Below are 57,671 nucleotides of genomic sequence, written 5' to 3'. Positions count from 1 at the left end.
GCTGTCGGCTTGAATCGCCAGGGCTTTGCCGCCTTCGCTGATCACGTCGTGCTGCAACGCCTGGGCCTTGGCGGCCGAACTGACGTAGGTAAAGGCGACAGCAGCACCCTGCGCGGCGAGGCGCTTGACGATGGCGGCGCCGATGCCGCGGGAACCGCCTTGAATCAGGGCGACTTTGCCGGTGAGGTTTTGTGTGGTCATGTCGATCTCCAAGTAGTTGATGGGCTGAGTATCGACCTGCCTCCGGCACGCCGGTAGACCGTGATTGCTATAGTCTGTGTAAACCAAAAGTTTAGAGTGGCCGATATGGAGAGCTTTGGCAGTATCGAATGCTTTGTGCGCAGCGCCGAGGGTGGCAGCTTTGCCGAGGCGGCCCGGCACCTGAGCCTGACGCCCGCAGCCGTGGGCAAAAGTGTCGCCAAACTGGAAGCGCGCCTGGGTGTGCGGCTGTTTCAGCGCAGCACTCGGCGGCTTACGTTGACTGAAGCCGGCAAGTTATTTCTGGAAGAGGTCAGCGCCAGCCTCACCACTATCCAGAATGCCGTGGCCAACCTGGCCAGCGCCGAAGGGCGACCGGTGGGCACGCTCAAGGTCAGCATGGGCACGCTGGTCGGCTGTTTGTATATCGTGCCGCTGCTGGGGGAGTTTCTGAAACGCTACCCCGATATCAGCCCGGATTGGCATTTCGACAATCGCCAGGTCGATCTGATTGGTCAGGGCTTTGACGCGGCCCTTGGCGGCGGCTTTGAGTTGCCCCAAGGCGTCGTGGCACGCAAGCTGACGCCCGCTCACCGCGTGCTGGTGGCATCGCCTGACTATTTGGCGGCACGCCCAGCGGTGTTGCAGCCAGAAGACCTGGAGCACTGCGACGGCATCCTGATTCGCTCACCGCAAACCGGGCGAGTGCGCTCCTGGCAACTGACTCATCGCAATGGCGAGCACGGCCCGCTGAGTCTCAAACCGCGCATGACCATGAGCGACTCGCAGGCCGCCTGCATCTGCGCCGAACAGGGCTTGGGCGTTGCGCTGGTGAGCATGCCGTTTGCCGTACCCTGGCTGGCGAGCGGCAAGTTGCTGCGGGTATTGCCGGACTGGTATGTGAACGACGGCAATATTTGCATCTACTACGCCGAACATAAACTGCTGCCAGGCAAGACTCGGGCGTTTGTGGATTTCATCATCGAGCAGTTTGCCGAGCAGCAGTTAGGCCAAAGATTCAGTGCCATCTAACACCTTGTAGTGATCAAAATGTGGGAGGGGGCTTGCTCCCGATTGTGGTGGGTCAGCTATAGATAAGCTGGCTGATACACCGCTATCGGGAGCAAGCCCCCTCCCACATTTGATCTCAGTGGCCGAACTTGCCGGGCCAACCAATGACTTTTTTGGGTCTTGGCGCCGCATACGTTCTGATTTTGGATGTCGACAACCCCAACCGTACCAACGATTCGGCAATCATCACCGCCGCTGTCACCCCGTCTACCACCGGCACCCCGGTGCGCTGTCGAATCTGCTCATCTAACCCGGCCATGCCGCCGCAGCCCAGGCAAATCACCTCGGCCTTGTCGTCACGAATCGCCAGTTCCGCTTGGCGCACAATGGCCTCCATAGCGGCCAGCGGGTCTGCTTCCAGCTCCAGCACTGCCATGCCGCTGGCGCGCACCGAAGCGCAACGCTGGTAGAGGCCGGCGAGTTTCAGCCGGTCTTCAATCAGCGGCACAGTGCGGTCCAGGGTCGTCACCACCGAGTAGGCGTGCCCCAGGAACATCGCGGTGCTGGCCGCCGCCTCGGTGATATCCACCACCGGCACATTGAGCAGCTCCTGCAGGCCTTCACGGCCATGTTCGCCATAGCCGGCCTGGATCACCGCATCAAAGGGCTGGTCGTAGGCCATTACCCGATCCATCACGGCGATGGCTGCCAGATAGCTTTCAAAATTGCCTTCCACCGATTCTGCGCCGAAGTACGGGGTGAGCCCGACAATCTCGGTGCCCGGTGAAGCCACGGCCCGTGCTTGCTGGGCAATGGTGTCGGTGATGGATTCGGTGGTGTTGACGTTGACCACGAGGATACGCATGGAGAGTCCTTGTTTAATGACTGACGTTATCGACGGCAATGCTTTCGCCGCTGACATCGGCGTAGTGCGGCTGACGCTTGGCGATCAGCAGGTACAGCAACCCTGCGATGCCGGCGCCGAACAGCCAGGAAAACGGTGAAACGCTGGCAAACCCCGGCAACAGCGCCAGCAGGATGGCGATCACCGCGGCAGGAATAAACGCCGCCACGGCGCGCATATTCACCCCCCGGCTGTAGTAATAAACGCCATTGGGGTCTTCGCTATACAGCTGCGGCACGTCCACCTGGCTTTTACGGATCAGCCAGTAATCGACCATGATCACCCCGTACAACGGCCCCAGCAGCGCGCCCAGGCCAGAAAGGAAGTACACAATCACCAGCGGGCTGTTGTAGAGATTCCACGGCAGTATCAGCACCGCCACGAAGGCGCTGATCAAACCGGCGCGGCGAAAGTTCAGGTACTTGGGCGCCAGGTTGCTCAGCACAAAGGCCGGGGCGACGAAGTTGGCCATGATGTTCACCGCCACGGTAACGATCAGGAAGGCCAGGCAACCGAGCACCAGGAAGAAGGTATTGGGGATTGCCGCGATGATTTCGGTCGGGCTCTCGATCACTCGGCCATTGAGCTGGAACTGGCCGCCGCACAGCAGCACGGTAATGGCGGCAAACACCAGGATATTCACCGGCAGGCCCCAGAAATTGCCGACCTGGATGGTCTTGCGGCAGGGCGAAGAGCGGGCGAAGTCGCAAAAGTTGAGGATCAAGGTGCCGTAGATCGCCAGCCACAGCGCGCCACCGGCAAAGATATTGCGCCACATCTCGCCGCCGCTCAGCGGTTCACGGATCGACCAGGCGATATGCCCGCCCGCCTGGAAGTACATCCAGCCGGCCAACGCAGCCACCGTAAGCAAAATCACCGGCCCGGCGAAGCCTTCATAGCGGCGTACCATTTCCATGCCATAGGCGAGGATCACCAACTGCACCAGCCAGATCGCGACAAAACACGCCCAGCCCAGGCTCGACAGGCCCAGGATCGAGTTGTGGTCATAGTCAGCAAAGCCCGGATGAATCGCCGTCAGCAATACACGGAAAACCACCGACGCCAGGTACGTCTGGATACCAAACCAGGCAATCGCAATCACCGCCCGGATCAATGCTGGAATCTGCGCACCGTGGATACCGAAACTGATGCGGCTGATCACGGGAAACGGCACACCGGTCTTCTGTCCCATGTACCCCGACAAGTTCATGAAGAAGTACACCAGCGCCGCGCCGATCCCCAGGGACAGCAATATTTGCCAGCCGCCCAAGCCCAATGCATATAAGCCGATGGCAAACGAATAGTTGGCAATGTTGTGCACGTCATTGGTCCACAGCGCAAAGATGCTATAGCGCCCCCAGCGTCGGCCCTCGACTTTGGTGGGGGCCAGGTCCTTGTTGTGCAGGCGCGGGCTGAGGACCAGGGGGCCGGGGCTTGCAGCCTCGGGGTGGAGGGTGGAGGAGGGCAGATCCAGCGCGATATTGCTCGAAAGACTTGTACGCATTCCGGCAGGCTCCAGCGCATCGGCAGCAAAGCGGCGGATGGCAAAGTGTATGTAGGTTTTGTATTGATTGTATACAAAGCGTACTTTTCACTAAGCCACATGCGTGCCAGTTTTCGTTATATGAAAAACGGGGATAATTTCTTTTTTATAGTATTTTTAAATAAACTACTGAATTAAAAGCAATATAAATTGACCGTTTGAACAGGTATTTATTTTTGATTGGGAGTAGCGTGATTCGGGGGTGTGGGGACTAGCAGAGATGAATGTTACGTTTTGGTGCGCTCGAATATGAGTTGCACACAAAAATGGCACCTATGGTTACAAGGTTGTGTACATTTTATGCTGCGCACAAAACAAAATGTGGGAGGGGGCTTGCTCCCGATAGCGGTATATCAGTCAGAAAATCTGCAACTGACCCACCGCTATCGGGAGCAAGCCCCCTCCCACATTTTTACCTCACCAGTTTGCCAGGCCTCAGGCCTTGCTGATGATATTCCCCGCATGCAGCCCGCATTCCTTCTGCGTGGCTTCTTCCCACCACCAGCGACCTTCGCGCTCATGCTGGTTCGGCAATACCGGGCGGGTGCAGGGCTCGCAGCCGATGCTGATAAAGCCGCGCTCATGCAGGCTGTTGTAAGGCAACTCCAACATGCGGATGTAACCCCACACCTCTTCGCTGGTCATCTGCGTCAGCGGGTTGAACTTGTACAGGGTACGTTCGGGGGTGGAGAAAGCCGTGTCGATTTCCAGCGCAGCCACCTGGCTGCGGGTGCCGGGGCTCTGGTCGCGGCGCTGGCCGGTGGCCCAGGCACTTACACTTGCGAGCTTGCGGCGCAGCGGTTCGATCTTGCGGATGCCGCAGCATTCGCCATGGCCGTCCTTATAGAAGCTGAACAGGCCCTTTTCCTTGACGAAGGGTTCCAGCTTGCTCTGGTCCGGCGAGATCAGTTCGATGTCGATCTTGTAGAACTCGCGCACCTGCTCGATAAACCGGTAGGTTTCCGGGTGCAGACGGCCAGTGTCGAGGCTGAATACCTTGACGTTCTTGTTCAGCTTCCAGGCCATGTCCACCAGCACCACATCCTCGGCACCGCTGAAGGAAATCCACAGGTCATCGCCGAACTGGCTGAACGCCAGCTTGAGAATATCCTGTGCAGACTTGTTGGCATAAGTCGCGGCGAGTTCAGCGACGTCGAAGGCTTGGTTCATCAGGACGGTTCCTACAGGTCAGTGGCGCTGAGCGCTCTATAGGCGGCGATGGTATCAAAATCTGCCGTGCGTTGCGGCGGCGTGCTTGAGTCGCTAGAGTTCGGCAGTCCTTTTGCCCGCTCAACTAATAAATCCAATGGAGTGTCTTGTGGAAATTGCCTGTCTTGACCTGGAAGGGGTGCTGGTTCCGGAAATCTGGATCGCCTTCGCCGAAAAAACCGGTATTGAATCCCTGCGCGCCACCACACGCGACATTCCCGACTATGACGTGCTGATGCAGCAGCGCCTGCGCATCCTCGACGAGCACGGGCTCAAACTGGCCGATATCCAGGCGGTGATTGCTACGCTCAAACCGTTGGACGGGGCCGTCGAGTTCGTCAACTGGCTGCGCGAACGCTTCCAGGTGGTGATCCTGTCCGACACCTTCTACGAATTCTCCCAACCGCTGATGCGCCAGCTGGGTTTCCCGACCTTGCTGTGCCACCGCTTGATCACTGATGAAAATGATCGGGTGGTAAGCTACCAGTTGCGCCAGAAAGACCCCAAGCGCCAGTCGGTATTGGCGTTCAAAAGCCTCTACTACCGCGTGATCGCTGCCGGTGATTCGTACAACGACACCACCATGCTGGGGGAAGCGGACCGTGGGATTCTGTTCCATGCGCCGGAGAATGTGATTCGCGAATTCCCGCAGTTCCCGGCGGTGCATACGTTTGAAGACTTGAAGAAAGAGTTTATCAAGGCGTCGAATCGGCAGTTGAGCCTGTAAGTTATGCGACGCGACTGATTGCCCCATCGCAGGCAAGCCAGCTCTCACCTTTGATCGCGGCGCGGTCGAAGATGGGAGGGGGCTTGCCCCCGATAGGGCCGGTACAGGCCCTACAAACTTTCCAAAGTCTGTAACAACACCCGCACCTTCGTCAGCGACTCCTGATACTCAGCCTGCCACTGCGAATCCGCCACAATCCCACCGCCACCCCAGCAACACACCTGCCCGTCCTTGACCAGCAAACTGCGGATGGCAATGGAGCTGTCCATCTCGCCGCGCACGTCCAGGTACACCAGCGAGCCGCAGTAAAGCCCGCGGCGGGTTGGCTCAAGTTCGTCGATGATCTGCATCGCACGGATCTTCGGCGCGCCGGTGATGGAGCCGCCGGGGAAGCTGCCGGCGATCAGGTCGAGGGCGTCTTTATCGTCGGCCAATATGCCGGTGACACTGCTCACCAGGTGGTGCACGTTGGGGTAGCTTTCCAGGCTGAACAGCTCTGGCACTTTCACTGAGCCGATGCGGCAATTGCGACCGAGATCGTTGCGCAGCAGGTCGACGATCATCAGGTTTTCTGCGCGGTCCTTGGGGCTGGCGAGCAACTCGGCGGCGTTGGCGGCATCTTCTGCAGGTGTTACGCCGCGAGGGCGGGTGCCCTTGATCGGGCGGGTCTCGACCTGGCGTTCGCTGATGCGCACAAAGCGTTCCGGTGACAGGCTCAGTACCGCACCGTCATCGGGCAAGCTCTGGAACCCGGAAAACGGCGTGGGGCAGGCTTCGCGCAGGGCGCAATAGGCTGCCCAGGGATCCCCCATGCAGGGTGCGCGAAAGCGCTGGGCAAAGTTGACCTGATAGCAGTCGCCGGCCTGGATGTAATCCTGGATACGCGCGATGGCTTGGCGGTAGGCCTCTGCGGTGAGGTCTGGTGCCATCGGGCCCTGGAGTTTGAACGTCGCAGAGGTGTCGACAGTCCCGTGGCTGAACAGCGCGATCAACCGTTGTCGTTCGCTATCGGCCAGCGTGGGATGAAACACCAGTTGGCTGCTCCGGGCCTGGTGGTCGCTGATCAGCGCCCAGGCGTACAGCCCGAAGCGCGCGTCCGGCAGGTGCAGGTCATCCAACGCCAGGTGCGGCATGGCCTCAAGGTGCCGGCCGAAGTCGTAGCTCAGGTAGCCTATCAAGCCTCCGGCGAACGGCAACGGTAAATCCGCGGGGATTGCGGCTTCACCCAATCGCGTGAGGTTTTCCCGTAAGCGTTGCAGGAAATCACTGCCGCTTTCGTCCGGCCCTACCGTCAATGTCGCTTCGGGCCAGGCACTGAGCAGGTCATACCGGCCGCGCTCAGCCGTCGGCCGGCCGCTGTCGAGCAGTACCGCGCCTGGAGCATGGCGAATCGCCGCAAAATACTCGGCGGGGTTGGCCCGGTAGGGCAATGGATGTACGGAGCAGGTCAACATGCGGGGTTGGATCAGCCAATGGCGCGGGGGAGGGGGGATTGTAGTCCCCTGTAGGATTTGCTCCTAGAGGGGATGTCGGGGATAGACAGTTCGAAGACCGGATCAGCCTTCCACGGGCGGTATATGCCCGAACATCTCCTGCACAAACTTCACCCGCTCTTGCGGGGTTTCCGTCACGCCGGCAGCCTTGAGTTCTTCCAACCGCGCTTCCACTGCATGGGTGCGCAAAGTCAGGCCGCAGTCGTTGGCAATCTGGATGTTCAGCCCCGGCCGTGCATTCAATTCAAGGATCAGCGGACCTTTTTCCTGGTCCAGTACCATGTCCACGCCGATATAGCCCAGTCCGCACAGCTCATAGCAGCCGGCCGCAAGCTGCATGAAACCGTCCCAGTTGGGCAGTTGCACACCATCGACCGCATTGGTGGTGTCAGGGTGCTTGGTGATGATGTTGTTCAGCCAGGTACCGCGTAGGGTCAGGCCGGTGGCAAGGTCGACGCCTACGCCGATCGCGCCCTGGTGCAGGTTGGCCTTGCCGCCGGATTGGCGGGTCGGCAGGCGCAGCATGGCCATCACCGGGTAGCCCATCAGCACGATGATGCGGATATCCGGCACGCCTTCGTAGCTGATGCTCTTGAAGATCTGATCGGGCACCACGCGGTACTCGATCAGCGCCCGGTCGCGGTGGCCACCCAGTGAGTACAGGCCAGTGAGGATGCTGGAAATCTGGTGCTCGATCTCTTCATGGCTGATGATCTTGCCGGACACCGTGCGATAGCGTCCTTCAAACCGGTCGGCCACTACCAGGATGCCATCACCGCCCGCACCCTGGGCCGGCTTGATCACGAAGTCGCTGCGCCCACCGATGATCTCGTCGAGCTTGTCGATTTCCTTCTCGGTGGAGATCACCCCGTACATTTCCGGCACATGAATGCCGGCCGCCAGCGCCCGCTCCTTGGTGATGATCTTGTCATCCACAATCGGGTACAGGCTGCGCTTGTTGTACTTGAGCACGTAGTCGGCGTTACGCCGATTGATGCCCATGATCCCGCGCGCTTCCAGGGCCTTCCAGGTTTTCCAGAAGCCAAACATCAGGAGTCAGCCTTCAGGAATGCCTTGAAACGCACCAGCTCGGTGAGGCGATAGCCGCGATAACGACCCATGGCCAGCATGAAGCCCACCAGAATCAGCAGGATCGCCGGGAAGGTGAACACGAAGTAAACCAACTCCGGCACGCTCATGATGAGGTGGGCCAACGAGGCGGCGAACAGGGTGCCAATCGCCACTTTCAGTGCATGGTTGGCGCCGCGTTCTTCCCAGGTAATCGACAGTCGCTCGATGGTCATGGTCAGGATCACCATCGGGAACAGCGCCACCGACAAGCCACGCTCCAGCCCCAGCTTATGGCTGAACAGGCTGATGGCGGCGATCAGCACCACCACGAAGGTCAGCACCACCGACAGCCTCGGCAGCATCTGCAGTTTCAAATGTTCCAGATACGACCTGAGTGACAGCCCCAGTGCCGTGATGATCGTGAACAGCACAATGCCGAAGCCCAGTTGCGTCTCGCGGAACGCCAGGGCGATCAGCACCGGCGTGAAGGTGCCCAGGGTCTGCAGGCCGATCAGGTTGCGCAGGATCAGAATCACCAGCACGCCAATCGGGATCATCACCATGATCATGAAGGTCTGCTGGGTTTGCAGCGGCAGGCCGTACAGCGAGTATTCGAGGAAGTTGGCGTCGGTGTTTTCGTCGGTCAGCTTGGCCAGGCGAATCGCGTTCATTTCGCTGTTGTTGAGGCTGAAGGTCACCATGGCCTTCTTGCCGCCATCGACCGTGATCAGGTTTTCATCGCCGGTCCACCACAGCAGGCGGTCGGCGGGCAGGCCCTGTTCACCGGTCTCCGGGTTGAAGTACAGCCAGTCGTTGCCGTTGAAGCTGCGCAGCCACAGTTCCGGGGTTTGCGGCTGGTCGGCCACCAGGCGGATGGTGTGGACTTTCTCCACCGGCACATGGGCAATGGACAGCAGCAGCTCGACGATCCTGGCCTTGTGCGGCGTCGACGGGTCGCCGGCCAGCAGCAGCTTCACATTGTCGTCGTTGAGGTTGTTGGTGCGCTTGATGGCTTCGCTGATAAAGGTCTCGACGTCGGCCGAGTGCTGGCGGATCGGCGCCAGCAAGGCTTCGGCGGCGATTTTTTCCGGGCCTTCCACGGCGATGCTGTCGCGGAAGGTCGGGCCTTTGATCTTGACCTTTTCGCCGCTGTAACGCTTGGTCAGCACCAGGCGGTAATACAGGGTCTGGTTGCCCTTGGCCCGGCGCGCTGACCAGGTGACCTTGCGGTTGCCGTCGATGCGGTTGACGCTGACTCCGTAGTTGTTGGAGATAAAGCTTTCATTAAGGCTGACGAAGTCGCGGCTCAGTGGCGGCACGAACATCTGGATCTTGACCGGGTCCTTGGGGTTGGCGACGAACTCGACCTTGGCGTCGATGTTCCACAAGTCGTCGGTGGCATCCTCGGTCACGGGAATCCCCAGCACGAAAATCTGATAGGCGGTGACCGAAATGCCGAGCACCACCAGGAAGGTGATCAGGATTTTCAGGTGCAGGGTCAGAGAGCGCATTCGGTTTACTCGGCGGTATGAGCGTCGGCGACGCAGGCGGGTTTGCCTGCTGCATATTTAAGACTGGGGTCGACCAGCGCATCAAAGCGTTTCAGCGCTTCGGAGCCGATCAGCAGCGGGTATTGGAAGCTGCTGCGGTCAGTCAAGTTCACTTCGATGCTGCGTAAAGCAGTGCCCATGCAGATATCCAGGGCAACCACCGGACGGGCGGTGTAGTTCTTGTCCTCATCGGGGTCGTAGTCGCCGGCGCGGCGCTTGATCTTGCTGACGCGGGCCAGGGGCAGTTCGATGGGGTGGGAGTGGGCGGTGTCGATGGCCAGGTAGAAGCGTACCCAGGTTTCGCCGTTGCGCTTGAAGCGCTTGATATCGCGGGCGCTCAACGAGGCGGTCTTGGCGCCGGTGTCGAGCTTGGCCGCGACTTCCAGGTCGATACCGTCCAGCTTGGCGTATTCATTGAGGCCATACACCGTTTTCTCGGCGGTGAAGCCAAGGCTGGGTAGCAACAGTAGGCAAACAAACAGGGGGAAGGGCTTGAGTCTCATAAATCCTGAGGCGGTGCCGTGCGATGTTTAATTCAAGGCGACTGGCATTGCTGCGCAAACTCCCTCGTGCGCCGTTTCATCCAGGGATGTCAGGCAAATACGCCGGGCATTCTAACATGATGCTTTTTTGGCGCCAGCGCTGGCAGGCGGCCATGCCTTGGATTGGTTAATCAGGCGTATTAGACGATTGTCGACAATGTGTATTTATTCTTTGACTGTTAAGGGGTAATTGGCTAGTTTTTGCGGCATTGCTTTTGAAGGTGTCGACAATATGCTGGGTCAGGCGGAAATTCCGATAGCGGCGTCAGACGATTCCCAAACCATGTCCGAGAACGTTTTTCGGCGTATCCAGGCCGCCATCGTCAAAGGTGAAATCGCCCCCGGCAGCAAGATTTCCGAGCCGGAACTGGCGCGTACCTACGGCATCAGCCGCGGCCCGCTGCGCGAGGCGATCCACCGCCTGGAAGGCCAGCGCCTGCTGGTGCGCGTGCCCCACGTCGGCGCACGGGTTGTGTCCTTGAGCCACGCCGAGCTGATCGAACTCTATGAGATCCGCGAGTCCCTGGAAGGCATGGCCTGCCGCCTCGCTGCCGAGCGCATGACCGACGCAGAAATCGAAGAGCTGCGCCAGGTATTGCACACCCATGAGCGCGATGCCGCGTTCCAGGCCGGTGTTGGCTACTACCAGCAGGAAGGCGACTTCGACTTTCATTACCGGATCATCCAGGGCGCCGGTAACCGCACCCTGACCCAAATGCTCTGCGGCGAGCTGTACCAACTGGTGCGCATGTACCGCATCCAGTTTTCCGCCACCCCCAATCGTCCACGCCAGGCATTTGCCGAACACCACCGCATTCTCGACGCGATTGCCGATCGCGATGGTGAATTGGCCGAACTGTTGATGCGCCGGCATATCGGCGCCTCCAAACGCAACATCGCCCGTCACTTCCCGGACGGTGCTCCTTCATCACGAGGTGAGTCATGAGTTCCCATAACAACAGCACTCCCGGCCAGCGTTTCCGTGACGCAGTCGCCAGCGAACAGCCTTTGCAAGTTGTTGGTGCAATCAATGCCAACCACGCGTTGCTGGCCAAGCGCGCCGGCTTCAAGGCTATTTACCTGTCGGGTGGCGGTGTCGCCGCCGGCTCGCTCGGCGTGCCGGACCTGGGTATTACCGGGTTGGATGACGTACTCACCGACGTGCGCCGCATTACCGACGTCTGCGACCTGCCGCTGCTGGTGGACGTGGACACCGGTTTCGGCTCCTCGGCGTTCAATGTGGCGCGCACCGTCAAGTCGATGATCAAGTTCGGCGCCGCCGCCATCCATATCGAAGACCAGGTCGGCGCCAAGCGCTGCGGGCATCGCCCCAATAAAGAGATCGTGTCGCAGCAGGAAATGGTCGACCGCATCAAGGCTGCCGTGGATGCGCGTACCGATGACAGCTTCGTGATCATGGCGCGCACCGACGCCCTGGCGGTCGAGGGCCTGGAGTCTGCCCTTGAACGTGCCGCCGCGTGTATCGAAGCCGGTGCCGACATGGTCTTCCCGGAAGCCATCACCGAGCTCGAGATGTACAAGCTGTTCGCTTCCCGCGTAAAGGCGCCGATCCTGGCTAACATTACCGAGTTCGGCGCGACGCCGCTGTACACCACCGAACAGTTGAAATCTGCGGATGTTTCCATTGTGCTGTACCCGCTCTCGGCCTTCCGTGCCATGAACAAGGCCGCCGAGAACGTCTACACCGCGATCCGTCGCGACGGCACCCAACAGAACGTGATCGACACCATGCAAACGCGCATGGAGCTCTACGATCGCATCGACTACCACACCTTCGAGCAGAAGCTCGACGCGCTGTTTGCCGCGAAAAAATAATGCGGTGCGCCTCCCTAATAAATTCAAGATTGGAGAACGAACATGGCTGAAGCAAAAGTATTGAGTGGCGCCGGCCTGCGTGGCCAGGTTGCCGGGCAGACCGCACTGTCGACCGTGGGCCAGGCTGGTGCAGGCTTGACCTATCGTGGCTACGATGTGCGTGAACTGGCCGCCGATGCGCAGTTTGAAGAAGTCGCCTACCTGTTGCTGTACGGCGAGTTGCCGACCAAGATCGAACTGGCCGCCTACAGCGCCAAGCTGAGCAAGCTGCGTGACTTGCCCCAGGCATTGAAAGAAGTGCTCGAACGCATCCCCGCCGACGCCCACCCGATGGACGTGATGCGCACCGGTTGCTCGTTTTTGGGCAATATCGAGCCGGAAAAAGATTTCAGCGTACAGCGCGATGTCACTGACCGCCTGCTTGCCGCATTCCCGGCGATCATGTGCTACTGGTACCGCTTCAGCCACGACGGCAAGCGCATCGACTGCGTGACCGACGAGCCGAGTATCGGCGGCCACTTCCTGCACCTGCTGCACGGCAAGAAACCCAGCGAGCTGCACGTCAAAGTCATGAATGTGTCGCTGATTCTCTACGCCGAGCACGAATTCAACGCCTCGACCTTCACTGCCCGGGTGTGCGCCTCGACCCTGTCCGACCTGTATTCCTGCGTCACTGCCGCCATCGGTTCCCTGCGCGGCCCGCTGCACGGCGGGGCCAACGAAGCGGCGATGGAAATGATCGAGCGCTTTTCCTCGGCCGAAGAAGCGGTCGAAGGCACGCTTGGCATGTTGGCGCGCAAGGACAAGATCATGGGCTTCGGCCACGCGATCTATAAAGACAGCGACCCGCGTAATGAAGTGATCAAGGGCTGGTCGAAAAAACTCGCTGATGAAGTGGGCGACACGGTGTTGTTCCCGGTGTCTGAAGCCATCGACAAGACCATGTGGGAACAGAAGAAGTTGTTCCCCAACGCCGACTTCTACCATGCCTCGGCTTACCACTTCATGGGCATCCCGACCAAGCTGTTCACACCGATCTTCGTGTGCTCGCGCCTGACTGGCTGGGCCGCGCACGTGTTCGAACAGCGCGCCAACAACCGCATCATCCGTCCAAGCGCCGAGTACATCGGCGTTGAGCAGCGCAAGTTCGTGCCAATCGAACGTCGCTGAATGGGATGGGCTGTGTTCGCTGGCTAATGTGCTTTTTTGTGGGAGCTGGCTTGCCTGCGATGGCATCACCTTGGTGTACCTGTCACACCGCAGTGATGCAATCGCAGGCAAGCCAGCTCCCACAGGAAACAAAGCCAGTGTCGACAGTTCACCTTTCGAACTTACCGTGACCGAGTCCTGACGATGAACACTGAATTTCGCAAACCGCTCCCCGGCAGCCGCCTGGATTTCTTCGACGCCCGTGCGGCTGTCGAAGCAATCACCCCCGGCGCCTACGCCACCTTGCCTTACACCTCGCGCGTGCTTGCCGAAAACCTGGTACGCCGTTGCGACCCGGCCACCCTCAACGCATCCCTGAGCCAGTTGATCGAGCGCAAACGTGATCTCGATTTCCCCTGGTTCCCGGCGCGCGTGGTGTGCCATGACATCCTCGGCCAGACCGCTCTGGTGGACCTTGCCGGTCTGCGCGATGCCATCGCCCTGCAAGGCGGCGACCCGGCGCAGGTCAACCCGGTAGTGCCGACCCAACTGATCGTCGACCACTCCCTGGCTGTCGAGGCTGGCGGCTTTGACCCGCAGGCGTTCGAGAAAAACCGCGCCATTGAAGACCGTCGCAATGAAGACCGCTTCCACTTTATCGAGTGGACCAAAAAAGCCTTCAAGAACGTCGATGTCATCCCGCCGGGCAACGGCATCATGCACCAGATCAACCTGGAGAAAATGTCGCCGGTGATTCAGGTCCGTGACGGCGTAGCCTTCCCGGATACCTGCGTCGGTACTGACAGTCATACTCCCCACGTCGATGCCCTGGGCGTGATCGCCATTGGCGTCGGCGGCCTGGAGGCCGAGAGCGTGATGCTCGGCCGTGCGTCGTGGATGCGCCTGCCGGAAAGCGTCGGCGTGGAACTGACCGGCAAGCTGCAACCGGGCATCACCGCCACCGATATGGTGCTGGCACTCACCGAGTTCCTGCGCCAGCAGAAAGTGGTCGGCGCCTGGCTGGAGTTCTTCGGCGAAGGGGCTAGTGCACTGACCCTGGGCGACCGTGCGACCATCTCCAACATGGCTCCTGAATACGGCGCCACCGCAGCGATGTTCTATATCGACCAGCAGACCATCGCCTACCTCAAACTCACTGGCCGAGAAGACGAACAAGTCGCCCTGGTCGAACAGTACGCGCGCCACACCGGTCTGTGGGCCGATGACCTCAAGGGGGCTCAGTACGAGCGTGGCCTGACCTTCGACCTGTCCAGCGTCGTGCGCAACATGGCCGGGCCCAGCAACCCACACGCCCGTGTTGCCACCCGCGACCTGGCGTCCAAAGGCATCAGCGGCCAATGGGACGAAGTGCCAGGGCAAATGCCCGACGGGGCGGTGATCATTGCGGCCATCACCAGTTGCACCAACACCAGTAACCCGCGCAACGTCATCGCGGCGGGGCTTCTGGCACGTAACGCCAACAAGCTCGGCTTGGCCCGCAAGCCGTGGGTCAAGTCGTCGCTGGCGCCGGGCTCGAAAACCGTGGCCATGTACCTGGAAGAGGCCGGCCTGGGCCATGAGCTGGAAAAGCTCGGTTTCGGCGTGGTGGCCTTTGCTTGCACCACCTGCAACGGCATGTCCGGCGCGCTCGACCCGGTGATCCAGCAGGAAATCATCGACCGCGACCTGTACGCCACCGCCGTGTTGTCGGGCAACCGCAATTTCGACGGGCGCATTCACCCTTACGCCAAGCAAGCCTTCCTGGCTTCGCCGCCGCTGGTGGTGGCCTATGCGATTGCCGGCACCATCCGTTTCGATATCGAGAAGGACGTGCTCGGCCTGGATGCCGACGGCAAGGAAATTCGCCTGCAGGATATCTGGCCGAGCGACGAAGAGATCGACTCGGTGGTCAAGGCATCGGTCAAGCCCGAGCAGTTCCGTGCGGTGTACATCCCCATGTTCGCGATTCACGAAGACACCGGCCCCAAAGTCACCCCGCTGTATGACTGGCGCCCGCAGAGCACCTACATCCGTCGCCCGCCGTACTGGGAAGGCGCGCTGGCCGGCGCGCGGCCGCTCAAGGGTATGCGCCCGCTGGCGGTGCTGCCGGACAACATCACCACCGACCACCTGTCGCCGTCCAACGCGATCATGCCGGGCAGTGCCGCCGGGGAATACCTGGCGAAGATGGGCTTGCCGGAAGTCGACTTCAACTCCTACGCGACCCATCGCGGTGACCATCTGACGGCGCAGCGCGCCACTTTCGCCAACCCGAAACTGTTCAACGAAATGGTGCAGGAAAACGGCAAGGTCAAGCAGGGCTCTCTGGCGCGTATCGAGCCGGAAGGCAAGGTCACGCGGATGTGGGAAGCGATTGAAACCTACATGGAGCGCAAGCAACCGCTGATCATCATTGCCGGTGCCGACTACGGCCAGGGCTCGTCTCGCGACTGGGCCGCCAAGGGCGTGCGCCTGGCCGGTGTGGAAGCGATTGCCGCCGAAGGCTTCGAGCGCATTCACCGCACCAACCTGGTGGGCATGGGCGTGTTGCCGCTGGAATTCCTGCCGGGCACCGACCGCCACACCCTCAAGATCGACGGCAGTGAAACCTATGACGTGATCGGCGAGCGCACCCCGCGCGCGCAACTGACCCTGGTGATCAATCGCAGGAATGGTGAACGTGTCGAGGTGCCGGTGACGTGCCGCCTGGATACCGCCGAAGAAGTGTCGATCTACGAGGCGGGCGGCGTGTTGCAACGTTTTGCCCAGGATTTCCTGGAATCGGCGGCCACCGCCTGAAGAGGACTACCATGGCACACGTAGCGCAAATCAAGATCCCCGCCACCTACATGCGTGGCGGCACCAGCAAGGGCGTGTTCTTCAGCCTCAAGGACCTGCCCGAAGTCGCGCAGGTGCCGGGGGCGGCCCGCGATGCCTTGTTGCTGCGGGTCATCGGCAGCCCCGACCCTTACGACAAGCAGATCGACGGCATGGGCGGTGCCACTTCAAGTACCAGCAAAACCGTGATCCTGGCCAAAAGCGCCCGCGCCGATCACGACGTGGACTATCTGTTCGGCCAAGTCTCCATCGACAAGCCGTTTGTCGATTGGAGTGGCAACTGCGGCAACCTGTCGGCAGCAGTGGGCTCGTTCGCCATCAGCGCTGGCCTGGTTGATCCGGCCCGCGTGCCCGAGAACGGGGTGGCGGTGGTGCGGATATGGCAGGCCAATATTGGCAAGAGCATCATCGCCCATGTGCCGATCACCAACGGCGCGGTACAGGAAACCGGCGACTTCGAACTGGACGGTGTGACCTTCCCGGCCGCCGAAGTCCAGCTGGAATTCATCGATCCGGCGGCGGAAGAAGAGGGCGGCGGTGGTTCGATGTTCCCCACCGGCAACCTCATCGACGACCTGGAGGTGCCCGGCGTAGGCACCTTCAAGGCCACGTTGATCAACGCCGGTATTCCGACCATTTTCATTAACGCTCAAGACCTCGGCTACACCGGTACCGAACTGCAGGGCGCGATCAACAGCGACCCCAAGGCCCTGGCCATGTTCGAGACGGTACGGGCTTATGGCGCGTTGCGCATGGGCCTGATCAAGCACCTGGACGAGGCCGCTCAGCGCCAGCACACACCCAAGGTTGCGTTCGTGGCCAGGCCTGCGGACTACGTGGCCTCAAGCGGCAAGGTAATCAAGGCCGGCGATGTGGATCTGTTGGTGCGTGCTTTGTCCATGGGCAAACTGCACCACGCCATGATGGGTACGGCGGCGGTAGCGATCGGCACGGCGGCGGCGATCTCCGGCACCCTGGTCAACCTGGCGGCGGGCGGCGTGGAGCGCAATGCCGTGCGCTTCGGGCATCCGTCCGGCACCTTGCGCGTCGGTGCCGAAGCCAGCCAAGTGAACGGTGAATGGGTGGTGAAGAAAGCCATCATGAGCCGCAGTGCGCGGGTGTTGATGGAAGGTTTCGTGCGCGTCCCCGGTGACGCTTTTTAGCTTTATGTGGGAGGGGGCTTGCTCCCGATAGCAGGGTGTCAGTCGCCCCATTCATTAACTGACCCACCGTCATCGGGAGCAAGCCCCCTCCCACAGGGATACAAGCAGGCAATCAGACCTGCGCAACGATTAACCCTGACCCTGAGGATGGAACAACCCAACTTTTAGGAGAACTGCCATGAGCGCCAACGTCGACCAGAACAACCGCCCCGACTACGACCAGGTTTTGCAGGACATCGCCGACTATGTCCTCAACTACCGCATCGACTCCCGGGATGCATTGGACACTGCCCGTAACTGCCTGATGGACACCCTTGGCTGTGGCCTGCTGGCCCTGCGGTTCCCCGAGTGCACCAAGCACCTGGGGCCGATAGTGGAGGGCACCGTGGTGCCGTTCGGCGCGCGCGTGCCGGGCACTTCGTTTCGCCTGGACCCGGTCAAGGCCGCCTGGGACATTGGCTGCATCGTGCGCTGGCTCGACTACAACGACACCTGGCTCGCCGCTGAGTGGGGCCACCCTTCGGACAACCTCGGCGGCATTCTCGCCGTGGCCGATCACCTTTCGCAAAAACGCGTGGCCAATGGCGAGGCGCCGCTCACCGTACGTGCGGTGCTGGAAGCGATGATCATGGCCCACGAAATCCAGGGGGTGATCGCCCTGGAAAACTCTTTCAACCGCGTCGGCCTTGACCACGTGCTGCTGGTCAAAGTCGCCTCCACCGCGGTCACCGCCAAGCTGATGGGCGCCAATCGTGAACAACTGCTGTCGGCCTTGTCTCACGCTTTCGTTGATGGGCAGGCGTTGCGCACCTATCGCCATGCACCGAATGCCGGCTCGCGCAAATCCTGGGCCGCAGGCGATGCATCGAGCCGTGGTGTGCGCCTGGCGGATATCGCCCTGCGTGGCGAAATGGGCATCCCCGGTGTGTTGAGTGCGCCGCAGTGGGGGTTCTACGACGTGTTGTTCAGCCACACCAACAAGGACCTGGCGCTCAAGCCCACAGACAAGCGCGCCTTCAGCCTGCCTCAGGCCTACGGCACCTACGTGATGGAAAACGTGCTGTTCAAGATCAGTTTCCCGGCAGAATTCCACGCGCAAACCGCCTGCGAGGCGGCGGTGACCTTGCACCCGCAGGTCAAGCATCGTCTGCATGAAATCGAACGTATCGTGATCACCACCCATGAGTCGGCGATTCGGATTATTTCCAAGGTTGGCCAATTGGCCAACGCTGCCGATCGCGACCACTGCCTGCAATACATGACGGCCGTGCCCTTGGTGTTCGGCAATCTGGTGGCCGAGCACTACGAAGATGATTTCCACGCGGCCCACCCGATCATCGACGAGCTGCGCGACAAGATGGTCATCGTTGAAGACCCACGCTATAGCCGCGAATACCTGGAGGCGGACAAGCGTTCCATTGCCAATGCGGTGCAGGTGTTCTTTATGGATGGCACCTGCACTGAGCAGGTAGCGGTGGAATACCCGATTGGCCATCGCCGCCGTCGGGTGGACGGTATCCCATTGCTGGAAGACAAGTTCAAAGCCAACCTGGCGACGCGGTTCACTGCGCAGCGCAGCGCCGAGATTGTTGCGTTGTGCAAGGATCAGGCACGGCTTGAGGCGACGGCTGTGAACCGTTTCATGGATCTGTTGGTGATCTAAAAAACAACGCGGCCAATGTGGGAGGGGGTTTGCTCCCGATAGCTGGGTGTCAGTCAACAGATTCATTGACTGGTCCACCCCTATCGGGAGCAAGCCCCCTCCCACATTTGTCCTCCATTGGGGCAACTATCGGGTCAGGTGCAAGCTTGTTCAAACCGCAGTATCACCCTGCGGTTGTGCTTGCTCTTCTTTTCAATTTTCTCGCAGAACACCCGGCCGATTTCCTCGGTGTTGAGCACATGGGTGCCGCCGCATGGCTGGATATCGATGCCGGGGATCTCAATCACCCGTACCGAGCCCGACACCACCGGTGGCGCAACCGCCTGGGTGCGGGTGATCTGTAGCAAGGTCGCGTATTCGGTGGCGGGCATCGACAGGGTCTTCACCGCGTGGGCCTGCTCGATCAGGGCGTTGAGGTCACGGGTTAGACCGTCTTTGTCCAGGGTCATTTCCGGCAGGTCGAAATCCAGTCGGCCTTTATCCGCACTGATGCTGCAACCGGTCACGGGCGCGTCAATGAGCGAGCACAACAAATGCAGGCAGGTGTGCATTTTCATGTGCTGGTAGCGCCGCTCCCAATCCAGGCCGGCGTCTACCTGGATGCCCGCCGTCAACTGCTCGGGGCAATGGTCCACCTGATGCCAGATGATCGAGCGCAACACCGGATCGCGCACGGTACCTGTCACCTCGACCCGCGTGCCATCGGGCAGGGTGAAATGGCCGGTATCGCCCGGTTGCCCGCCGCCGGTGGGGTAGAACAGTGTGTGCTCCAGGGCGATGCCGTGTTCACTGACCGCAATAACCCGGGCGCTGAACGCGTTCTGATAGGGCGCGCTGTCGAACAGCGCCAGGGTTTCCATGGTATGCACGGACATGTTCAACCTCCAACGATCAGTGGGCTGGCTTGCAAGAGGTGGCGCACCATCGCGCTCAAGCCAGGGGGAGAGAGCAGGGTGATTTCAAACTCCGGCCCGCAGACTTTCAGGTTCAGCGGCAAGCGCGGCAGTTGTTCGCCGGTATCGACACGGTGCAGACGAAATTGCAGGTGGTGGCGCTCTTTCACCGTGGGTTCGAGCATTAACCCTTGCAGCGGATGAAAGTCGGCATCCAGCACCGTGACCTTATGACCGGCACTCACCTCACCGACGACGTGCAAGCGCTCATCCAGGGCAAAGGCGCCTAGGTAATTGCTGCGGTCCGATTCGTCGTTTTTTTGCAACTGGATCTGGTTGACTACCTTGACCTTGGTGCCTGCCGGTACGTCCTGGGTGATCACGCAGGAGGGGCTGATAAATACGTTGTCGCCGATCGACACGTAGCCCAGCACCCGGGCACCGGCGCCCACCTCGACGTTGTTGCCCAGGCGCGGGTGGCGCTTGCCGTCCGGATTGTTGGCGATGCCGCGGGCTCCCAGGGTCACGCCGCACAGGATGTAGCAGTCGTTGCCGATCACGCAGGTTTCGCCGATGACGGTGCCATAGCCATGGTCCAGTACAAAGCGCCGGCCGATACGCGCCGCCGGATGAATCTCGGCACCGGAGAGAATCTTGCCCTGGTTGCTGAGCTTGAGTGCCATGCGCGAAAACATCCCATGGCCCGGGTCGGGGAAATTCCACACCTGGTGCGCAAGACGATAGAACAGCACTGCCTTGAACGAGGCATAGGATTCCAGGATCAACTCACCGCGCCCACGCGATGCCGGATCTCGATAGGCGTAGGCGATCAGGTCCTCGGCCACTGCTTGGGCGGCGTTCTGGATCAGTGGCGCCAGGTGTGGTTCCAACTGCTTCATCTGCCCGGGCGTCAGGGTCGTGATGAGATGGGTAAGCAACTCATCGTGCAGCAGTTGCATGTCGATAAAGCCCCCCATGGAGGCACCCCCGCATTCTGGATGATTGAAAAACCCGTTACTCGAAACTGGGCAGGTAGCTGTCGGCATTGTCGTAGACCATGGTCAGCACCACCGTTTCAGGCGGCAGTTCGGGGGCGAGTTGGGCGATGGCAACCATGTTGGCGGCGGAGGACAGCCCCAGGCTGATGGCGTCGGTGCGCATGATGCGTTTGATCATGTCCAGGCACGCCGAGTGCGACACCTTGAGCATGCCGTCGATCACGTCCAGGTTGAGGATGCTCGGGATCAGGCCAATCGACAGGCCCTGGATTGCGTGCGCAGCGTGCTGGTCTTTGAGCAGGTCGCATTCCTGCGGCTCCACGCCCATCACGCGGATCGCTGGCCAGGCGGCCTTGAGGGTTTCGCCAATGCCGGTGATATGGCCACCTGTGCCGATGCCGCTGACGAAGTAGTCCACGCGCTGATCACCGAAGGCGCGGATGATCTCCGGCGCGGTGGTGTCGCGGTGGGTCTGCGGGTTGGCGCCGTTGCGCTGCTGGTTGAGCATCACGAAGTTGGGGTTTTCCAACTGCAGTTCCATGCACTTTTCGCCGTGGGAGTTGTTGCCCAGGCGGCTGTCTGACAGCACCACTTTGGCACCATACAGGCGTAGCAATTTCTGCTTTTCGGGGCTGTAGTTGTCAGGGATCACCAGCACCACTTTATAGCCCAGGACATTGCCGGCCATCACCAGGCCAATGCCGGTGTTGCCGCCGCTGGGTTCGATGATGGTTTGCCCGGAGTCGCGGATCAGTACGCCACGGCGCTCGGCATCGAGGATCATGCCCAAGGCGATGCGCGCCTTGTGGCTGCCACCGGGGTTGAGGGATTCCAGCTTGGCGTAGACCTCGATGCCGAGGTCTTCGGAAAACTGGGCCAGGCGCACGATAGGCGTTTGGCCGATGACGTCGAGAATGGAGTTATGCAGCATCAGCAAGTCTCCACGATCAGTACAGAGGCATGTCGGGTTCGACGTCGCGAACCCAGTGCTTCATGCCGCCCTGCAGGACTTTGGTGTTCGCGAACCCGGCTGCCAGCAGGGTGCTGGCGGCTTGTTCGGCTCGGGTGCCCGCGTAGCAGATCAGGTAATGGGTGTTGTCTCGGCTGAGGTTGTCGAGTTGCCCATCCAGTTCGGCCAGGGGAATGTGCAGCACGCCTGGCAGCTTGCATACTTCCAATTCGCTGGCGTCGCGCACGTCCAGCAATACATCGGCGCTGTTGGGGTGCTCAAGCACCTGCTTGAGGTTCTGAGGCTTGATGTAGCGTTCTGCCGCCAGCGACGGTTGGCTCGGTACGGCATCGGCACATGCCGTGGGGGCGGCGCTTTCGCTGCTGCGCAGCTCCGAGCAGCAGGGGCAGTCGAGGCGGCGCTTGAAGCGGATCTCGCTGAACTTCATCGCCAGCGCGTCAAAGCGCATCAAGCGGCCGGATAAAGGTTCGCCAATGCCGATCAGCAATTTGATCGCCTCGGTGGCCTGGATCATTCCTACCACACCCGGCAGCACGCCGATCACGCCGCCGGCGCTGCAATTGGGCGCCAGTTCTGCGGGCGGGGCCTTGGGAAACAGGCAGCGATAGCACGGCCCGCCTTTGTAGTTGAGCACGCTGATCTGCCCGTCGAAACGGTAGATGGCGCCATAGACCAAAGGTTTGCCCAACTGTACGCAAGCATCGTTGACCAGGTAGCGGGTATCGAAATTATCGGTACCGTCGATCACCAGGTCATAGGCGCCCACCAGTTCCAGAGCGTTGTCGGTGTCAAGCGCGGTGTTGTGCGCATTGATCCGGATATGAGGGTTGAGGTCCAGCAGGCGTTGCTTGGCGGACTCGACCTTGGGCATTCCCAGTGTGCTGTTGCCATGGACAATCTGGCGCTGCAGGTTGCTGCTTTCCACCACGTCAAAATCCACCAGCCCCAGGGTGCCGATGCCTGCCGCTGCCAGGTACAGGCTGATGGGCGAGCCCAGGCCCCCGGTGCCGATGACCAGAACTTTGGCTTTCTTCAGGTTCAATTGGCCTTCGCGGCCGACGCCCGGCAGGGTGATGTGGCGCACGTAGCGCTGCACTTCTTCGTTGCTCAGGGTGTCGATGTCCATGCCGCCTGAGGTGGCGAGCAACACTTCGATCCGGGATTTTGGCGGCAGGACTTCATCGGCTTCGATCAGCGCCTCCTCGGCGGTAAACAGGAAGTGTTCCTTGAGCTGGTTGTTCTTTTCATGGAACAGGTACTGACGCAATTGGGGGTGATTGGTGCAGAGATTTTCAATGACTTCGCGCAATGTCGATCCGGCGCCCTCAAGGGTCGATTCCGGCAGCTTGGCCACGCGAACCAGAATGTCGGGGAAAGAGACAGCGTTCATGGACAACTCCGTGTGCAGGTCGTTGAAGGGTTGAGGTGCGAAATGCTTGCCATCCCAGGCAAACAGTTTTGAGCCCAGGACCTGGCTCTGGCGAACATCCACCACCAGATAGCTGACGGGGTAGATCGGCTCCCCCATGAACAGCGCCTTGTCCTGGTCTTCATCACTGAAATAGGCGCCGACATCCGGGTGGGAGTGATAGATCACCACCACCGGGTTGTCGCTGCGAAACGCCTTGTTCAGCAGCAGGGTATCGGCCACCGAGAAGGTGTAGCCGTTGGCCGCGCTGCGGGGGTACATCTGGGAGTTCTTGTGGTGCAGCTCGTTCTGGATATTGCTGCCCAGGTACACACTGCCGTCGACGAAGACGAAGCCGCAGCACTCTTCTGGGTAGCTGCGGCTGGCGTGGGCGTAGATCTGTTCCAGGGCGGTGGGGCGGAGGACTTCCATGTTTCTCTCGCGTTGGTTGAGGGTCATTTTTTCTTGGCCAGGAGTTTTTCAACCGGCAGCTTGGTGATCGCAAAGCCGGCCAGCAGAATCGCCGAATACAGCATAAGGTCGCGGGAAATTTCCACGCCTTCGTACCAGGCACCGATGATCACCGCGAACACCGGGAAGATGATGAAGACGAACGACAGGATGATCGGGCTCAGGCGCTTGAGCAGCATGAAATACACAATAAACCCGCCTACCGAGGCCACCAGCCCGAGGTAGAACAGTGCAGTCCAGGAGCGCAGGGTGATGTCATTGAAGGCTGGCGTTTCAAACCACAGACCGGCGACGAACAACATCAGCCCGGCGATGCCGATGGGCAGGGTGTTGTAGGTAATCACGCTGATGGCACTGCCTTTCTGCTTGGTAATCACGTAGCACAACGCGTGCATGATCGCGGCGCTCAGTATCGCCAACACCCCGAAGAACTCGGCGTGGTCCAGGTGCAGGCCCTGGCTCTTGATGATCATGTAGAGGCTGCCAAACCCGATACCGATGCCAACGACCTGGGAGAAGTAGATGCGCTCACGCAGGAACAGCGCCGAAAAGATCAGGATGAATACCGGCATGCAGCTGAACAGCAGGGCCGTCAGGCCGGATGACACGTGCATCTCGCCATAGTTGAGCAGGTAATAGGGAACGCTGAAGTACGACAGGGTCACAAACACAAAGAACCAGCGGCTTTCCCGTGGGAACAGGATCGGCTCGCGGCGCACCATGGCAAAACACAGGAACAGCGGAAACGCGATCAGAAAGCGCAGCCCGGCGGATGTCAGCGGCGGCACGCTCTCTACGGCGATCTTGATGCCCAGCCATGTAGTGCCCCAACTCAGGCACACGATCAGAAACATCAAGCTGGTCACCAGCCCGGCGAGCCACTGTTTTTGAGTTTTTGTTTTTGCAGTGTTTTCGAGAACGGCGGACATTGGCATCTTTTATTGCTTCCCTGAGCCGGAATTGAACTCTATATTGAACTTGTAATGAGTTACGTTTATCGGCGATTGAACCCGTAAAAGCACACTATTAGGGCGAAAGATGGCTGTCAAAACAAATATTGACATGGTGTCAATTATGCGTGAGGGCCTGTCCAGCGGGCAGGGCGTGAAGTACAAGCGCCTGTCTGATGTGATGGAGCGGGGCATCCTCGAAGGCTTGATTGAACCGGGACGAAAACTGCCGCCCCATCGGGTGCTGTCCGACAACCTGGGGGTGACCATTGGCACCATCAGCCGGGCCTACGGTGAGCTGGAGCGCCTGGGCTTGGTGGTTGCACGGGTCGGTGACGGAACCTTCGTGCGCAAGCGTGGGATGGAGCGTCAGCGTGATGAAGGCTTTCGCAATTTCAGCGAGGAGCCGCGCCAGTACTTCGACATGAGTCGCAACATGCACATTCCGGGGCAGGAAACGGTGTTTCTTGCCCAGAGCTTCCAAACGCTGTCGACCAACGCCAAGTTCCTGCAGGACATCAGCACCTATACCCCCGACGCCGGCTTGCCGCGTTACCGTGAAGCCGGGGCGCAATGGCTGGTGCAGCGCGATTTTCATCCGATTCCAGAGCAGGTCATCTGCGTCAACGGCGGCCAGCACGGTTTGCTGTGCGCGATGATGGCGCTGCTGCGTGCTGGCGATACGGTAGTCACCGAGCAACTGACTTATCCTGGGCTGATTACGGCTGCGCGCATGTTGGGCGTGCGCCTGATTGGCCTGGAAATGGATGAAGAAGGCGTGTTGCCCACGGCGCTGGATGAGGTCTGTCGTAATCACCGCATTTCGGCGTTGTACTGCACGCCGACTATTCAGAATCCCACGACGGCGGTGTTGTCGGTGGCGCGTCGCGAAGCCTTGGCCAAGGTGTGTCGTGAGCACAACCTGCTGATTCTCGAGGACGAAGCCCACGGCGTGCTGGTTGAGGATCGCCCGCCGCCCCTCAGCTATTTCGCGCCTGAGCGTACGATTTTGATCAGCAGTCTGAGCAAAGCGGTGTCGGCAGGGTTGCGGGTAGGCTACGTGCACGCGCCACCGGCACTGGTCAGCCGCATCTCGGCGGCACTGCGCTCGACCTGCTGGATGGCGACGCCTGTGACCCTGGAACTGGCCACCCAGTGGATCGAAAACGGCACGGCGGAATATCTGTTGCGCCAACAAATCAACGAAATCAGCCGCCGCAAAACCTTGGTCGAGGATTTATTGACCGGGCTGGCGTATCGCACCCACCTCAACAGCCCGCATTTCTGGATCGAAGTGCCGGAGCCATGGCGTGCGTCGGAAATCGAGGCAGAGCTCAGGCAGAACAATTACCTGATCGCCACCGCCGAGGCGTTTGCCGTGGGGCAGACGGCGGTGCCGCAGTTTATTCGGGCGAGTATCTGCAATACGTCTGGCGATGATCAGTTACTGCGCGAGGGGTTTGATGCGCTGGCGACGGCGTTGGGGCAGGGGGGGGGGCGGTTTCATCTGTAAATCCGCGTTACCGTTCATCGCAGGCAAGCCAGCTCCCACAGGGGAACGCATTCCAACTGTGGGAGCTGGCTTGCCTGCGATAGCGTCAGATCAGGCGACAGAGATCACTTGAAGCGCCGCTCCACACCCTTCTCAACCAAAATCTTTGCCGAAATCTCTTCCACCGAAAAATGCGTGGAATTGATGTGTGCAATATTCTCGCGACGGAACAGATTTTCCACTTCACGCACTTCGAATTCGCACTGCGCATAGCTGGAGTAGCGGCTGTTGGGCTTGCGTTCGTTACGGATGGCGGTCAGGCGGTCCGGGTCGATGGTCAGGCCGAACAGTTTGTGCGAGTGGGCGCGCAGGGCGGCGGGCAGCGTCAGGTGCTCCATATCGTCTTCGGTCAGCGGGTAGTTGGCCGCACGGATACCGAATTGCATGGCCATGTAAAGACAGGTCGGGGTCTTGCCGCAACGCGACACGCCCACCAGGATCAGGTCGGCCTTGTCGTAGTAGTGGGTGCGGGCGCCATCATCGTTGTCGAGGGCAAAGTTCACCGCCTCGATGCGCTCCATATAGTTGGAGTTATGCCCGATGGAATGGGACTTTCCGACAGAGTATGAAGAATGCTCACTCAACTCCTGTTCCAATGGCGCCAGGAAGGTCGAGAAAATGTCGATCATGAAACCATTCGACGTTGCGAGAATCTCACGAATGTCTTGATTGACGATGGTATCGAAAATGATCGGGCGAAAACCGTCTTTTTCAGCCGCCAGATTGATTTGTTGTACCATGGCCCGCGCTTTATCCACGCTGTCTATATAAGGCCGGGTGAATTTGGCGAAGGTAATGTTTTCGAACTGCGCAAGCAGGCTCTGGCCCAGTGTTTCGGCTGTGATGCCGGTGCCGTCGGAAATAAAGAAAGCAGATCGTTTCATTTGAGCCCTGGGCCTTAAGCTGATGGCGAATCTTGGATATGATAGGCGCGATTTTGCCGTCCCGCAGTGGGCCGCATTCTCACTTATTTTCCAGGTCCAGGCCACAAGCGCTGGCGTTAGCTCCTACTGAGCAACCCGCGTCCTGAGCTTTTCCAACACAGAAAGTGGAGAGATCACCTTGGTAGAGTACGTAGTTTCCCTCGATAAGCTCGGCGTCCATGATGTAGAGCATGTGGGGGGCAAGAACGCATCCCTCGGCGAGATGATCAGTAATCTTGCAGGCGCTGGTGTCTCGGTGCCCGGTGGTTTCGCCACCACGGCCCAGGCTTACCGCGACTTCCTCGAGCTGAGCGGCCTCAACGCCCAGATCCACGCCGCGCTGGATGCCTTGGACGTCGACGACGTCAACGCCCTGGCCAAGACCGGCGCCCAGATCCGTCAGTGGATCATGGAAGCCGAGTTCCCCGAGAAGCTCAACGAAGAAATTCGCACCGCCTTCGCCACCCTGTCCGCCGGCAACCCGGACATGGCTGTCGCCGTACGCTCCTCGGCCACCGCCGAAGACTTGCCGGACGCTTCCTTTGCCGGCCAGCAGGAAACCTTCCTGAATATCCGTGGCGTGGAAAACGTCATTCGCGCGGCCAAGGAAGTATTCGCCTCGCTGTTCAACGACCGCGCTATTTCCTACCGTGTACACCAGGGTTTCGACCACAAGCTGGTGGCCTTGTCTGCTGGTGTGCAGCGCATGGTGCGTTCGGAAACCGGCACTGCTGGCGTGATGTTCACCCTGGACACTGAGTCGGGCTTCCGTGATGTGGTATTCATTACCGGTGCCTACGGCCTGGGCGAAACCGTCGTACAAGGCGCGGTCAACCCTGACGAATTCTACGTGCACAAGCACACCCTTGAGGCCGGCCGCCCGGCCATCCTGCGCCGCAACCTGGGCAGCAAGGCGATCAAGATGATCTACGGCGACGAAGCCAAGGCCGGTCGCTCGGTGAAAACCGTTGACGTCGACAAGGCCGAGCGCGCGCGTTTCTGCCTGACCGATGCTGAAGTCAGCGAACTGGCCAAACAGGCGATGATCATCGAGAAGCACTACAAGTGCCCGATGGACATCGAGTGGGCCAAGGACGGTGACGACGGCAAGCTATATATCGTGCAAGCGCGTCCGGAAACCGTGAAGAGCCGCACTTCGGCCAATGTCATGGAGCGTTACCTGCTCAAGGAAACCGGCACCGTACTGGTGGAAGGCCGTGCCATTGGCCAGCGCATCGGTGCTGGCAAGGTGCGGATCATCAAGGACGTGTCGGAAATGGACAAGGTCCAGCCCGGCGACGTGCTGGTTTCCGACATGACCGACCCGGACTGGGAGCCGGTGATGAAGCGCGCCAGCGCCATCGTCACCAACCGAGGCGGGCGTACTTGCCACGCGGCGATCATCGCCCGTGAACTGGGGATCCCGGCGGTAGTCGGTTGCGGCAACGCCACCCAACTGCTCAAGGAGGGCCAGGGTGTCACCGTGTCTTGCGCCGAAGGCGATACCGGTTTCATCTTCGAAGGTGAGCTGGGCTTCGATATCAAGCAAAATTCCATCGACGCCATGCCCGACCTGCCGTTCAAGATCATGATGAACGTCGGCAACCCGGATCGCGCCTTCGACTTCGCGCAGTTGCCGAACGCCGGTGTGGGCCTGGCCCGCCTGGAGTTCATCATCAACCGCATGATCGGCGTGCACCCCAAGGCTCTGTTGAACTACGACGGCCTGCCGCTGGACATCAAGGAAAGCGTCGACAAGCGCATCGCCGGCTACAACGACCCGGTAGGCTTCTATGTCGAGAAGCTGGTGGAAGGCATCAGTACGCTGGCCGCGGCGTTCTACCCGAAAAAGGTCATCGTGCGCCTGTCGGACTTCAAGTCCAATGAGTACGCCAACCTGATCGGCGGCAAGCTCTACGAGCCGGAAGAAGAAAACCCGATGCTGGGCTTCCGTGGCGCCTCGCGTTACATCAGCGAAGCCTTCCGTGACTGCTTCGAGCTTGAGTGCCGTGCCCTCAAGCGCGTGCGCAACGAGATGGGCCTGACCAACGTCGAGATCATGGTGCCGTTCGTGCGCACCCTGGGCGAAGCGAGCCAAGTGGTCGACCTGCTGGCCGAAAACGGCTTGACCCGTGGCGAGAACGGCCTGCGCGTGATCATGATGTGCGAGTTGCCGTCCAACGCCATCCTGGCCGAGGAATTCCTGGAGTTCTTCGACGGTTTCTCCATCGGCTCCAACGACCTGACCCAGCTGACCCTGGGCCTGGACCGCGACTCCGGGATCATCGCTCACCTGTTCGACGAGCGTAACCCAGCGGTCAAAAAGCTGCTGGCCAATGCCATCCAGGCGTGTAACAAGGCCGGCAAGTACATTGGTATCTGTGGCCAAGGCCCTTCCGACCACCCTGACCTGGCTAAATGGCTGATGGAGCAGGGCATTGAAAGCGTCTCGCTGAACCCGGACTCTGTGCTGGAAACCTGGTTCTTCCTGGCGGAAGGCCAAGCGTCCGCTTAACGTCACAACGTCAAAAGTGCCGGTCACTCGTGAGGGTGACCGGCATTCTTATCTGTACTGGGCGGGAACTCCTTGCGGACGCCGCCCTTTTTTGTGCAAGAGCATTATGCAAAGCAGCAGCAACCTGTTTCCCGTCGCCTTGATCAGCGCTGAACGTCGTGGCGACCTGAGTGAAGACGTCTACCGGCTCAAGCCCGGCAATAGCCCTGATGGCACCGTCGAGCTGGCGGTTACCCGTTTGGGCCTGGCCGATGTCCCGGAAAACCGGGGCACGCCGATTATTTTATTGCATGGCAGCTTTTCCAATCGGCGCTTCTGGTACTCGCCCAAGGGGATCGGCCTGGGCGCGTACCTGGCGCGCCGGGGTTTTGATGTGTGGATCCCGGAAATGCGCGGCCATGGGCTGTCCAAGCGCAACCATGAGTACGCCAGAAACCGCGTCGCCGATTACGCCCGCTACGATTTGCCGGCCATGGGGGCCTTTGTGCGTGAGCAAAGCGGGCAGGTCCCGCACTGGATCGGGCATTCCCTCGGTGCCACGACCTTGGCTGCGGGCCTGGGCGGGCAACATTTGGGGGCGCCTGAGGTGGCTTCGGTGGCATTGTTCGGCTGCCAGGTCAGCCGCACCCATTGGCCGTTGAAAATTCCACCCGTGGAGTGGGGTACTCGGTTGATCCTCAAGCGCCTTGCCCATGTGTCTGGCCCACGCTTCAAGCGCGGCCCCGAGGATGAGCCGGCGGGAGTGATGATCGAAGCGATGCGCTGGAATGGCCTGTTCGGCCGCTTCGGCGATGCCGAATGTGACTGGTGGAAGGGCTTGGCGCAGATCGATGTGCCGTTGCTCGCGGTCAGCGCGGCGGGCGATCGGCAAGACCCGGACTGGGCGTGTCGCAAGCTCTTCGAGCAGGTCGGCAGCGAGCATCGCCAGTATCTGTGCCTGGGGCGCGAGCAGGGTTTCAGCGAGGACTTCGGGCATGTGCAGATGCTGGTCAGCAAAGCCGCGCAGGCCGAAGTATGGCCATTGGTGGAACGGTGGTTGAACGACCCACTGACACCATTATTCGGGACTCGACCCCAAGTGGCCGCAGCAGTTTGAGCAAACGCTCTACCAAGGGCGTTTCACTCTTGAGTGGTTGCGGCTAAGATATGACGCGCTAGGCGCTTCTGGTCATATTCAGTCGCGCAACGTGTATTGCGTTGCGCTGATGCGGGTCCGATCATGGCGGCTCACCACTGGCAGGCACTTAAAGAATGCCTGTCGCGGCGCGTTTTTCTGATGTACACCGTGGATGTTCGATCTCTTCTTTGACGACAGGAGCTTCTCGATGAACCATTACGTGACCCCCGACCTGTGTGACGCCTACCCGGAACTGGTGCAGGTAGTGGAGCCGATGTTCAGCAACTTCGGTGGCCGAGATTCTTTTGGGGGTGAGATCGTCACCATCAAATGCTTCGAAGATAATTCCCTGGTAAAGGAACAGGCTGACCAGCCGGGCGCTGGCAAAGTGATGGTCGTTGACGGCGGAGGCTCACTGCGCCGCGCGTTGCTGGGCGATCTGATTGCCGATAAAGCTGCGAAAAATGGCTGGGAAGGGCTGGTGATCTATGGTTGCGTCCGGGATGTGGATGTTCTCGCCCAGACCGACTTGGGTGTGCAGGCACTGGCCTCCCACCCGATGAAAACCGACAAGCGTGGCCTCGGTGACCTGAACGTCGTTGTGACGTTCGCGGGTGTGACGTTCCGTCCGGGTGAGTACATCTACGCCGACAATAACGGCGTGATCGTGTCGCCCAGCCCGCTGAAAATGCCTGAATAAACCCAAGGAGTCTGGATGTTCGAGGAAGAGAACGCGCAATGGGGGCTGGTACATGCCCTGGTGCTGGATGGTAAAGGCGGTGCGCGTTCGATTGCCCGGACTGAGCTCGACGATCTGCAGTTGCAACCCCAGGAAAGCCTGTGGCTGCATTGGGATCGCAGCCATCCCCAGACCCAGACCTGGCTGCGCAAATCCAGCGGCCTGAGCGAATTTGCCTGCGACCTGCTGCTGGAGGAGAACACCCGCCCACGGTTGTTGCCGTTGCCCGACGCCGAATTGCTGTTGTTTCTGCGCGGGATCAATCTCAACCCCGGGGCAGAGCCGGAGGACATGGTTTCGGTGCGTATCTTCGCCGCCGCCAATCGTGTGATCTCCCTGCGTTTGCGCCCGTTGCGCGCCACCGATGAGCTATTGGTGCAACTGGCGGACGGCAAAGGCCCAAAAACGGCGTCTGAACTCATACTTTATATGGCTCAGTACCTGACCAACAAAGTGCAGGATCTGGTTACAGGGTTGTCAGAAATCGTCGATTCCGAGGAAGAAAAACTCGATGCCGACGAACGGTATACCCCAGAGCACGGCAGCGTTTTGCAGATCCGTCGGCGCGCGGCCGGGCTCAAGCGGTTTTTGGCACCACAGCGGGATATTTTTGCCCAGCTGACGCGAATAAAATTGGCATGGTTCTGCGATGACGATGCTGACTATTGGAACGAGTTGCACAACAGTCTGACCCGTTACCTGGAAGAGCTGGAACTGGCCAGAGAGCGCGTGGGGCTTGTGCTTGAGGCCGAAGACCGGCGCTTGAGCCTGCGCATGAACCGCACCATGTATCGCTTCGGGATCATCACCGGGATCTTCTTGCCGATGAGTTTTCTCACCGGTTTGCTCGGTATAAATGTGGGTGGCATTCCGTTCTCCGAGAGCCCCTACGGATTCATGATTGCGTGCCTGTTGATGGTCTCGGTGGCCCTGGGACAATGGTGGCTATTTCGACGATTACGATGGGTTTGAGCTGAATATGACCTGAACGTAAGAAAGGGTCGATGTGACCCGATGAATTTTACCCTCGTCTTTTAAATCACTTGCGAGAGGTCTCTATGCACGATCCGTTCGAACAGTCTTTGCGTGACATGCTCAATGCTTCGCCATCCAACCGTGATGACGATGCTTGCCTGGGTCGCGTATTGAAAACCGCCAACCGTCAGGTCGGTGCGGGTGATCTGTTCGGGCTGCTCGGGCGTTGGTTGCCGGCATTGATGATGGCCCTGAACAACGGTTCGGCCCATGTGTCACCGGTTTCGCGCCGTAAACCTCTTGCTCGCACTGCTGATAAGGCTGATTGAATATGGAACTTGATCTCTGGACCCAGAGCCTGGTCACCGCGATGACCGCATTGTGGACCAAGGTTGCGAATTTCATTCCCAACCTGTTTGGTGCCCTGGTCCTGGTGTTGCTGGGCTTTGTCGTGGCCAAGTTGCTCGACACCCTGTTGTCCAAGCTGCTCGCCAAACTCGGGCTGGATCGCCTGATGGCCGGCACCGGTTTGACCAAATTGCTGGGTCGCGCCGGGCTGCAGGTGCCGATTTCTACCTTGATCGGCAAGATCGTCTACTGGTTTGTTCTACTTATTTTTCTGGTTTCTGCAGCGCAATCCCTTGGACTTGAGCGAGTTTCAGCTACGCTCGACATGCTGGCACTGTATTTGCCGAAAGTTTTCGGCGGCGCGCTGGTGTTGCTGGTAGGTGTTTTACTCGCGCAATTGGCCAATGGGCTGGTGCGCGGGGCCGCTGAAGGCGTGGGGTTGGACTACGCGGCAGGCTTGGGGCGAATCGCACAGGGGCTGGTGATCATCATCAGTATTTCCGTCGCGATCAGCCAGTTGGAAGTCAAGACTGACCTGCTGAACCACGTTATTGTGATTGTTTTGATTACCGTTGGTCTGGCCGTTGCACTGGCCATGGGTTTGGGAAGCCGGGAAATTGCCGGTCAGATTCTTGCGGGAATCTATGTGCGTGAGCTATATCAGGTTGGGCAACAAGTGCGTGTGGGCGAGGTTGAAGGGCAGATCGAGGAGATCGGCACGGTCAAGACGACAGTGCTGACCGATGACGGAGAACTGGTTTCGCTGTCCAACCGGATTCTCCTGGAGCAGCAGGTCAGTAGCCGCTAATCCGGCAAACCCTGCTAATGTACGCCGCCGCAAACCCGGGTGACCGGGTTGCAACGGACATTGACCTGACTGCCGGCACGACTTGTTTTGAATAAAGCCCAAACGCTGTCCACGCGCTATGACCCCCGTGAGCTCTCTGATGAGGAGTTGGTCGCGCGCTCGCACACGGAGCTGTTTCACGTAACACGCGCGTACGAAGAATTGATGCGCAGGTATCAACGCACTCTGTTCAACGTTTGTTCAAGGTATTTGGGGAACGATAGAGACGCGGACGATGTCTGTCAGGAAGTGATGCTCAAGGTGCTATATGGCCTGAAGAACTTCGAGGGCAAATCGAAGTTCAAGACCTGGCTGTACAGCATCACGTACAACGAGTGCATCACGCAGTATCGGAAGGAACGGCGAAAGCGTCGCTTGATGGACGCTTTGAGTCTGGACCCCCTTGAGGAGGCGTCTGAAGAAAAGGCGCCGGCACCCGAGGAGAAGGGCGGACTTGATCGCTGGTTGGTGCATGTGAACCCGATTGACCGGGAAATTCTGGTGCTTCGCTTTGTCGCAGAGCTGGAATTCCAGGAAATCGCTGACATCATGCATATGGGCTTGAGTGCTACAAAAATGCGGTACAAACGTGCTCTTGATAAATTACGTGAGAAATTTGCGGGCGAGACTGAAACTTAGTGCGTAGCAAATATCTCTTACGTGTAGGCAAGTTCTGTTAGACTTGTCGCCGAGTTGTCCCCCGGTTTGTGGGACTGCTTTACAATCACCAGATGGGGATTTAACGGATGAAACTGAAAAACACCTTGGGCTTGGCCATTGGTTCTCTTATTGCCGCTACTTCTTTCGGCGTTCTGGCACAAGGCCAAGGCGCAGTTGAAGGCGAGCTGTTCTACAAGAAGCAGTACAACGATAGCGTTAAGCACATCGAAGACGGCTTCAACCCAGGCGCTCGCATTGGTTACTTCCTGACCGACGATCTGTCGTTGAATCTGTCGTACGACAAGACCAACCACACCCGTTCGAACGACGGCACTGGCAACCAGAAGATCAAAGGTGACACTGGCAGCCTCGTTGCTCAGTACCACTTCGGTCAGGCTGGCGTTGATAGCCTGCGTCCATACGTTGAAGGCGGTTTCGGCCACCAGAGCCGTACCAACGTCAAGGCTGACGGCCACAGCGGTCGCGACCAGACCACTTTCGCCACCATCGGTACTGGCGTGAAGTACTACTTCACCAACAACCTGTACGCTCGTGCTGGTGTTGAAGCTGACTACGGTCTGGACAACGGCAAGTGGGACTACTCCGCACTGGTTGGCCTGGGCGTGAACTTCGGCGGTAACGCTGGCGCAGCTGCTCCAGCTCCTACCCCAGCACCAGCTCCAGAGCCAGTTCCAGAGCCAGAAGCTCCGGTTGCTCAGGTTGTTCGTGTTGAGCTGGACGTTAAGTTCGACTTCGACAAGTCGGTTGTTAAGCCTAACAGCTACGGCGACGTGAAAAACCTGGCCGACTTCATGGCTCAGTACCCAGACACCAACGTAGAAGTTGCTGGTCACACTGACTCCGTCGGTCCAGACGCTTACAACCAGAAGCTGTCCCAGCGTCGTGCTGACGCTGTTAAGCAAGTCCTGGTTAAAGATGGCGTAGCTCCTAGCCGCATCACTTCCGTTGGTTACGGTGAGTCCCGCCCAGTTGCTGACAACGCAACTGAAGCTGGCCGCGCTGTTAACCGTCGCGTAGAAGCAGCTGTTGAAGCCACCGCTAAGTAATTAGCCTGGCTTTACAAAAAAACCCGGCTTAGGCCGGGTTTTTTTCGCCTGGAATTTGCCTCAGGCACTGGCCGCCGTCGCCAGGCAAGCCGCCTGCGCAGCACCAGCAACGCTACCAATCACCAGGATAGCCGGGCTTTTCAGGGCGAACGCTTGCGCATCCTCATGCATCCGCGCCAGATCACTGCGGCATTCGCGCTGCTGGGGCAGCGAAGCATTTTCGATCATCGCCACGGGCATGTCCGGGGCCATGCCGCCTTCGAGCAACTGCTGACGAATCTCCTCCAGCTTCGCCACGCCCATGTACACCACCAGTGTGGTTCCACTTTCCGCCAGTGCGCGCCAGTTCAACGCGCTGTCGTCCTGAGTATGAGCAGTGACCAGCGTCACCCCACGGCTCACACCGCGTAACGTCAGGGGAATATCGCAGCTCGTCGCCCCGGCTAACCCCGACGTGATGCCGTTGACCAACTCCACCTCAATGCCACGTTCGCGCAGCCACAGCGCCTCTTCGCCACCGCGACCAAAAATGCACGGGTCGCCGCCCTTGAGCCGCACCACGCATTTGCCCTGGCGGGCATAACGCAGCATCAGGCGATGGATAAAATCCTGGGGCGTGGAGCGGCAGCCACCGCGTTTACCGACGGTAATCACGCGTGCATCGCCGCAGTGTTCGAGCACGGCCGGGTTGACCAGGTCATCAATCAGCACCACGTCCGCTTCATGCAGGGCTCTGACTGCCTTGAGGGTCAGCAACTCCGGATCACCGGGCCCAGCGCCTACCAGCCACACTTTTGCGCTCATGTTGTTCCCCTTACACACTGATGGCGATTGGCTGCGGTTTGCTGGCCAAAAGACGTTTGATTTCCGGCACGCAGGAGCCGCATTGGGTGCCGCAACCCAGTTCCCGTTTAAGTCCATCCAGGTCCAGGCCACGTCCAACGCCCGCACACACGGCGTTTTCGCTGACGTTCTTGCAGTTGCACACAATCTTGTTGCTGGCCGTTGCGGCACCGGGTGGCGCGCTTAAAGGTGCCAACAGCCAGCGTCGCAGTTGCTCGTCGGCGCGGCCTTCCAGCCACAGGCTTTGCAACCAGTGGCGGGCCAGGGTTTCGCCGGCCAGGCGCAGGGCGGTGATACGGCCTTTTTCGATTTTCACGCGCTTGCCGATCGAGCGGCGCGGGTCGTCGTAGGCCATGACCGGACCGTCGTTCAGGCCCAGCAAGTGGTCAATCCGAGTCAACAAATGCAGGTCCGGCGCCTCGGTATGGGCTGCCCGTACCAGCAACGCAGGGCGTTCACGGCCGGCCAGGCTCAGGCTGACGTAGGCAAATTCCTCACACAGCGGGCGCAGCGCTTCGAAATGCTGCTGCACATTGCCTTCGATCAACGCGAACAGCTGCCACGGCAGTTGCACGGCTTCCAGACGCACCCCGCTGTGCTTGAGTTCAGGCTGTTTGGACAGTGGGTCAAACGCCGGTTGGGTGATCACATTGACGCCGCCCTTGAGAAAGCGGTCGCCCCAATGCATCGGCAGAAATGCCTGGCCGGGCCGTACGCTGTCATCGCTGCTGACAGCGACGATCACGCTGCCGCGACGGCTTTTCAGGCTGACCAGGTCACCTTCCTGGAGGCGGTGGCGGCGAAGCTCGTCCGGGTGCAGGCTCAACAGCGCTTCACTGACATGCCCGAACAACTGTGCGGCCGTGCCGGTGCGGCTCATACCGTGCCACTGGTCACGCAGACGGCCGGTGATCAAGGTCAGGGGGAAGCGCGCGTCCCGTTGTTCCTTGGCCGCGCGGTAAGGGTCGGCCACAAACCGCGCCCGGCCATTGTCGGTGGGGAAGATGCCATCGCTATACAGGCGCGCTGTGCCTGTCTGTGCGCCTGTGGGAAACGGCCATTGCTGCGGGCCGAGTTGGTCGAGCAGGCCATGGCTGATACCGGACAAGTCGAGGTCACGCCCTTGAGTGAGCCCCTTGAACTCGTCAAACAGCTGCGCCGGCTGTGCAAAGGCGAACAGGCTGGGCAACCCCGGCCGCAGGCGACGCTCCAGGCGCTGTGCGAAATCTACGGTAATTGCCCAGTCCGCCCGCGCCTCTCCCGGTGGGCTGATGGCGCGGCGTACGTGGGAAATACGCCGCTCGGAATTGGTGACCGTGCCGTCTTTTTCGCCCCAACTGGCGGCAGGCACCAGCAGGTCGGCATAAGTGGCGGTTTCGGTGGTGCGAAAAGCCTCCTGCAACACCACGAACGGGCACGTCGCCAAGGCCGCACGCACGGCGTTCTGGTCGGGCAAGGATTGTGCAGGGTTGGTGCAGGCGATCCACAGGGCCTTGATCTTGCCTGCCTGCATCTGTTCAAACAGTTCGATCGCGGTAAGGCCGGCGGGTGCAGGCAGTTGCTCCACACCCCAATAGGTGGCCACTTCAGCGCGATGTGCCGGGTTGGACGCCTCGCGGTGGCCCGGCAGCAGGTTGGACAGGCTGCCGGTTTCGCGACCGCCCATGGCATTCGGTTGACCGGTCAGGGAAAACGGCCCGCACCCCGGCCTGCCAATGGTGCCCGTGGCCAAGTGCAGGTTGATCAACGCGCTGTTTTTTGCGCTGCCGGCAGTGGATTGGTTGAGGCCCATGCACCACAGCGACAAAAAGCTGCTGGAGGTGCCGACCCACTGCGCACATAGGCGCAACTGTTCGACGCTGATCCCGCACAACTGCGTGACCATCTGCGGCGTGTAGTCATGCACCAGGCGCTTGAGCTCGGCCAGGCCATCGGTGTGGGCCTGGATGAACGCACGATCAATCCAGTCTTCCCACAGCAGCAAATGCAAAATCCCGTGAAACAACGCCACGTCCGTCCCCGGCAAGATTGCCAGGTGCAGGTCAGCCAAATCGCAGGTGTCTGTACGCCGAGGATCAATCACCAGCACTTTCATCTGCGGGCGCTGCGCCTTGGCCTGCTCCAGGCGTCGGAACAATACCGGGTGGGCGTAGGCCATATTGCTGCCGACGATCATCACGCAGTCGCTGTTTTCCAGGTCTTCATAACTGCACGGCGGCGCATCGGCGCCCAGGCTGCGTTTGTAGCCGACCACCGCCGATGACATGCACAGCCGAGAATTGCTGTCGATATTGTTGGTGCCTACCAACGCCCGGGCCAGCTTGTTGAAGCTGTAGTAATCCTCGGTCAATAGTTGCCCCGAGATATAGAACGCCACGCTGTCCGGGCCGTGCTCGGCGATGGTCTCGGCGAACACGTTGGCGGCGTGATCCAGGGCGGTGTCCCAGTCGGTACGGGTACGGGCCAAACCTTTGCCCAGGCGCAACTCCGGATACAGGGCGCGTGCGCTCACGTCGCCGGTCAGGTGCAGGCTGGCGCCTTTGCTGCACAATTTGCCGAAGTTGGCCGGATGGCTCGGATCGCCTTGTACCCCCAGGATCTGCTCGCCGTCATGCTCGATCAGCACGCCGCAGCCCACGCCGCAATAACAGCAGGTGGACGCGGTGGTCTGGCGGTTCATCAACCCGCGTCCCGCAGGGCCAGCATCACCCGGCCGTTTTCTACCCGGGCCTGATGATGGTGGGCGCAGCCGATATCCGGCGCCTGGGCTTCGCCGGACGCCAGGTCAATCTGCCAGTTGTGCAGCGGGCAGGCGACGCGCTTGCCATAGATTAAGCCTTGGGAGAGCGGGCCGCCCTTGTGCGGGCAACGGTCGTCAAGGGCGAAGACTTCGTCGTCACTGGTACGAAAAATCGCGATGTCGCCTTTGGGCCCACTGATGATGCGCGAGCCCAGGGTATTGATTTCATCAAGGGCGCAGATATCCAGCCAGTTCATAGCGACACCTCCAGTTGTTTGACCGGGATAACGTCGAACTCCTTTTTCAGCAGCGGCTGTTCCAGGCGTTCCTTCCACGGGTCCTGTTCGAATGACAGCGAGAACTGCAAACGCTCATTGAGCGCCTGGCGGCGGGCCGGGTCTTCCAGAACGGCCTTCTTGATGTGCTCCATGCCCACCCGTTGCAGGTAGTGCACCGTGCGTTCCAGGTAGAACGCTTCTTCGCGGTACAGCTGCAGAAATGCGCCGTTGTATTCGCGCACTTCATCGGCGGTCTTGAGCTTGACGAAAAACTCCGCGACTTCGGTCTTGATGCCGCCGTTGCCACCGATATACATCTCCCAACCGGAGTCGACACCGATAATTCCCACGTCCTTGATGCCCGCTTCCGAACAGTTGCGTGGGCAACCGGACACCGCCAGCTTGACCTTGTGTGGTGACCACATATTGAACAGGTCATGCTCCAGTTCGATGCCCAGTTGGGTGGAATTCTGCGTGCCGAAACGGCAGAACTCGCTGCCCACGCAGGTTTTCACGGTGCGGATGGATTTGCCGTAGGCATGGCCGGACGGCATATCCAGGTCCTTCCACACCCCTGGCAAGTCCTGCTTCTTGATGCCGAGCAAGTCGATGCGCTGGCCGCCGGTGACTTTCACCATCGGCACGTTGTACTTGTCGGCCACATCGGCGATGCGGCGCAGCTCCGAAGGATTGGTCACGCCGCCCCACATCCGTGGGACTACAGAGTAGGTGCCGTCTTTCTGAATATTGGCGTGGGCCCGTTCGTTGATCAGTCGTGATTGCGGGTCGTCCTTGGCCTCGCCCGGCCAGGTTGAAATCAGGTAGTAGTTGAGAGCGGGGCGGCAGGTGGCGCAGCCATTGGGGGTACGCCAGTTCAGGTAGCGCATGGTGCTGTCGATAGTCAGCAAGTGCTGCTCGCGGATAGCCTGACGGATCTGCCCGTGATTAAGGTCGCTGCACCCACAGATGGCCTTTTCGCTTTTGGGTTTGACGTCAGCCGCGCCGCCCACGGTGTTGATCAGGATCTGCTCAACCAGCCCGGCACAGGAACCGCAGGAGCTGGCGGCCTTGGTGTGTTTTTTCACCTCATCGACGCTGAACAGCCCTTGTTCCTGGATTGCCTTGACGATGGTGCCTTTGCACACGCCGTTGCAGCCGCAGACTTCGGCGCTGTCGGCCATGCTCATGGCTTTGTCCTGGCCTTGATGGCCCACATCGCCCAAGGCGTTCTCACCGAACATCAGGTGATCGCGGATCTCGCCAATTGCATGGTTCTCACGGATCTGGCGGAAGTACCAACCACCATCCGCGGTATCGCCGTACAGGCACGCACCGACCAGGATGTCGTCCTTGATTACCAGCTTCTTGTATACGCCGCCGATCGGGTCGGAGAGGGTGATGGTCTCGGTGCCTTCACCGCCCATGAAGTCGCCGGCAGAAAAGAGGTCGATGCCGGTCACCTTCAGCTTGGTCGAGGTCACCGAGCCTTTGTAAGTGGCAAAGCCCAGTTGGGCCAAGTGGTTGGCGCAGACCTTGGCCTGTTCGAACAGCGGCGCCACCAGGCCATAGGCGATCCCGCGATGGCTGGCGCATTCGCCGATCGCGTAGATGCGCGGGTCGTAGGTTTGCATCGTGTCGTTGACCAGGATCCCACGGTTGCAGGGGATGCCGGACTTCTCCGCCAGTTCGGTGTTGGGGCGGATACCGGCGGCCATCACCACCAGGTCGGCGGGGATGATGTCGCCATTTTTGAATTGCACCGAGCCGACGCGACCATTACCGGCATCATGCAAGGCCTGGGTTTGCTCGCACAGGCGAAACACCAGGCCACGGCTTTCCAGTTCGGTTTGCAGCAACTGGCCGCTGGTCTTGTCCAGTTGGCGTTCCAGCAGCCATTCACCGAGATGCACCACCGTCACGTGCATACCGCGCAGCATCAGGCCGTTGGCCGCTTCCAGGCCGAGCAGGCCACCACCGATCACCACCGCGTGCTTGTGGGTCTTGGCGGTGTCGATCATCGCCTGGGTATCGGCAATGTCGCGGTAGCCAATCACGCCCTGCAAGGTGTTGCCGGGAATCGGCAGGATAAACGGCGTAGAACCGGTGGCGATCAGCAGGCGATCGTACTCGGCCTCGGTGCCGTCTTCGGCGATGACTTTGCGCTTGACCCGGTCGATCTGCACCACCTTGCGGTTGAGCAGTAGCTTGACGTTGTTATCCAGGTACCAGTCGAGGTCGTTGAGCACGATCTCTTCGAAGGTTTGCTCACCGGCCAGCACCGGCGACAGCAGGATGCGGTTGTAGTTGGTGTGGGGCTCGGCGCCGAATACGGTGATGTCGTACAGCTCGCTGCTCAGCTTGAGCAATTCTTCAAGGGTGCGAACCCCGGCCATGCCGTTGCCGATCATCACCAGTTTGAGTTTTTTCATGTCGTTCTCCGCAATGGCTCGACAAATCATGCGCAAACAAAAAAAGGCGTCCCCGCTAGTCAGCTAGCGAGGACGCCTTTGTCCTGGTCCCGTTCTCTCGGGAAGCTCGACCCTTCGACGTTGAAGGGGCGGCTATATGTGGGTTGTTGGAAGACCTAATGCAGCAGCTGTGCCAAGTTGCATACCCCCAGTTTTATTGGGCGTTTAAACAGGAGGGCGGTGGATTTTGCTCGTTAGTGGTGCAGCAGCCAGTACAGCAGCACCAGATTGATCAACAGTGAGGCCACTGCCAGGGTTTGCCAGACCTTCAGCGGCTCGCGCTCCAGCAGCGGCCGTGGCCGCACGCTCAGTTCGCGGCGGTCAGCCTGTTCCAGTACCAGCAGCCATTCTTCGGCAGTTTCATAGCGGTGTGCGGGCAGGGCGGCCACGGCGCGCTCCAGGCTGTGGGGCAACCAATCCGGCAGGTCGGGGCGATAGCGGCTGGCGCTGACAGGCTGGTTGAAACGCGGGCGTTGGAAGGCTTCGATTTCGCCGTAGGGGTAATGCCCAGTCAGCAGGTAATACAAGGTCACACCGACACTATACAAATCCTGTTGCGCAGTAGGATGCTCGCCTGCGAAAGCTTCGGGCGCGATAAAACTCGGGGTGCCGGGCAGTAAGTGGGCACGGTCTTCAGAAAGGCCAGGGCAGTAGGCCAGGCCAAAGTCCAGCACCCGCAGTTCCCCGTCATCGCCCAGCAGCAGGTTTTCCGGCTTGATGTCGCGGTGCAGAATCTGTCGGCGATGCAGCAGGCCCACGGCTCGCAGCAAGCGTTCGGCGATTGACTGCCATTGCGCCAGCGGCAGCGGGCCTTGTTGTTGAAACAGCTGGGCGAGGGTCTGCCCGGGGTATTCGCGCATCACGTAGTACAAATGCTGACGACCACTGGCGGCATGCACCTCCGGAAAGGCACGGCCAGCGACGCGGCGCAGAAACCATTCCTCCGATAACAAGGCTTGGGCGGCGTCGGTGTCATCGTGGCGCAAGGGCAAGGTCTTGAGCAGCCAGGGTTGCCGCTGCGCATCGTGCACGCGGTACAGCAACGATTGCCGACTCTGCGCGAGCACGCTTTGCACCTCCCAGCCTTCAAAGATCTGCCCAACCTTCAGCGGCGGCGGCGTTGGCCATTGCTGCAACTGCACCAAGGCGTCGCCGAGGGTGGCGGCGCCGAGTTGGTCGATGCGCACCAGCAAGGCGCTGGCGTTGTCTTGGCTGCCGGCCAGGTGGGCGGCGCTGACCAGGGTGCTGACGGCCAGGTCGAGGTCGTCTTGCTCACGCAGAATCGCGCCAATGCTGTGATCGCCCAACGTCGCCCACACCCCGTCGCTGAGCAAGAGGAAACATTCGCCCTCGCGCAATTGGCCGTCGAGGAAGTCCAGCACCAGGTGCTGATCCAGGCCAAGGGCGCGTTTGAGTACGTGCTGCATACCCGGCTGTTCCCACACATGGTCTTCGCTGAGGCGTTGCAACTCGCCGTCGAACCAGCGATATGCACGGCAATCACCGACATGGGCCAGCGTGAAGCGTTGGCCGCGAAACACTAGGGCGCTGAGGGTGGTGAGCAACGGTTGCCCACCACCGTTGGCTTGCAGCCAGCGATTTTGCGCGACCAACAGACGTTCGAGCGCCTGGGCCACCCCCCAGGTCTGCGGCGTGGCGTAGTAGTCCAGCGCCAGCGCCTGCAAGGTCGAGCGCGCGGCCAGGCCACCGTCGGCGCATTGGCTGACGCCATCGGCCAATGCGCACAGGTAGCCTTTGCTCGCCGCCAGTTCCGCCATCGGTGTGACCACCCGCAGCGCATCCTGGTTTTCACTGCGTGGGCCAATGGCGCTGGCCTGGGCGACGCTCAGTCGAAGGCTCATCAGACGCGGGCAGCGGTGACCGCAGCCGAGCCCCAGGTGGTTCTCCAGCGGCGCTTGACGCCATGCAGGCCAAACCAGGCCAGCACTCCGAGGCTGGCGAACAACCACAGCGCCAACTGGTAACTGCCGGTGCTCTGTTTGATCGCGCCCATGCCGGCGGCGAGGGCGAAGCCGCCGATGCCACCGGCCATGCCGATCAAGCCGGTCATTACGCCGATCTCACTGCGAAAACGCTGCGGCACCAATTGGAATACCGCGCCATTTCCGGCACCCAGGCCGAGCATGGTGCAGACGAAAAGCGCCAGCGCCGCGTAGGAGCTGGGCAGGTTGAAACCCACTGCGGCAATACAGATCACCGCCACGCTGTACATGCCGAGCAGGGTCTTGATCCCGCCAAAACGGTCGGCCAGGGCGCCGCCCAGCGGGCGCATCAGGCTGCCACCGAACACGCAGGCCGCGGTGTAGTAACCGGCGGTCACCGGGCTCAGGCCGTATTGGTCGTTGAAGTAGCCGGGCAGGGCGCTGGCCAGGCCGATGAAGCCACCAAAGGTCACGCTGTAGAAGAACATGAACCACCAGCTGTCGCGGTCGCCCAGGGCCTTGAAGTAGTCGGCCATGGACTTGGCTTTCGGACGTTGTGGCGCGTTGCGTGCGAGCCAGGCGAATACGATCAGGGTAAGGACCAGCGGAATCAGCGCAAAGCCGAACACATTGCTCCAGCCGAACGCAGCCGCCAGCACCGGTGCCAGCAAGGCGGCAAATACGGTGCCGGAATTACCGGCACCGGCGATGCCCATGGCCTTGCCCTGGTGCTCTGCGGGATACCACTGCGATGCCAGGGGCAGAGCCACGGCAAAGGAGGCACCGGCCATGCCCAGAAACACGCCCAGCAGCAAGGCTTGCTCGTAACTGTGGATCCCCAGCTTCCAGGCGCAGAACAGCGCCACGATCACAATCACTTGGCCTATCAGCCCAGCGGTCTTGGGTGACAGCTTGTCGGCCAACATGCCCATCAGAAAACGCAGGACCGCGCCCGCCAGGATCGGCGTGGCCACCACCAGGCCGCGCTGCTGGGTGGTCAGGTGCAGGTCGGCGGCAATTTGCACCGCCAGCGGGCCCAACAGGTACCAGACCATGAAACTCAGGTCGAAATACAGGAACGCGGCAAACAGGGTCGGGGTATGCCCGGATTTCCAGAAGCTTGATTTCATCACGCACCTCAACGGTTGGGGGTCTGAAACGAAAAAACGCCGCCACCGGGTTCGCGAGGGCAAACCGGGTGGGCGACGTCTTTGTCGTGGAGGGGCAACCGCCGTTGGTTACCTGTGAGGATTCTTTAGCAAGAGCTGAGCCAGATCAGCCGAGCAACTCGCTCATGGCAATAATCTGCTCTGCCACCTGGATCAGTTTCTGCTGGCGACTCATGGCCTGACGGCGCATCAGGGTGTACGCCTCTTCTTCATTACAGCTCTTCATTTTCATCAGCAGGCCCTTGGCCAACTCGATGCGTTTACGTTCGGCCAATTGCAGGTCGCGGGCCTGCAACTGCGCGCGCAGGGCCTGGTCACTCTCGAAGCGGGCCATGGCCACATCAAGGATCGGTTGCAGGCGTTGGGCCTGAATGCCTTCGACGATATAGGCACTGACGCCGGACTTGATTGCCTGGCGCATCACATTCGGGTCATGCTCATCGGTAAACATCACGATAGGCCGGGGCTGGTCGCGGCTGACCAACACCACTTGCTCCATCACATCGCGGCCGGGTGACTCGGTATCGATCAGGATCACGTCCGGGCGCACTGTTTCGACGCGTGCGGGCAGGTCGATGGTCAGGCCGGATTCATCGATCACCTCGAAACCGGCTTCGGTCAGGGCGGCCTTGAGGCGCCCGACCTTGCGCGGGGTGTCATTGATCAACAGGATTCGTAGCATCATTGAGCTCCTGTCAGCGCAGCGCTTGACGGTGGTTGTCATCGCCCAGGGCATTGAGGCGGAAGCTGCGGGCGTAACCGGCGGGGTCGGAGCCGTCCCAGATTTTGCCGTCGATCAATTGACTGCTGCGCATCGGCGCGTCGCCAACGCTGAGGCCCAGCGCATCGGCGGCCTGGCGATACAGTGCCAATTGCTGGACCTGGCAGGCGACGCCGAGGTAGTCAGGGTCTTCACGCAACAAGCCCCAACGCCGGAACTGGGTCATGAACCACATGCCGTCGCTGAGGTAGGGCAAATTCACCTCGCCACCGGCGAAAAAGCGCAAAGCATGGGGATCCTGCCACTGGTTACCCAAGCCGTCCTCGTAATGACCCAGCAGACGCGGCTCGATGCAGTCCAACGGGGCGTCGAGGTAGTCGCGGGCACTGAGCAACTGCGCGGTGGAACGGCGGTTTTCAATGCTCTGTTCGATAAACCGGCTGGCCTCGAGGATCGCCATTACCAATAGGCGGGCGGTATTGGGAAACGCGTCGACGAACGCCTGGGTGCAGCCCAGGACCTTTTCCGGATGATTGGGCCAGATCGCCTGGGTGGTCGCCAGAGTAAAGCCTTGATGATGTTGCACTGCACTGGCACTCCAAGGCTCGCCGACACAAAAACCGTCGATGCGTCCGGCCTGCAGGTGCGCCACCATTTGCGGCGGCGGCACCACCACGCTGTTCACATCCTGCAATGGATGAATGCCTTGGCTCGCCAGCCAGTAATACAACCACATGGCGTGGGTGCCCGTGGGAAATGTCTGGGCGAAGGTCAGTTTTGTCCGGCTTTGGTGCACGTGGCGTTCCAGCGCTTCAGGAGTGACCACTCCTTGGTGTTGCAGGCCGTGGGACAGGTTGATGCTCTGGCCGTTCTGGTTGAGGCCCATCAGTACGGCCATGTCGGTAGGCGCAACGCCGCCGATGCCCAGATGCACGGCATAGATCAGCCCGTACAGCCCGTGGGCGGCGTCCAGCTCGCCACTGACCAGCTTGTCACGCAGGTTGGCCCAGGATGATTGGCGCTTGAGGTTCAGTGTGAGGCCGTAGGGCTGGGCGAAGCCCTGGGTGGCAGCGACCACCAGCGAAGCGCAATCGGTCAGGGCCATGAACCCCAGGTCAAGGCTGCTCTTTTCCGGGGCATCGCTGCCGTTTACCCAAGCCAGCGGATCGTTCATCAATACCTGCCTTTTCTGAAAAAAAAGCGTCGTTTCCCGGCTTGGCGTGACAGGCCATTGCCGGGTAACGACGCCTTTGTCCGTAGGCCCGCGCCGCCTTTGGTGCGGGCCTGATACAAAGTGCGAAGCAAGGCACATGCCACGGGGGCGTGGTGCAGTCTGCCGTCAACTTTCCATCATGATTGAACCTCTTGCGCCTCGCAGTATGGCCGCTTCTTCAGGCCAGATCGCCCAGGAATACCCACGGTGCACACTGATTCCCCGAACCCCATGAACTGCCGCTGGCTGCACTGCGGGTTACTGTGTGCCGCCCTGTTGCTGGGTAGCCGCGCAGCCTGGGGCCAGGCGTACCAGGCACAGGATGAAAGTTTGCATACTTTCTTTACCGCGCTGTCGGGGCCATTGGGCCTGCCTGTGGTCACCAGCCGTGCGGTGGCGCGCAGGCGCATCAGCGGAACCTTCGACTTTGCAGCGCCGCAACGGGTCCTGGAAACCCTCGCTGGGCAGCAAGACCTGATCTGGCACCGCAGCGGGCAAGTGGTGCATCTCTACACCGCCGATGAGGTGCGTAGTTCTGCGGTGGTGCTGCGGCATATCTCAGTCAATCGGCTGCGCGGCATCATGCGGCGTGCGGGGCTGGATGAGCCGCGTTACCCATTGCGTGAGAGCGGGGCACGTACGTTCTACGTTTACGGGCCACCGAGCTATGTCGATCATGTCTTGCGGCTGGCCAGCCTGATGGACCAGCCACGCCGCAAGCAGCCCGAAGGCGCAACGGCATTCGGCGTTGTCCAGGTGATCAATGTAGCTGTTCAGGACCGCCAGCAAGGAGAGGGTGCCAATAAGGTCCGCGTACCGGGTATGGCTGCCATGATCGAAGCCCGGCTATCCCCTGAGCAGAAAGGCCAATTGGCAGACGGTAGCCTGGTGTTGGTGGCCTATTCGGATACCAACAGTTTGTTGATCAAGGGCCAGCCTTCCCAGGTGAGTCTTATCGAAAAACTGGTGGCGGAGCTGGATAGCGCCACGGTCCAGGATGACGTTTCGTCAGGCCCTGACCCATTACCGCCACCTCCCGCGCCTGCGCAATTGAGCACAGCACAACATGAGCGTGTGCAGCGTGCGTTCCTGCGCACCGATCGTGAGTTTTCCCCATGAAAAAGGCGTTTGTCCATGCACCTGGAAATACTGCTGCAGGAGCAATTGATCAGCCGCAAGCGTTTGGCTGCGTTCGCACCGGGGAAGGTGCTGCCTCTGGATCCAGGGGCGACTCGATGTGTGGAGGTACGGGTCAATGGGCAACTGATGGCGTTGGGTGAGCTGGTGCAACTGGAGGATCGGCTGGGGGTTGAGTTGCAGGAGACGTATCAGGAATGGCTACCCCAATAAGTGCGTCAGGAGAATTGTCTGACCGAAAGTTTCCAAAAAAGGGCGCCCGAATGGGCTTTGTCCTAGCGCGAGCCGTAGGCCGGTTTTTTATAGTCGTGACATTGGCAGGTGAGCCGGTACGGAAACTAAGGATGTGAATGTCAGTAGTAAAAAGCAGAGGTGCGTATGGCCGTCGTGATTGATGAATCGACGACCTCCCTGGTCTTCGCTCGCTGGACCTTGCATGGCGATGGCCGGTTGACGGGCGGCGATGCGGATATTCAGTTGCCGCCCAAGGAGTGGCATGTGCTGCGATTGTTGCTGGCCTCCGGTGGCACGCTGATGACCAAGGATCGCCTGCTGGAGCTGGCCTGGCCCCGGGGAGAGGTGGCCGATGAGTCACTGACGCGCTGTATCTATTCCCTGCGCAAACATTTGAGGGCCGACAAAGGGTTTATCAAGACGATTTATGGCAAGGGGTATCGCTTTACGTGCCCGGTGCGGGTGGGGGAACCACCACGGGGTGTCGTGCATGTGTGCTCTGTGTGTGGCCAGGCCAGCAATGCTTAAGGTTTGGAGCGTGGTACTGCTGCTCAGTGGGCTGATGGGCAGTCACCAGGTACTGGCCTATTGCTGGGACGAGGCGGCCAGCCGGTACGATCTCGAACCGGAACTGTTGCAGGCTATCGCTGATGTCGAATCGGGTTCGCGTGCGCAGGCGATCAACTACGCCAACCGCAATGGCACGCGTGATATCGGCTTGATGCAGATCAACAGCATCCACCTGCCGCGTTTGCTCAAACAGGGCATTACCGAGGAGCGGTTGTTGAGCGAACCTTGTTTGTCGGTGCAAGTCGGTGCCTCGATTCTGGCCGAGTTTATTCAGCGTTTCGGCTACAACTGGATGGCGGTGGGTTCCTACAATGTTGGACCGGGCCCTGGCTCGCAGCGTGAGGCGTTGCGCCAGCGCTACGCCGAAAGGATCTGGGTGCGTTATCAGGCGTTGATTGCTCAGCGCCGATGAGCGCAGCACGCCTCGCATGAGTCCCGCCACCCCGGCTATAATCGCGTCACCTTTTGCCGCCATCCGAGTCTAGCCCGCCCATGTATACCTTGGCCCGCCAGCTGTTGTTCAAACTCTCCCCGGAAACCTCCCACGATCTGTCCCTGGACTTGATCGGTGCCGGTGGCCGCCTGGGGCTCAATGGCCTGGTATGCAAGGCTGCGGCGAAAGTGCCGGTGTCGGTGATGGGCCTGGATTTTCCCAATCCGGTCGGCCTGGCAGCCGGCCTGGACAAAAACGGCGCGGCCATCGACGGGTTTGCACAGTTGGGGTTCGGCTTCGTTGAAATCGGCACCGTGACGCCACGGCCACAGCCGGGAAATCCCAAGCCACGCATTTTCCGCCTGCCGGACGCAGAGGCGATCATCAATCGCATGGGTTTCAACAACCTCGGCGTCGATCACCTGTTATCGCGGGTTCAAGCGGCAAAATACACAGGCATCCTCGGGATCAATATCGGCAAGAACTTTGACACGCCGGTGGAGCGTGCAGTGGACGATTACCTGATCTGCCTGGACAAGGTTTACGCCCACGCCAGCTACGTCACCGTCAACGTCAGCTCGCCCAATACCCCGGGCCTGCGTAGCCTGCAATTCGGTGACTCCCTCAAACAACTGCTCGAAGCCTTGCGCCAGCGTCAGGAAGACTTGGCCGTGCGTCATGGCAAGCGCGTACCCCTGGCAATCAAGATCGCCCCGGACATGAGCGATGAAGAAACCGTACTGGTGGCCCAGGCCCTGGTGGATGCGGGCATGGACGCAGTGATTGCGACCAACACCACCCTCAGCCGCGTGGGCGTCGAGGGGCTGGCCCATGGCGACGAGGCGGGCGGCCTGTCCGGCGCGCCGGTACGGGACAAGAGCACCCATATCGTCAAGGTGCTGGCGGCCGAGTTGGCCGGGCGTTTGCCGATCATCGCGGTGGGCGGTATTACCGAAGGCAAGCACGCGGCCGAGAAGATCGCGGCTGGCGCCAGCCTGGTGCAGTTGTACTCCGGCTTTATCTATAAGGGGCCGGCGTTGATTCGCGAGTCGGTGGATGCCATCGCTGCCCTGCGCTGACAATCTGCCAGGCAATAAAAAGGGCTCCATAAAGGAGCCCCTGGGCCGAAGCCCGCCGCCCGGATGGGGCGCGCGTGGTTAAGTCGTTACTCATTCAAAGATGTGTGTCGGAATAAAATGCCCCTGATTAGCCGACGGCGTGAAGTTCGTTGAGTCTGTGGATGCCCGCAGTGCCAGTCATACCGTCCCAATTGTCGCCGCGTCCTTCTCGCCAGCCGTTGATCCAGGCTTGGCGTACCGACGGTAGAGTAAATGGGCAAAGCTCACGGGATTTTCCATGAACGCCATATTGATATCCGCGTAAAAATGCTCTTTCCAACGGATCACGCTTAAGTCTTCTCATAGGGTGTTTCCCTCACTTGTTGACTGTCTAGATATCCTTCGGCCTTGTCCAAGGCCGGGCAGAGTTTTTCTGCCGTTGGTGGGCTCGCTGCCGGCGTGGCGAGCCGATGTGTCGGCGTCGTTACGGCGCCAACCTGTGTTGAGTTCTAACCAATAGGTCACATGTATTCAATGATCGTTTTGTCATAAGCACGTAACGATAACGATGCTATAGCCATAAGCTGGGATGGTTTTTCGCCCCTTTTATGCAGCAAAGCCAGCTATGATGTGCCCTGCACAGCGAAGCGGGTTAATCCTTTAGTGAGAATGCCCGCCTGTTGCAGTCGGTTATTATTCGACGAAGGGTCTGAATATTTCCTTTTGTTGCTTCACATTGTTTCTCTGCCCCGTCAAACAAGGCTCAACGGCCCGGAAAGCGGGGTGGGACGGCACATTCGTGCCACGCGAGCACTCTTCAAGAAAAGTGCTTGATTGAAAACCGAGCCGGCGATGCGTCGCCCGTTCATTTATTGCTGAAAAGCCTGGAATGCCCCATGTCGGACCGTTTTGAACTCTTCCTCACTTGCCCCAAGGGCCTCGAAGGCCTGCTGATCGAGGAAGCCGTCGGGCTTGGCCTTGAGGACGCCCGCGAGCACACCTCGGCCGTTCGCGGCATGGCCGACATGGAAACCGCCTACCGCCTGTGCCTGTGGTCACGCTTGGCCAACCGTGTGCTGCTGGTACTCAAGCGCTTCCCGATGAAGGACGCCGAAGACCTCTACCACGGCGTGCTGGATATCGAATGGGCCGACCACATGGTTCCCGACGGCACCCTGGCGGTCGAGTTCAGCGGTCACGGCTCGGGCATCGACAACACTCACTTCGGCGCGCTGAAGGTCAAGGATGCGATCGTCGACAAGCTGCGCACCCCAACCGGCGAGCGTCCATCCATCGACAAGATCAACCCGGATCTGCGCATTCACCTGCGCCTGGACCGTGGCGAAGCGATCCTGTCCCTGGATCTTTCCGGCCACAGCCTGCACCAGCGTGGCTACCGCCTGCAGCAGGGCGCGGCACCGCTGAAGGAAAACCTGGCAGCGGCGATCCTGATTCGCGCCGGCTGGCCACGCATTGCAGCCGAAGGCGGCGCGCTGACCGACCCGATGTGCGGCGTCGGCACCTTCCTGGTTGAAGGCGCGATGATCGCCGCCGACATGGCCCCCAACCTCAATCGCGAGCTGTGGGGTTTCACCACGTGGCTGGGTCACGTCCCGGCGCTGTGGAAAAAGCTGCACACCGAGGCCAGCGAGCGTGCGGCCATTGGTATGAACAAGCCACCGCTGTGGGTCCGCGGTTACGAAGCCGACCCGCGCCTGATTCAACCCGCCCGCAATAACATCGAACGCGCCGGCCTGAGCCACTGGATCAAGGTGTACCAAGGCGAAGTGGGCACGTTCGAGCCGCGCCCGGACCAGAACCAGAAAGGCCTGGTGATCTGCAACCCACCCTACGGTGAGCGCCTGGGTGACGAAGCCAGCCTGTTGTACCTCTACCAGAACCTCGGCGAGCGCCTGCGCCAGGCCTGCATGGGCTGGGAAGCTGCGGTGTTCACCGGCGCGCCGGACCTGGGCAAGCGCATGGGCATCCGCAGCCACAAACAGTATTCGTTCTGGAACGGCGCGTTGCCGTGCAAATTGCTGCTGATCAAGGTCAACCCGGATCAGTTCGTCACCGGCGAACGTCGCACGCCGGAGCAGCGCCAGGCTGAGCGTGAGCAAGCGGCTTACGACCAGGCGCCGACCGAGCCCGTTGAGCGCCAGTACAACAAGAACGGCAACCCGATCAAGCCAGCCCCGGCCCCGGTGGTCGAACAGGCGCGCTTGAGCGAAGGCGGGCAGATGTTTGCCAACCGCCTGCAAAAGAACCTCAAGCTGCTGGGCAAATGGGCCAAGCGCGAAGGGGTGGATTGCTATCGTGTGTATGACGCCGACATGCCTGAGTACTCCATGGCGATCGACCTGTACCACGATTGGGTACACGTGCAGGAATACGCGGCGCCAAAATCCATCGACCCGGAAAAAGCCTCGGCGCGCATGTTCGACGCCCTGGCAGCGATTCCCCAGGCCCTGAACGTCGACAAGAGCCGCGTGGTGGTCAAGCGTCGCGAGCGTCAGAGCGGCACCAAGCAATACGAACGCCAGAGCGCCCAGGGCAAGTTCACCGAGGTCAGCGAAGGTGGCGTGAAGCTGCTGGTCAACCTCACCGACTACCTGGATACCGGCCTGTTCCTCGACCACCGCCCGATGCGTATGCGCATCCAGAAAGAAGCGGCCGGCAAGCGCTTCCTCAACCTGTATTGCTACACCGCCACCGCCAGCGTCCATGCTGCCAAGGGTGGAGCGCGCAGCACCACCAGCGTCGACCTGTCCAAAACCTATCTGGACTGGGCGCGTCGCAACTTCTCCCTCAATGGTTTCTCCGACAAGAACCGCCTGGAGCAAGGTGATGTCATGGCGTGGCTGGAGGCCAGTCGCGATGAGTTCGATATGATTTTCATCGACCCGCCGACCTTCTCCAACTCCAAGCGCATGGAAGGTATCTTCGACGTGCAGCGTGACCACGTGCAGTTGCTCGACCTGGCCATGGCACGCCTGGCGCCGGGTGGCGTGCTGTACTTCTCCAACAACTTCCGCAAGTTCCAGTTGGAAGACAACCTCAGCGAACGCTATGCGGTCGAAGAGATCAGCGACAAGACCATCGACCCGGATTTTGCGCGCAATGCGAAGATCCACCGGGCCTGGAAAATCACTGCCCGCTGATTAATATCAGCAGTTCTGAATGCGCTGAGTATCCAGTGTGGGAGGGGGCTTGCTCCCGATAGCAGAGAATCAGTCACCCATGTATTGGCTGATCCACCGCTATCGGGAGCAAGCCCCCTCCCACATTAAGCCCCTGCAGTTTTTAGGCTGGTCAAACACCCGACCAATGGCTATAACTTAAACCCCAGCCAACGTGACACCCCCGCACACTGGCGTTGTGAGTGTTGCCTATGCCGATGCAAGCTGTCCGCCCGAAAATCCTTGGTTTTATCAGTGAACAGGCGTCGGCTTGGCTGGTGGCATTGGTGGTGTTGTTGGCTGGCAGCGCGTTGACGATGGTTGTCGCGTGGGCGACTGCCGACCTGTATCAGCAACAGGTGCGCCAGCGTTTCCAGTTGCTGGTCAATGAGCGCTACACCCGCATCCAGGAGCGTTTTGAGGATCAGGAGTTGCGCCTGGGTAGCCTGCAGCGTTTCTTCATCAACTCTGGCGATGTCTCCCGTGCCGAGTTCGACGGCTTCGCCCAGCCTCTGTTGCTCAATGCGCGTGCCTACGCCTGGGCACCGCGCATATTTCGTGAGCAGCGCAGGGCGTTCGAGCGAGAGATTTCCCGTCAGCGTGGCATCCCTTTCAGCATCCGTGAACTCAATGGCTTGGGTGAGTTGGCGCCCGCGCCCGAGCGCGATGAATACGTACCGGTGTTGTACAGCCAGACGCAGAGCTTGTTGGGTTCGCCCTTGGGTTTTGACCTGCTGGCCCAGCCCTTGCGCCGTTCAGCCCTGGAGCGTGCGCAAAAAAACGCCAGGCCGGCAGTGTCACAGCCCATGCAATTGGTGGGCGTGGAGCCTGCCTACGCGGCCGGCGTGCTGCTGGTGGCGCCAGTGAGCAAAGCCGTTGGCAGCGAGCCCTACGGCTTTGTCATGGCGGTGCTCAGCATGCGCCAACTGGTGGCCGATGGGTTGCCCAAACCGAATCGCGACAATCTGGTCATGCAGATCGTTGACACTTCCGATACGCAGCAACGGGTGTTGTATGCATCCAGCAATACGGTGGGCAACAGCGACCTGACGGCGACACGCCGCCTTACCCTTGGCGATCACGTCTATGCCCTGAGCCTGCGTGCCAGCGAGGTGTTCGACAAGGCGAATCATTCCTCGATGAACACCATTCTGGGCATGGGTGTGCTGCTCAGCGCCTTGCTCAGTGCCTTGCTCTACGTGCTGGTCAGCCAGCGCCAGCGTGCGCTGAAACTGGTGGAACAGCGCACCGTGCAGTTGCGCTTGCGTGAGCAAGAGTTGCGCGGGGCTCACGGGCAATTACGCAGTGTGCTGAATGCGGCGACTCAGGTCGCGATCATCGCCACCGATTTGCGCGGTGTGATCAACACCTTCAATGCTGGCGCCGAACAGATGTTGGGTTTCAAGGCCGAAGAGGTGCTGGGTCGCCTGACCCTGGAAAGCCTGCACCTGGCCGTGGAACTCGAAGCGCGGGCTGCGCCGTTGAGCCTGGCGCTAGGCAAGCGTATTGCGCCGAGCCAGGCAATGCTGGTGGAGAGCCCTGACAGCCTGCATGAAGCTCGCGAGTGGACGCTGGTGCGCAAGGACGGTACCCAACTGACGGTCAACATGCTGGCCACCGTGCTCCTGGACGACTTTGGCCTGTGGGTCGGGCACTTGGCAATTTACCTGGATATCACCGAGCAAAAGCGCGCCTATGAAGCCCTGGCCGCCCGGGACCGTCTGCTGAAAAAACTCAGTGCTCATGTGCCTGGCGGGATTTTCCAGTTCACCCAGGACCTGCAGGGCAATGGGCGTTTCATTTACGCCAGCGAAGGTATGCGCGATATCTATGAAATCGAACTTGGCGCATTACAGCAGGATGCAGGCAAGGTGCTGGAACGCATTCACCCCTTGGACATTGAGCGAGTGCGTGCCTCGATACGTTTGTCGGCGTTGCAACTGAGCCATTGGCGCGAAGAATATCGCGTGCAGTTGCCTCAGCGAGGCTTGCGCTGGATTCGCGGCGAAGCGACACCTGAAGAGTTACCTGGAGGCGGTACGCTTTGGCACGGTTATGTGTCGGATATTTCCGATCTCAAACGGGTCGAGGAAGAACTGCGCGCGCTTTCCATCACTGACTCTCTGACGGGCATCTATAACCGTCGTTATTTTCAGGATCGGCTCAAGGGCGAGATGCTGCGGATCAACCGCACCTCGGGTGCACTGTCGTTGATCATGCTCGATATCGATCACTTCAAGCGCATCAACGACCAGCATGGTCACGCCGTGGGCGACGGGGTGTTGCAGGAGTTGTGCAAGCGCATAGGCCAGCGCTTGCGCCGTACCGACGTGTTTTGCCGCCTGGGTGGGGAAGAATTCGTGGTGCTGTGCCCAAGTACCAATGGTGCCCAGGCCTATAGCCTGGCAACTCAGTTGTGGCAGTCGTTGCGCGATACGCCGATGGAACCGGTGGGCATCGTCACTGCCAGCTTTGGCGTAGCCAGTTGGCGGACCGATGAAGATATCGATGGGTTGCTGCTGCGCGCTGATTCGGCAGTGTATGTGGCCAAGCAGGCGGGCAGGGACCGGGTCGAGGCGTGTGGGAGCGAGCAAGCCCTACTGACTGTAGGAGCGAGCTTGCTCGCGAAAAAACCATAGACGCCGCGTGTACTCAGGAAACACGCGTGATCGTTGACGTTTTTCGCGAGCAAGCTCGCTTCTGCAGGGTAGTGTGATGCTTTACAGAACCGGCGCGGCTGCAACGGCCTTCGGCTGGCGATACAGGTCCAGGAGCACCTGGTCCAACACCGATGACGCGCCCCAAGGCTTGGAGTCGTTGAGAATCGCCACCACCGCCCAAGTGTTGCCATTGTTGTCACGGCTGAACCCGGCGATGGCGCGCACGGTGTTCAGGGTACCGGTCTTCACATGAGCTTCGCCGCGCATCGCTGTGGTCTTCAGGCGTTTACGCATGGTGCCGTCAGTGCCGGCGATTGGCATCGAGCTGATGTACTCCGCCGCGTAGGGGCTTTTCCAGGCGGCTTGCAGCATGGCCGCCATTTCGCGAGCGCTGACCCGTTCGGCGCGGGACAGGCCGGAGCCGTTCTCCATTACCAGGTGCGGTGCGGTGATGCCTTTTTTGGCCAGCCATTGGCGCACGACGCGTTGCGCGGCCTTGGCATCGTCGCCATCGGCATCGTTGCGAAATTGCGCGCCCAGGCTCAGGAACAATTGCTGGGCCATGGTGTTGTTGCTGTATTTGTTGATGTCGCGAATGATTTCCGCCAGGTCCGGCGAGAATGCGCGGGCCAGCACCTTGGCATCCTTGGGCACTGGCGCCTGGATATCGCGGCCCTGGATGGTGCCGCCCAGCTCCTTCCAGATCGCACGCACGGCGCCGGCGGTGTAGGTGGCGTGGTCGAGCAGTGACAGGTAAGTCTGCGAGCTGCAGCCATCAGCCAGTTGGCCGCTGACGGTCACGGTCACACTGCCGTCGGCGGCGGTCACCGGGTTGTAACGCACGTCACCGGTGCACTGTTTGGCGTTGGTGACTTTCACCTGGTTGTCGATGCGAATGCTGGCAATCGGCGGTTCGACCGACACGATCACGCGTCCCGAATCATTACGGGTCACGAAGCGCAGGGCCTTGAGGTTGACCAGCAAGGCATCGGGCTTGACCAGGAACGGCTTGTTCTCGTCGTTGCCGTCGTCATTGAAATCAGGCAACAGCGGCTGGTTGAAGAAGTTGCGATCCAGTACCAGGTCGCCGGTGACCTGCTGCACGCCATTGGCACGCAGGTCGCGCATCAGCAGCCAGAGCTTTTCCATGTTCAGCTTGGGATCGCCGCCGCCCTTGAGGTACAGGTTGCCGCGCAACACGCCACCGCTGAGGGTGCCGTCGGTGTAGAACTCGGTCTTCCACTGGTGGTTGGGGCCGAGCATCTCCAGGGCCGCGTAAGTGGTCACCAGCTTCATGGTAGAGGCCGGGTTCACCGATACGTCGGCATTGAATACGGTTGGCGTACCGGGGCCGTTCAGAGGCAGCATTACCAGAGACAACGCGGTATTGGGCAGTTTGGCTTTCTGCAAGGCCTGCGCGACGCTGGGGGGCAGGGCAGTATTGATGGGGGCGGCAGTGGCCGAAAGGGCCAAAGGCAAAAGGACACTGGCAAGTAATACAGAACGCAACGATTTGATCATAAGAAATAAAACCCTACTGCTGAGAAGGGTGAAAAAGGCGAGGGGTATATAAGAAAATCCCTCAATGGTCACGAAAGTGTCGGCATTATGCCCCAAGGTGGCTTCACTTGTAGCTGAACGATAGCCGCTAATCAGGTTTTTTTAACGGCCGATGCGCCGCCCGTCCCAGAGAGT

48 protein-coding genes (1 of these 48 cut by a window edge) are annotated in these 57,671 nt (G+C 60.2%); 24 read left to right on the top strand and 24 right to left on the bottom strand.

The window, feature by feature from the left end; genetic code table 11:
* Nucleotides 1–201: the beginning of a 3-oxoacyl-ACP reductase family protein gene (locus E4P00_RS08220; protein WP_032879901.1), read on the bottom strand. 546 nt of this gene lie to the left of the window's left edge; 201 of the gene's 747 nt are visible here — the first part of the coding sequence; it begins with the start codon at nt 199–201; its stop codon lies beyond the left edge, outside the window.
* A 105-nt stretch (nt 202–306) separates the two neighbouring features.
* Between E4P00_RS08220 and E4P00_RS08215 the strand changes: the two genes are divergently transcribed.
* A complete protein-coding gene (locus E4P00_RS08215; protein WP_078822067.1) occupies nt 307–1,230 on the top strand; it encodes a LysR family transcriptional regulator in 924 nt (307 codons plus the stop codon).
* Between the two features lie 115 nt (nt 1,231–1,345).
* Here E4P00_RS08215 and E4P00_RS08210 read toward each other — a convergent pair whose 3' ends face one another.
* The 3 genes from E4P00_RS08210 to E4P00_RS08200 all read right to left on the bottom strand — a co-directional run bounded on the left by E4P00_RS08210 (nt 1,346) and on the right by E4P00_RS08200 (nt 4,826).
* On the bottom strand, nt 1,346–2,074 hold the full coding sequence (locus tag E4P00_RS08210) for an aspartate/glutamate racemase family protein (RefSeq protein WP_078822066.1): 729 nt from the start codon (nt 2,072–2,074) through the stop codon (nt 1,346–1,348).
* 13 nt (nt 2,075–2,087) lie between these two features.
* A complete protein-coding gene (locus E4P00_RS08205; protein WP_032879904.1) occupies nt 2,088–3,617 on the bottom strand; it encodes an NCS1 family nucleobase:cation symporter-1 in 1,530 nt (509 codons plus the stop codon).
* A gap of 474 nt (nt 3,618–4,091) precedes the next feature.
* Nucleotides 4,092–4,826: a phosphoadenylyl-sulfate reductase gene (locus E4P00_RS08200; protein ID WP_078822064.1), complete on the bottom strand. Its 735-nt coding sequence runs from the start codon at nt 4,824–4,826 to the stop codon at nt 4,092–4,094.
* A gap of 148 nt (nt 4,827–4,974) precedes the next feature.
* Between E4P00_RS08200 and thrH the strand changes: the two genes are divergently transcribed.
* Nucleotides 4,975–5,592 (top strand): bifunctional phosphoserine phosphatase/homoserine phosphotransferase ThrH, encoded by a 618-nt coding sequence (gene thrH, locus E4P00_RS08195; RefSeq protein ID WP_005790415.1) that lies wholly within the window; start codon nt 4,975–4,977, stop codon nt 5,590–5,592.
* Between the two features lie 110 nt (nt 5,593–5,702).
* Here thrH and pabB read toward each other — a convergent pair whose 3' ends face one another.
* The 4 genes from pabB to E4P00_RS08175 all read right to left on the bottom strand — a co-directional run bounded on the left by pabB (nt 5,703) and on the right by E4P00_RS08175 (nt 10,209).
* On the bottom strand, nt 5,703–7,046 hold the full coding sequence (gene pabB / locus E4P00_RS08190) for an aminodeoxychorismate synthase component I (protein WP_248131137.1): 1,344 nt from the start codon (nt 7,044–7,046) through the stop codon (nt 5,703–5,705).
* A gap of 102 nt (nt 7,047–7,148) precedes the next feature.
* Nucleotides 7,149–8,135 (bottom strand): alpha-L-glutamate ligase-like protein, encoded by a 987-nt coding sequence (locus E4P00_RS08185; protein ID WP_005790412.1) that lies wholly within the window; start codon nt 8,133–8,135, stop codon nt 7,149–7,151.
* A complete protein-coding gene (locus tag E4P00_RS08180; protein WP_032879907.1) occupies nt 8,135–9,667 on the bottom strand; it encodes an inactive transglutaminase family protein in 1,533 nt (510 codons plus the stop codon). Before E4P00_RS08180 ends, E4P00_RS08185 begins: the two co-directional genes overlap by 1 nt.
* A gap of 5 nt (nt 9,668–9,672) precedes the next feature.
* On the bottom strand, nt 9,673–10,209 hold the full coding sequence (locus E4P00_RS08175; RefSeq protein WP_032879908.1) for an ATP-dependent zinc protease: 537 nt from the start codon (nt 10,207–10,209) through the stop codon (nt 9,673–9,675).
* A gap of 271 nt (nt 10,210–10,480) precedes the next feature.
* Here E4P00_RS08175 and E4P00_RS08170 point away from each other — a divergent pair, with 271 nt between their 5' ends.
* From E4P00_RS08170 to prpD, 6 genes are all read left to right on the top strand, one after another.
* Nucleotides 10,481–11,194: a GntR family transcriptional regulator gene (locus tag E4P00_RS08170; protein WP_032879909.1), complete on the top strand. Its 714-nt coding sequence runs from the start codon at nt 10,481–10,483 to the stop codon at nt 11,192–11,194.
* Entirely contained in the window at nt 11,191–12,084 is an 894-nt protein-coding gene (gene prpB, locus E4P00_RS08165) for a methylisocitrate lyase (RefSeq protein WP_032879910.1), read from the top strand. Before E4P00_RS08170 ends, prpB begins: the two co-directional genes overlap by 4 nt.
* 42 nt (nt 12,085–12,126) lie before the next feature.
* Nucleotides 12,127–13,254, top strand: coding sequence for a 2-methylcitrate synthase (gene prpC / locus E4P00_RS08160; protein ID WP_223018090.1), 1,128 nt, complete (start codon nt 12,127–12,129; stop codon nt 13,252–13,254).
* A gap of 183 nt (nt 13,255–13,437) precedes the next feature.
* The gene (gene acnD, locus E4P00_RS08155; protein WP_248131135.1) at nt 13,438–16,032 is read left to right on the top strand and encodes a Fe/S-dependent 2-methylisocitrate dehydratase AcnD; all 2,595 of its coding nucleotides are present in this window, start codon (nt 13,438–13,440) and stop codon (nt 16,030–16,032) included.
* An 11-nt stretch (nt 16,033–16,043) separates the two neighbouring features.
* Complete coding sequence (gene prpF / locus E4P00_RS08150) at nt 16,044–17,234, top strand: 2-methylaconitate cis-trans isomerase PrpF (protein WP_248131133.1); 1,191 nt, start codon at nt 16,044–16,046, stop codon at nt 17,232–17,234.
* Nucleotides 17,235–17,412: 178 nt separating this feature from the next.
* Nucleotides 17,413–18,897: a 2-methylcitrate dehydratase gene (gene prpD / locus E4P00_RS08145; protein ID WP_078822059.1), complete on the top strand. Its 1,485-nt coding sequence runs from the start codon at nt 17,413–17,415 to the stop codon at nt 18,895–18,897.
* A gap of 134 nt (nt 18,898–19,031) precedes the next feature.
* Here prpD and E4P00_RS08140 read toward each other — a convergent pair whose 3' ends face one another.
* The 5 genes from E4P00_RS08140 to E4P00_RS08120 are packed head-to-tail and all read right to left on the bottom strand — an operon-like array spanning nt 19,032 to nt 24,566.
* Entirely contained in the window at nt 19,032–19,772 is a 741-nt protein-coding gene (locus tag E4P00_RS08140) for an alanyl-tRNA editing protein (protein ID WP_216091959.1), read from the bottom strand.
* Between the two features lie 2 nt (nt 19,773–19,774).
* Nucleotides 19,775–20,767: a serine O-acetyltransferase gene (locus E4P00_RS08135; protein ID WP_005790394.1), complete on the bottom strand. Its 993-nt coding sequence runs from the start codon at nt 20,765–20,767 to the stop codon at nt 19,775–19,777.
* Nucleotides 20,768–20,804: 37 nt separating this feature from the next.
* Nucleotides 20,805–21,719, bottom strand: a complete 915-nt coding sequence (locus tag E4P00_RS08130) for a cysteine synthase family protein (protein WP_057701141.1) — start codon at nt 21,717–21,719, stop codon at nt 20,805–20,807.
* Between the two features lie 16 nt (nt 21,720–21,735).
* Nucleotides 21,736–23,598, bottom strand: a complete 1,863-nt coding sequence (gene moeB / locus E4P00_RS08125) for a molybdopterin-synthase adenylyltransferase MoeB (RefSeq protein WP_248131131.1) — start codon at nt 23,596–23,598, stop codon at nt 21,736–21,738.
* 23 nt (nt 23,599–23,621) lie between these two features.
* Complete coding sequence (locus E4P00_RS08120) at nt 23,622–24,566, bottom strand: EamA family transporter (RefSeq protein WP_032879916.1); 945 nt, start codon at nt 24,564–24,566, stop codon at nt 23,622–23,624.
* Between the two features lie 109 nt (nt 24,567–24,675).
* On the opposite strand from E4P00_RS08120, the gene E4P00_RS08115 reads away from it, so the two are divergent.
* Nucleotides 24,676–26,100 (top strand): PLP-dependent aminotransferase family protein, encoded by a 1,425-nt coding sequence (locus E4P00_RS08115; RefSeq protein ID WP_248131129.1) that lies wholly within the window; start codon nt 24,676–24,678, stop codon nt 26,098–26,100.
* A gap of 104 nt (nt 26,101–26,204) precedes the next feature.
* On the opposite strand, the gene E4P00_RS08110 is transcribed toward E4P00_RS08115, so the two are convergent.
* The gene (locus E4P00_RS08110; RefSeq protein WP_003193298.1) at nt 26,205–27,023 is read right to left on the bottom strand and encodes a pyruvate, water dikinase regulatory protein; all 819 of its coding nucleotides are present in this window, start codon (nt 27,021–27,023) and stop codon (nt 26,205–26,207) included.
* A gap of 178 nt (nt 27,024–27,201) precedes the next feature.
* Here E4P00_RS08110 and ppsA point away from each other — a divergent pair, with 178 nt between their 5' ends.
* The 8 genes from ppsA to E4P00_RS08070 all read left to right on the top strand — a co-directional run bounded on the left by ppsA (nt 27,202) and on the right by E4P00_RS08070 (nt 35,330).
* A complete protein-coding gene (gene ppsA, locus E4P00_RS08105; protein ID WP_005790384.1) occupies nt 27,202–29,577 on the top strand; it encodes a phosphoenolpyruvate synthase in 2,376 nt (791 codons plus the stop codon).
* 106 nt (nt 29,578–29,683) lie between these two features.
* Nucleotides 29,684–30,673: an alpha/beta fold hydrolase gene (locus tag E4P00_RS08100; protein WP_248131127.1), complete on the top strand. Its 990-nt coding sequence runs from the start codon at nt 29,684–29,686 to the stop codon at nt 30,671–30,673.
* A gap of 229 nt (nt 30,674–30,902) precedes the next feature.
* On the top strand, nt 30,903–31,394 hold the full coding sequence (gene rraA, locus E4P00_RS08095; protein ID WP_005790380.1) for a ribonuclease E activity regulator RraA: 492 nt from the start codon (nt 30,903–30,905) through the stop codon (nt 31,392–31,394).
* Between the two features lie 15 nt (nt 31,395–31,409).
* The gene (locus E4P00_RS08090) at nt 31,410–32,405 is read left to right on the top strand and encodes a zinc transporter ZntB (protein ID WP_005790378.1); all 996 of its coding nucleotides are present in this window, start codon (nt 31,410–31,412) and stop codon (nt 32,403–32,405) included.
* A gap of 86 nt (nt 32,406–32,491) precedes the next feature.
* The gene (locus tag E4P00_RS08085; protein WP_005790375.1) at nt 32,492–32,737 is read left to right on the top strand and encodes a hypothetical protein; all 246 of its coding nucleotides are present in this window, start codon (nt 32,492–32,494) and stop codon (nt 32,735–32,737) included.
* A gap of 2 nt (nt 32,738–32,739) precedes the next feature.
* Complete coding sequence (locus E4P00_RS08080) at nt 32,740–33,564, top strand: mechanosensitive ion channel domain-containing protein (RefSeq protein ID WP_003193288.1); 825 nt, start codon at nt 32,740–32,742, stop codon at nt 33,562–33,564.
* Between the two features lie 87 nt (nt 33,565–33,651).
* Nucleotides 33,652–34,242, top strand: a complete 591-nt coding sequence (sigX, locus tag E4P00_RS08075; RefSeq protein ID WP_003193286.1) for an RNA polymerase sigma factor SigX — start codon at nt 33,652–33,654, stop codon at nt 34,240–34,242.
* A 107-nt stretch (nt 34,243–34,349) separates the two neighbouring features.
* Nucleotides 34,350–35,330, top strand: a complete 981-nt coding sequence (locus E4P00_RS08070) for an OmpA family protein (protein WP_005790371.1) — start codon at nt 34,350–34,352, stop codon at nt 35,328–35,330.
* 60 nt (nt 35,331–35,390) lie between these two features.
* On the opposite strand, the gene cobA is transcribed toward E4P00_RS08070, so the two are convergent.
* The 8 genes from cobA to E4P00_RS08030 form a co-directional block, all read right to left on the bottom strand.
* The gene (cobA, locus tag E4P00_RS08065; RefSeq protein ID WP_032879920.1) at nt 35,391–36,134 is read right to left on the bottom strand and encodes a uroporphyrinogen-III C-methyltransferase; all 744 of its coding nucleotides are present in this window, start codon (nt 36,132–36,134) and stop codon (nt 35,391–35,393) included.
* A gap of 10 nt (nt 36,135–36,144) precedes the next feature.
* Nucleotides 36,145–38,853, bottom strand: coding sequence for a nitrate reductase (locus E4P00_RS08060; protein WP_248131125.1), 2,709 nt, complete (start codon nt 38,851–38,853; stop codon nt 36,145–36,147).
* Nucleotides 38,853–39,170: a nitrite reductase small subunit NirD gene (nirD, locus tag E4P00_RS08055; protein ID WP_005790365.1), complete on the bottom strand. Its 318-nt coding sequence runs from the start codon at nt 39,168–39,170 to the stop codon at nt 38,853–38,855. Before nirD ends, E4P00_RS08060 begins: the two co-directional genes overlap by 1 nt.
* Nucleotides 39,167–41,620, bottom strand: a complete 2,454-nt coding sequence (nirB, locus tag E4P00_RS08050; RefSeq protein ID WP_032879922.1) for a nitrite reductase large subunit NirB — start codon at nt 41,618–41,620, stop codon at nt 39,167–39,169. The genes nirD and nirB overlap by 4 nt, the downstream gene beginning before the upstream one ends.
* Nucleotides 41,621–41,853: 233 nt before the next feature.
* Nucleotides 41,854–43,521 carry a bifunctional protein-serine/threonine kinase/phosphatase gene (locus E4P00_RS08045; RefSeq protein ID WP_248131123.1) on the bottom strand — a complete coding sequence of 556 codons (1,668 nt, stop codon included), beginning with the start codon at nt 43,519–43,521 and terminating at the stop codon, nt 41,854–41,856.
* Nucleotides 43,521–44,732: a nitrate/nitrite transporter gene (locus E4P00_RS08040; protein ID WP_078822055.1), complete on the bottom strand. Its 1,212-nt coding sequence runs from the start codon at nt 44,730–44,732 to the stop codon at nt 43,521–43,523. The genes E4P00_RS08045 and E4P00_RS08040 overlap by 1 nt, the downstream gene beginning before the upstream one ends.
* 145 nt (nt 44,733–44,877) lie before the next feature.
* Nucleotides 44,878–45,453, bottom strand: coding sequence for an ANTAR domain-containing protein (locus tag E4P00_RS08035; RefSeq protein ID WP_005790358.1), 576 nt, complete (start codon nt 45,451–45,453; stop codon nt 44,878–44,880).
* 13 nt (nt 45,454–45,466) lie between these two features.
* Entirely contained in the window at nt 45,467–46,666 is a 1,200-nt protein-coding gene (locus tag E4P00_RS08030) for a CmpA/NrtA family ABC transporter substrate-binding protein (protein WP_032879926.1), read from the bottom strand.
* Between the two features lie 246 nt (nt 46,667–46,912).
* Here E4P00_RS08030 and E4P00_RS08025 point away from each other — a divergent pair, with 246 nt between their 5' ends.
* From E4P00_RS08025 to E4P00_RS08005, 5 genes are all read left to right on the top strand, one after another.
* A complete protein-coding gene (locus tag E4P00_RS08025) occupies nt 46,913–47,824 on the top strand; it encodes a secretin N-terminal domain-containing protein (RefSeq protein WP_348984605.1) in 912 nt (303 codons plus the stop codon).
* Between the two features lie 15 nt (nt 47,825–47,839).
* Entirely contained in the window at nt 47,840–48,055 is a 216-nt protein-coding gene (locus E4P00_RS08020) for a FliM/FliN family flagellar motor switch protein (RefSeq protein WP_005790352.1), read from the top strand.
* Between the two features lie 165 nt (nt 48,056–48,220).
* Nucleotides 48,221–48,604, top strand: coding sequence for a winged helix-turn-helix domain-containing protein (locus E4P00_RS08015; protein ID WP_032879928.1), 384 nt, complete (start codon nt 48,221–48,223; stop codon nt 48,602–48,604).
* Entirely contained in the window at nt 48,597–49,058 is a 462-nt protein-coding gene (locus E4P00_RS08010; RefSeq protein WP_279309750.1) for a transglycosylase SLT domain-containing protein, read from the top strand. Before E4P00_RS08015 ends, E4P00_RS08010 begins: the two co-directional genes overlap by 8 nt.
* 80 nt (nt 49,059–49,138) lie before the next feature.
* Nucleotides 49,139–50,158 (top strand): quinone-dependent dihydroorotate dehydrogenase, encoded by a 1,020-nt coding sequence (locus E4P00_RS08005; RefSeq protein WP_005790346.1) that lies wholly within the window; start codon nt 49,139–49,141, stop codon nt 50,156–50,158.
* A gap of 127 nt (nt 50,159–50,285) precedes the next feature.
* On the opposite strand, the gene E4P00_RS08000 is transcribed toward E4P00_RS08005, so the two are convergent.
* On the bottom strand, nt 50,286–50,501 hold the full coding sequence (locus E4P00_RS08000) for a ribosome modulation factor (RefSeq protein WP_002553055.1): 216 nt from the start codon (nt 50,499–50,501) through the stop codon (nt 50,286–50,288).
* Between the two features lie 532 nt (nt 50,502–51,033).
* Between E4P00_RS08000 and rlmKL the strand changes: the two genes are divergently transcribed.
* Together rlmKL and E4P00_RS07990 are read left to right on the top strand one after the other, a co-directional pair.
* Nucleotides 51,034–53,298, top strand: coding sequence for a bifunctional 23S rRNA (guanine(2069)-N(7))-methyltransferase RlmK/23S rRNA (guanine(2445)-N(2))-methyltransferase RlmL (gene rlmKL, locus E4P00_RS07995; protein ID WP_005790343.1), 2,265 nt, complete (start codon nt 51,034–51,036; stop codon nt 53,296–53,298).
* 230 nt (nt 53,299–53,528) lie between these two features.
* Nucleotides 53,529–55,955 (top strand): diguanylate cyclase, encoded by a 2,427-nt coding sequence (locus tag E4P00_RS07990; RefSeq protein WP_248091969.1) that lies wholly within the window; start codon nt 53,529–53,531, stop codon nt 55,953–55,955.
* An 81-nt stretch (nt 55,956–56,036) separates the two neighbouring features.
* Here E4P00_RS07990 and dacB read toward each other — a convergent pair whose 3' ends face one another.
* A complete protein-coding gene (gene dacB / locus E4P00_RS07985; RefSeq protein ID WP_005790339.1) occupies nt 56,037–57,497 on the bottom strand; it encodes a D-alanyl-D-alanine carboxypeptidase/D-alanyl-D-alanine-endopeptidase in 1,461 nt (486 codons plus the stop codon).
* Nucleotides 57,498–57,671 lie beyond the last annotated feature (174 nt).

This window comes from Pseudomonas sp. B329 (assembly GCF_023127835.1).
Classification (GTDB): domain Bacteria; phylum Pseudomonadota; class Gammaproteobacteria; order Pseudomonadales; family Pseudomonadaceae; genus Aquipseudomonas; species Aquipseudomonas synxantha_A.
The sequence above is the reverse complement of the archived record's forward strand: the minus strand, read 5'-3'. Positions and strand labels throughout refer to the sequence as shown.

Excerpts from the sequence above, each read along its gene's own strand:
- E4P00_RS08215 (WP_078822067.1), top strand. The coding sequence starts at position 307 with ATGGAGAGCTTTGGCAGTATCGAATGCTTTGTGCGCAGCGCCGAGGGT.
- E4P00_RS08210 (WP_078822066.1), bottom strand. The coding sequence starts at position 2,074 with ATGCGTATCCTCGTGGTCAACGTCAACACCACCGAATCCATCACCGAC.
- E4P00_RS08205 (WP_032879904.1), bottom strand. The coding sequence starts at position 3,617 with ATGCGTACAAGTCTTTCGAGCAATATCGCGCTGGATCTGCCCTCCTCC.
- E4P00_RS08200 (WP_078822064.1), bottom strand. The coding sequence starts at position 4,826 with ATGAACCAAGCCTTCGACGTCGCTGAACTCGCCGCGACTTATGCCAAC.
- pabB (WP_248131137.1), bottom strand. The coding sequence starts at position 7,046 with ATGTTGACCTGCTCCGTACATCCATTGCCCTACCGGGCCAACCCCGCC.
- E4P00_RS08185 (WP_005790412.1), bottom strand. The coding sequence starts at position 8,135 with ATGTTTGGCTTCTGGAAAACCTGGAAGGCCCTGGAAGCGCGCGGGATC.
- E4P00_RS08180 (WP_032879907.1), bottom strand. The coding sequence starts at position 9,667 with ATGCGCTCTCTGACCCTGCACCTGAAAATCCTGATCACCTTCCTGGTG.
- E4P00_RS08175 (WP_032879908.1), bottom strand. The coding sequence starts at position 10,209 with ATGAGACTCAAGCCCTTCCCCCTGTTTGTTTGCCTACTGTTGCTACCC.
- E4P00_RS08170 (WP_032879909.1), top strand. The coding sequence starts at position 10,481 with ATGCTGGGTCAGGCGGAAATTCCGATAGCGGCGTCAGACGATTCCCAA.
- prpB (WP_032879910.1), top strand. The coding sequence starts at position 11,191 with ATGAGTTCCCATAACAACAGCACTCCCGGCCAGCGTTTCCGTGACGCA.
- prpC (WP_223018090.1), top strand. The coding sequence starts at position 12,127 with ATGGCTGAAGCAAAAGTATTGAGTGGCGCCGGCCTGCGTGGCCAGGTT.
- acnD (WP_248131135.1), top strand. The coding sequence starts at position 13,438 with ATGAACACTGAATTTCGCAAACCGCTCCCCGGCAGCCGCCTGGATTTC.
- prpF (WP_248131133.1), top strand. The coding sequence starts at position 16,044 with ATGGCACACGTAGCGCAAATCAAGATCCCCGCCACCTACATGCGTGGC.
- prpD (WP_078822059.1), top strand. The coding sequence starts at position 17,413 with ATGAGCGCCAACGTCGACCAGAACAACCGCCCCGACTACGACCAGGTT.
- E4P00_RS08140 (WP_216091959.1), bottom strand. The coding sequence starts at position 19,772 with ATGTCCGTGCATACCATGGAAACCCTGGCGCTGTTCGACAGCGCGCCC.
- E4P00_RS08135 (WP_005790394.1), bottom strand. The coding sequence starts at position 20,767 with ATGGGGGGCTTTATCGACATGCAACTGCTGCACGATGAGTTGCTTACC.
- E4P00_RS08130 (WP_057701141.1), bottom strand. The coding sequence starts at position 21,719 with ATGCTGCATAACTCCATTCTCGACGTCATCGGCCAAACGCCTATCGTG.
- moeB (WP_248131131.1), bottom strand. The coding sequence starts at position 23,598 with ATGGAAGTCCTCCGCCCCACCGCCCTGGAACAGATCTACGCCCACGCC.
- E4P00_RS08120 (WP_032879916.1), bottom strand. The coding sequence starts at position 24,566 with ATGTCCGCCGTTCTCGAAAACACTGCAAAAACAAAAACTCAAAAACAG.
- E4P00_RS08115 (WP_248131129.1), top strand. The coding sequence starts at position 24,676 with ATGGCTGTCAAAACAAATATTGACATGGTGTCAATTATGCGTGAGGGC.
- E4P00_RS08110 (WP_003193298.1), bottom strand. The coding sequence starts at position 27,023 with ATGAAACGATCTGCTTTCTTTATTTCCGACGGCACCGGCATCACAGCC.
- E4P00_RS08100 (WP_248131127.1), top strand. The coding sequence starts at position 29,684 with ATGCAAAGCAGCAGCAACCTGTTTCCCGTCGCCTTGATCAGCGCTGAA.
- rraA (WP_005790380.1), top strand. The coding sequence starts at position 30,903 with ATGAACCATTACGTGACCCCCGACCTGTGTGACGCCTACCCGGAACTG.
- E4P00_RS08090 (WP_005790378.1), top strand. The coding sequence starts at position 31,410 with ATGTTCGAGGAAGAGAACGCGCAATGGGGGCTGGTACATGCCCTGGTG.
- E4P00_RS08085 (WP_005790375.1), top strand. The coding sequence starts at position 32,492 with ATGCACGATCCGTTCGAACAGTCTTTGCGTGACATGCTCAATGCTTCG.
- E4P00_RS08080 (WP_003193288.1), top strand. The coding sequence starts at position 32,740 with ATGGAACTTGATCTCTGGACCCAGAGCCTGGTCACCGCGATGACCGCA.
- E4P00_RS08070 (WP_005790371.1), top strand. The coding sequence starts at position 34,350 with ATGAAACTGAAAAACACCTTGGGCTTGGCCATTGGTTCTCTTATTGCC.
- cobA (WP_032879920.1), bottom strand. The coding sequence starts at position 36,134 with ATGAGCGCAAAAGTGTGGCTGGTAGGCGCTGGGCCCGGTGATCCGGAG.
- E4P00_RS08060 (WP_248131125.1), bottom strand. The coding sequence starts at position 38,853 with ATGAACCGCCAGACCACCGCGTCCACCTGCTGTTATTGCGGCGTGGGC.
- nirD (WP_005790365.1), bottom strand. The coding sequence starts at position 39,170 with ATGAACTGGCTGGATATCTGCGCCCTTGATGAAATCAATACCCTGGGC.
- nirB (WP_032879922.1), bottom strand. The coding sequence starts at position 41,620 with ATGAAAAAACTCAAACTGGTGATGATCGGCAACGGCATGGCCGGGGTT.
- E4P00_RS08045 (WP_248131123.1), bottom strand. The coding sequence starts at position 43,521 with ATGAGCCTTCGACTGAGCGTCGCCCAGGCCAGCGCCATTGGCCCACGC.
- E4P00_RS08040 (WP_078822055.1), bottom strand. The coding sequence starts at position 44,732 with ATGAAATCAAGCTTCTGGAAATCCGGGCATACCCCGACCCTGTTTGCC.
- E4P00_RS08035 (WP_005790358.1), bottom strand. The coding sequence starts at position 45,453 with ATGCTACGAATCCTGTTGATCAATGACACCCCGCGCAAGGTCGGGCGC.
- E4P00_RS08030 (WP_032879926.1), bottom strand. The coding sequence starts at position 46,666 with ATGAACGATCCGCTGGCTTGGGTAAACGGCAGCGATGCCCCGGAAAAG.
- E4P00_RS08020 (WP_005790352.1), top strand. The coding sequence starts at position 47,840 with ATGCACCTGGAAATACTGCTGCAGGAGCAATTGATCAGCCGCAAGCGT.
- E4P00_RS08015 (WP_032879928.1), top strand. The coding sequence starts at position 48,221 with ATGGCCGTCGTGATTGATGAATCGACGACCTCCCTGGTCTTCGCTCGC.
- E4P00_RS08010 (WP_279309750.1), top strand. The coding sequence starts at position 48,597 with ATGCTTAAGGTTTGGAGCGTGGTACTGCTGCTCAGTGGGCTGATGGGC.
- E4P00_RS08005 (WP_005790346.1), top strand. The coding sequence starts at position 49,139 with ATGTATACCTTGGCCCGCCAGCTGTTGTTCAAACTCTCCCCGGAAACC.
- E4P00_RS08000 (WP_002553055.1), bottom strand. The coding sequence starts at position 50,501 with ATGAGAAGACTTAAGCGTGATCCGTTGGAAAGAGCATTTTTACGCGGA.
- rlmKL (WP_005790343.1), top strand. The coding sequence starts at position 51,034 with ATGTCGGACCGTTTTGAACTCTTCCTCACTTGCCCCAAGGGCCTCGAA.
- E4P00_RS07990 (WP_248091969.1), top strand. The coding sequence starts at position 53,529 with ATGCCGATGCAAGCTGTCCGCCCGAAAATCCTTGGTTTTATCAGTGAA.
- dacB (WP_005790339.1), bottom strand. The coding sequence starts at position 57,497 with ATGATCAAATCGTTGCGTTCTGTATTACTTGCCAGTGTCCTTTTGCCT.